Origin of the sequence: Bacillus sp. RAR_M1_44, from assembly GCF_020165935.1 — a bacterium.
GTDB lineage: Bacteria > Bacillota > Bacilli > Bacillales > Bacillaceae > Bacillus > Bacillus altitudinis.
This window is the reverse complement of record NZ_JAIUKX010000003.1, coordinates 1-57,671: the sequence shown is the minus strand read 5'-3', so window position 1 is coordinate 57,671 and position 57,671 is coordinate 1. Positions and strand designations below refer to the sequence as shown.

55 protein-coding genes and 2 pseudogenes (1 of these 57 running past the window's edge) are annotated in these 57,671 nt (G+C 39.8%); 46 read left to right on the top strand and 11 right to left on the bottom strand.

What is annotated here, in order from left to right; genetic code table 11:
- From LCD34_RS16205 to LCD34_RS16110, 20 genes are all read left to right on the top strand, one after another.
- A protein-coding gene (locus LCD34_RS16205) for an MMPL family transporter (protein WP_224559754.1) crosses the window boundary here: on the top strand, positions 1-2,045 show its 3' portion. 1,075 nt of this gene lie to the left of the window's left edge; 2,045 of the gene's 3,120 nt are visible here — the last part of the coding sequence; its start codon lies off the left edge, out of view; its stop codon occupies positions 2,043-2,045.
- Positions 2,046-2,074: 29 nt separating this feature from the next.
- Complete coding sequence (ymfI, locus tag LCD34_RS16200; protein WP_046526665.1) at positions 2,075-2,803, top strand: elongation factor P 5-aminopentanone reductase; 729 nt, start codon at positions 2,075-2,077, stop codon at positions 2,801-2,803.
- Positions 2,804-2,876: 73 nt separating this feature from the next.
- Positions 2,877-3,134: a DUF3243 domain-containing protein gene (locus LCD34_RS16195; protein WP_008344693.1), complete on the top strand. Its 258-nt coding sequence runs from the start codon at positions 2,877-2,879 to the stop codon at positions 3,132-3,134.
- Between the two features lie 131 nt (positions 3,135-3,265).
- The gene (locus LCD34_RS16190) at positions 3,266-4,057 is read left to right on the top strand and encodes a DUF3388 domain-containing protein (RefSeq protein ID WP_003211480.1); all 792 of its coding nucleotides are present in this window, start codon (positions 3,266-3,268) and stop codon (positions 4,055-4,057) included.
- Between the two features lie 23 nt (positions 4,058-4,080).
- Positions 4,081-4,992: a helix-turn-helix domain-containing protein gene (locus tag LCD34_RS16185; protein ID WP_072367246.1), complete on the top strand. Its 912-nt coding sequence runs from the start codon at positions 4,081-4,083 to the stop codon at positions 4,990-4,992.
- A 73-nt stretch (positions 4,993-5,065) separates the two neighbouring features.
- Complete coding sequence (pgsA, locus tag LCD34_RS16180) at positions 5,066-5,647, top strand: CDP-diacylglycerol--glycerol-3-phosphate 3-phosphatidyltransferase (protein ID WP_008344688.1); 582 nt, start codon at positions 5,066-5,068, stop codon at positions 5,645-5,647.
- Between the two features lie 16 nt (positions 5,648-5,663).
- Positions 5,664-6,914, top strand: a complete 1,251-nt coding sequence (locus LCD34_RS16175) for a competence/damage-inducible protein A (protein ID WP_007499480.1) — start codon at positions 5,664-5,666, stop codon at positions 6,912-6,914.
- A 177-nt stretch (positions 6,915-7,091) separates the two neighbouring features.
- Complete coding sequence (recA, locus tag LCD34_RS16170; protein ID WP_007499478.1) at positions 7,092-8,135, top strand: recombinase RecA; 1,044 nt, start codon at positions 7,092-7,094, stop codon at positions 8,133-8,135.
- A gap of 300 nt (positions 8,136-8,435) precedes the next feature.
- Entirely contained in the window at positions 8,436-9,998 is a 1,563-nt protein-coding gene (gene rny, locus LCD34_RS16165; protein ID WP_003211958.1) for a ribonuclease Y, read from the top strand.
- Between the two features lie 89 nt (positions 9,999-10,087).
- A complete protein-coding gene (locus LCD34_RS16160) occupies positions 10,088-10,882 on the top strand; it encodes a TIGR00282 family metallophosphoesterase (RefSeq protein ID WP_008344680.1) in 795 nt (264 codons plus the stop codon).
- A gap of 202 nt (positions 10,883-11,084) precedes the next feature.
- A complete protein-coding gene (spoVS, locus tag LCD34_RS16155) occupies positions 11,085-11,345 on the top strand; it encodes a stage V sporulation protein SpoVS (protein WP_003211281.1) in 261 nt (86 codons plus the stop codon).
- Between the two features lie 203 nt (positions 11,346-11,548).
- A complete protein-coding gene (locus LCD34_RS16150; protein WP_224559753.1) occupies positions 11,549-14,593 on the top strand; it encodes an efflux RND transporter permease subunit in 3,045 nt (1,014 codons plus the stop codon).
- A gap of 177 nt (positions 14,594-14,770) precedes the next feature.
- Complete coding sequence (gene tdh / locus LCD34_RS16145; RefSeq protein ID WP_048002214.1) at positions 14,771-15,835, top strand: L-threonine 3-dehydrogenase; 1,065 nt, start codon at positions 14,771-14,773, stop codon at positions 15,833-15,835.
- Positions 15,832-17,013, top strand: coding sequence for a glycine C-acetyltransferase (locus LCD34_RS16140; RefSeq protein ID WP_116306873.1), 1,182 nt, complete (start codon positions 15,832-15,834; stop codon positions 17,011-17,013). The genes tdh and LCD34_RS16140 overlap by 4 nt, the downstream gene beginning before the upstream one ends.
- A gap of 157 nt (positions 17,014-17,170) precedes the next feature.
- Complete coding sequence (miaB, locus tag LCD34_RS16135; protein ID WP_007499471.1) at positions 17,171-18,697, top strand: tRNA (N6-isopentenyl adenosine(37)-C2)-methylthiotransferase MiaB; 1,527 nt, start codon at positions 17,171-17,173, stop codon at positions 18,695-18,697.
- A 1-nt stretch (position 18,698) separates the two neighbouring features.
- A complete protein-coding gene (locus LCD34_RS16130; RefSeq protein WP_008344661.1) occupies positions 18,699-19,133 on the top strand; it encodes a RicAFT regulatory complex protein RicA family protein in 435 nt (144 codons plus the stop codon).
- A gap of 248 nt (positions 19,134-19,381) precedes the next feature.
- Complete coding sequence (gene cotE, locus LCD34_RS16125; RefSeq protein WP_007499466.1) at positions 19,382-19,927, top strand: outer spore coat protein CotE; 546 nt, start codon at positions 19,382-19,384, stop codon at positions 19,925-19,927.
- 124 nt (positions 19,928-20,051) lie between these two features.
- A complete protein-coding gene (gene mutS / locus LCD34_RS16120) occupies positions 20,052-22,628 on the top strand; it encodes a DNA mismatch repair protein MutS (RefSeq protein WP_224559752.1) in 2,577 nt (858 codons plus the stop codon).
- 22 nt (positions 22,629-22,650) lie between these two features.
- Positions 22,651-24,552, top strand: a complete 1,902-nt coding sequence (gene mutL, locus LCD34_RS16115; protein WP_224559751.1) for a DNA mismatch repair endonuclease MutL — start codon at positions 22,651-22,653, stop codon at positions 24,550-24,552.
- Between the two features lie 201 nt (positions 24,553-24,753).
- On the top strand, positions 24,754-24,927 hold the full coding sequence (locus LCD34_RS16110) for a hypothetical protein (RefSeq protein ID WP_158082758.1): 174 nt from the start codon (positions 24,754-24,756) through the stop codon (positions 24,925-24,927).
- A gap of 164 nt (positions 24,928-25,091) precedes the next feature.
- Here LCD34_RS16110 and bslA read toward each other — a convergent pair whose 3' ends face one another.
- Both bslA and LCD34_RS16100 read right to left on the bottom strand, forming a co-directional pair.
- A complete protein-coding gene (gene bslA / locus LCD34_RS16105) occupies positions 25,092-25,628 on the bottom strand; it encodes a biofilm surface layer hydrophobin BslA (RefSeq protein ID WP_017359045.1) in 537 nt (178 codons plus the stop codon).
- Positions 25,629-25,753: 125 nt separating this feature from the next.
- Entirely contained in the window at positions 25,754-26,155 is a 402-nt protein-coding gene (locus tag LCD34_RS16100) for a hypothetical protein (protein ID WP_017359044.1), read from the bottom strand.
- A gap of 590 nt (positions 26,156-26,745) precedes the next feature.
- On the opposite strand from LCD34_RS16100, the gene LCD34_RS16095 reads away from it, so the two are divergent.
- The 3 genes from LCD34_RS16095 (at position 26,746) to LCD34_RS16085 (ending at position 29,597) form a co-directional block, all read left to right on the top strand.
- A complete protein-coding gene (locus LCD34_RS16095; protein ID WP_007499456.1) occupies positions 26,746-27,219 on the top strand; it encodes a CarD family transcriptional regulator in 474 nt (157 codons plus the stop codon).
- Between the two features lie 315 nt (positions 27,220-27,534).
- A complete protein-coding gene (locus tag LCD34_RS16090; RefSeq protein ID WP_060832343.1) occupies positions 27,535-28,284 on the top strand; it encodes a poly-gamma-glutamate hydrolase family protein in 750 nt (249 codons plus the stop codon).
- Between the two features lie 164 nt (positions 28,285-28,448).
- Positions 28,449-29,597: a Rap family tetratricopeptide repeat protein gene (locus LCD34_RS16085; RefSeq protein WP_008344020.1), complete on the top strand. Its 1,149-nt coding sequence runs from the start codon at positions 28,449-28,451 to the stop codon at positions 29,595-29,597.
- An 88-nt stretch (positions 29,598-29,685) separates the two neighbouring features.
- On the opposite strand, the gene LCD34_RS16080 is transcribed toward LCD34_RS16085, so the two are convergent.
- Complete coding sequence (locus LCD34_RS16080; RefSeq protein WP_224559750.1) at positions 29,686-31,011, bottom strand: S8 family peptidase; 1,326 nt, start codon at positions 31,009-31,011, stop codon at positions 29,686-29,688.
- 583 nt (positions 31,012-31,594) lie between these two features.
- Between LCD34_RS16080 and LCD34_RS16075 the strand changes: the two genes are divergently transcribed.
- Complete coding sequence (locus LCD34_RS16075) at positions 31,595-32,329, top strand: poly-gamma-glutamate hydrolase family protein (RefSeq protein ID WP_039166578.1); 735 nt, start codon at positions 31,595-31,597, stop codon at positions 32,327-32,329.
- A gap of 77 nt (positions 32,330-32,406) precedes the next feature.
- A complete protein-coding gene (locus LCD34_RS16070; protein ID WP_073414211.1) occupies positions 32,407-32,856 on the top strand; it encodes an OsmC family protein in 450 nt (149 codons plus the stop codon).
- Positions 32,857-32,902: 46 nt separating this feature from the next.
- On the opposite strand, the gene LCD34_RS16065 is transcribed toward LCD34_RS16070, so the two are convergent.
- The 4 genes from LCD34_RS16065 to LCD34_RS16050 all read right to left on the bottom strand — a co-directional run bounded on the left by LCD34_RS16065 (position 32,903) and on the right by LCD34_RS16050 (position 34,525).
- Complete coding sequence (locus tag LCD34_RS16065; protein WP_056704771.1) at positions 32,903-33,271, bottom strand: DMT family transporter; 369 nt, start codon at positions 33,269-33,271, stop codon at positions 32,903-32,905.
- Positions 33,272-33,286: 15 nt separating this feature from the next.
- The gene (locus tag LCD34_RS16060; RefSeq protein WP_017367286.1) at positions 33,287-33,604 is read right to left on the bottom strand and encodes a DMT family transporter; all 318 of its coding nucleotides are present in this window, start codon (positions 33,602-33,604) and stop codon (positions 33,287-33,289) included.
- A gap of 2 nt (positions 33,605-33,606) precedes the next feature.
- Positions 33,607-34,149: a TetR/AcrR family transcriptional regulator gene (locus tag LCD34_RS16055; protein ID WP_008344015.1), complete on the bottom strand. Its 543-nt coding sequence runs from the start codon at positions 34,147-34,149 to the stop codon at positions 33,607-33,609.
- Between the two features lie 112 nt (positions 34,150-34,261).
- Positions 34,262-34,525, bottom strand: a complete 264-nt coding sequence (locus LCD34_RS16050) for a hypothetical protein (protein WP_017359036.1) — start codon at positions 34,523-34,525, stop codon at positions 34,262-34,264.
- A 104-nt stretch (positions 34,526-34,629) separates the two neighbouring features.
- Here LCD34_RS16050 and LCD34_RS16045 point away from each other — a divergent pair, with 104 nt between their 5' ends.
- The 9 genes from LCD34_RS16045 (at position 34,630) to LCD34_RS16005 (ending at position 41,505) form a co-directional block, all read left to right on the top strand.
- Positions 34,630-35,031, top strand: coding sequence for a YmaF family protein (locus LCD34_RS16045; RefSeq protein WP_007499437.1), 402 nt, complete (start codon positions 34,630-34,632; stop codon positions 35,029-35,031).
- Positions 35,032-35,100: 69 nt separating this feature from the next.
- The gene (gene miaA, locus LCD34_RS16040) at positions 35,101-36,051 is read left to right on the top strand and encodes a tRNA (adenosine(37)-N6)-dimethylallyltransferase MiaA (protein ID WP_224559749.1); all 951 of its coding nucleotides are present in this window, start codon (positions 35,101-35,103) and stop codon (positions 36,049-36,051) included.
- 25 nt (positions 36,052-36,076) lie between these two features.
- Positions 36,077-36,298 (top strand): RNA chaperone Hfq, encoded by a 222-nt coding sequence (hfq, locus tag LCD34_RS16035; protein ID WP_003211269.1) that lies wholly within the window; start codon positions 36,077-36,079, stop codon positions 36,296-36,298.
- Between the two features lie 161 nt (positions 36,299-36,459).
- Entirely contained in the window at positions 36,460-36,792 is a 333-nt protein-coding gene (locus LCD34_RS16030) for a YmzC family protein (protein ID WP_017367288.1), read from the top strand.
- 79 nt (positions 36,793-36,871) lie between these two features.
- Positions 36,872-37,084, top strand: coding sequence for a hypothetical protein (locus LCD34_RS16025; RefSeq protein WP_003212415.1), 213 nt, complete (start codon positions 36,872-36,874; stop codon positions 37,082-37,084).
- Positions 37,085-37,350: 266 nt separating this feature from the next.
- Positions 37,351-37,743: a class Ib ribonucleoside-diphosphate reductase assembly flavoprotein NrdI gene (nrdI, locus tag LCD34_RS16020; RefSeq protein ID WP_017359034.1), complete on the top strand. Its 393-nt coding sequence runs from the start codon at positions 37,351-37,353 to the stop codon at positions 37,741-37,743.
- The gene (gene nrdE / locus LCD34_RS16015) at positions 37,703-39,805 is read left to right on the top strand and encodes a class 1b ribonucleoside-diphosphate reductase subunit alpha (RefSeq protein WP_019743850.1); all 2,103 of its coding nucleotides are present in this window, start codon (positions 37,703-37,705) and stop codon (positions 39,803-39,805) included. Before nrdI ends, nrdE begins: the two co-directional genes overlap by 41 nt.
- A 17-nt stretch (positions 39,806-39,822) precedes the next feature.
- A complete protein-coding gene (gene nrdF, locus LCD34_RS16010) occupies positions 39,823-40,803 on the top strand; it encodes a class 1b ribonucleoside-diphosphate reductase subunit beta (RefSeq protein ID WP_008344010.1) in 981 nt (326 codons plus the stop codon).
- 84 nt (positions 40,804-40,887) lie between these two features.
- Positions 40,888-41,505 (top strand): hypothetical protein, encoded by a 618-nt coding sequence (locus LCD34_RS16005; protein ID WP_048002221.1) that lies wholly within the window; start codon positions 40,888-40,890, stop codon positions 41,503-41,505.
- A 55-nt stretch (positions 41,506-41,560) separates the two neighbouring features.
- Here LCD34_RS16005 and LCD34_RS16000 read toward each other — a convergent pair whose 3' ends face one another.
- Positions 41,561-42,319 carry an N-acetylmuramoyl-L-alanine amidase gene (locus tag LCD34_RS16000; protein WP_008344009.1) on the bottom strand — a complete coding sequence of 253 codons (759 nt, stop codon included), beginning with the start codon at positions 42,317-42,319 and terminating at the stop codon, positions 41,561-41,563.
- A 320-nt stretch (positions 42,320-42,639) separates the two neighbouring features.
- Between LCD34_RS16000 and spoVK the strand changes: the two genes are divergently transcribed.
- The 9 genes and pseudogenes from spoVK to LCD34_RS15955 form a co-directional block, all read left to right on the top strand.
- Positions 42,640-43,599 (top strand): stage V sporulation protein K, encoded by a 960-nt coding sequence (gene spoVK, locus LCD34_RS15995; protein ID WP_008344008.1) that lies wholly within the window; start codon positions 42,640-42,642, stop codon positions 43,597-43,599.
- Positions 43,600-43,719: 120 nt separating this feature from the next.
- Positions 43,720-44,982, top strand: a complete 1,263-nt coding sequence (hflX, locus tag LCD34_RS15990; RefSeq protein ID WP_017367291.1) for a GTPase HflX — start codon at positions 43,720-43,722, stop codon at positions 44,980-44,982.
- 18 nt (positions 44,983-45,000) lie between these two features.
- Complete coding sequence (locus LCD34_RS15985) at positions 45,001-46,281, top strand: aminotransferase class I/II-fold pyridoxal phosphate-dependent enzyme (protein WP_007499425.1); 1,281 nt, start codon at positions 45,001-45,003, stop codon at positions 46,279-46,281.
- A gap of 91 nt (positions 46,282-46,372) precedes the next feature.
- The gene (locus LCD34_RS15980; protein WP_007499423.1) at positions 46,373-46,783 is read left to right on the top strand and encodes a MerR family transcriptional regulator; all 411 of its coding nucleotides are present in this window, start codon (positions 46,373-46,375) and stop codon (positions 46,781-46,783) included.
- Between the two features lie 60 nt (positions 46,784-46,843).
- Positions 46,844-48,178, top strand: coding sequence for a type I glutamate--ammonia ligase (glnA, locus tag LCD34_RS15975; protein WP_007499421.1), 1,335 nt, complete (start codon positions 46,844-46,846; stop codon positions 48,176-48,178).
- Positions 48,179-48,613: 435 nt separating this feature from the next.
- On the top strand, positions 48,614-49,003 hold the full coding sequence (locus LCD34_RS15970) for a S8 family serine peptidase (RefSeq protein WP_035700856.1): 390 nt from the start codon (positions 48,614-48,616) through the stop codon (positions 49,001-49,003).
- A gap of 13 nt (positions 49,004-49,016) precedes the next feature.
- Entirely contained in the window at positions 49,017-49,172 is a 156-nt protein-coding gene (locus tag LCD34_RS15965) for a hypothetical protein (RefSeq protein WP_263490855.1), read from the top strand.
- A gap of 199 nt (positions 49,173-49,371) precedes the next feature.
- Entirely contained in the window at positions 49,372-50,034 is a 663-nt protein-coding gene (locus tag LCD34_RS15960; protein ID WP_224559748.1) for a DUF3986 family protein, read from the top strand.
- Between the two features lie 373 nt (positions 50,035-50,407).
- Positions 50,408-51,607 (top strand): annotated as a pseudogene (locus LCD34_RS15955) (ribonuclease YeeF family protein); the annotation flags it as partial.
- Positions 51,608-52,042: 435 nt separating this feature from the next.
- On the opposite strand, the gene LCD34_RS15950 reads toward LCD34_RS15955, so the two are convergent.
- Positions 52,043-52,303, bottom strand: a complete 261-nt coding sequence (locus LCD34_RS15950) for a YesK-like family protein (protein ID WP_224559747.1) — start codon at positions 52,301-52,303, stop codon at positions 52,043-52,045.
- Positions 52,304-52,337: 34 nt separating this feature from the next.
- Positions 52,338-52,757, bottom strand: coding sequence for a hypothetical protein (locus LCD34_RS15945; RefSeq protein ID WP_017367294.1), 420 nt, complete (start codon positions 52,755-52,757; stop codon positions 52,338-52,340).
- Between the two features lie 190 nt (positions 52,758-52,947).
- Between LCD34_RS15945 and LCD34_RS15940 the strand changes: the two are divergent.
- From LCD34_RS15940 to LCD34_RS15930, 3 genes and pseudogenes are all read left to right on the top strand, one after another.
- Positions 52,948-53,793 (top strand): annotated as a pseudogene (locus tag LCD34_RS15940) (SMI1/KNR4 family protein).
- Between the two features lie 400 nt (positions 53,794-54,193).
- The gene (locus tag LCD34_RS15935) at positions 54,194-55,303 is read left to right on the top strand and encodes a hypothetical protein (RefSeq protein ID WP_224559746.1); all 1,110 of its coding nucleotides are present in this window, start codon (positions 54,194-54,196) and stop codon (positions 55,301-55,303) included.
- 922 nt (positions 55,304-56,225) lie between these two features.
- Complete coding sequence (locus LCD34_RS15930; protein ID WP_224559745.1) at positions 56,226-56,561, top strand: hypothetical protein; 336 nt, start codon at positions 56,226-56,228, stop codon at positions 56,559-56,561.
- A gap of 131 nt (positions 56,562-56,692) precedes the next feature.
- Here the strand turns inward: LCD34_RS15930 and LCD34_RS15925 are convergent.
- On the bottom strand, positions 56,693-57,671 hold a 979-nt coding region (locus tag LCD34_RS15925), incomplete at its 5' end, for a YhdH/YhfP family quinone oxidoreductase (protein ID WP_224559744.1).

Sequence of the window (57,671 nt, the reverse complement as noted above, 5' to 3'; positions counted from 1 at the left end):
TTATGAAACCACTTCTCAGCTTGCTAATCGTTGCAATTATTACCCTTCCAGCGATTCTTATGTATAAAGGAACACTTTCATATAACAACCTAGACGAAATCGGCAATAAATACGAATCCGTCAATGCATTTAATACGATCTCTGACAAATTTGGACCAGGTGAAGCTCTTCCAGCAACCGTTGTCGTGAAATCATCCGATCTTTTAGACAATAACGAAGGTCTGATTGCTGTTGAAAAACTAAGCCGCGCCATTGAACAAACAGATGGCGTGAGTAAAGTGAGAAGTGCCACTCGTCCTGTTGGTAAAGGGCTGAATGATCTGTACGTGAAATCTCAAGCCAAAGAGCTAAATAGCGGGCTTGATAAAAGTAACGAAGGGTTGAAAAAGATCCAAGATGCTCTTACAACCATGAGTAAATCCATCGAGGATCAAACACCACAAATTAAAGCATCAGGAAAAGGCATTAACAAATTGATTTCTGGAACCGAATCCGTAAAATCAGGTATTCAAAACGTCGAAAAAACGATGAGAGAACTGCAAACCTATATCGATCAAAACAAAAAAGGCGTTTCTGAAATTAAAGAAAGAATAAAGGGTGCGAAAAAGGAATTAACAGATCAAGTCGCACAAGTGAATCAGCAAGTGGCACTGTATAAAAGCATTTCCAAAGAATTAAAAGCCGCATTGGCACAAGTCGATACGTCATCCTCTGCCGCAGCGGATGTGAAAGCTTTGATCAGTCAAGCGAATAAACAATTCAGTACACTTGAGCAGCAAATTCCGCAAGTGAAAGAAAATCAATCATATCAAGCCATCAAAGCTTCATATAAGGAACTTTCTACTACCTTGCAAGAAGGAGCCAAACAGGCTGACAGCTATGCAAAACAAGCAAAAGAAGCAAAAAAACAGCTTGAAGCAGCAGATGCTTTTATCGCAAAAGCTTCAGAGCAGCAAAAAGTGTTTACAAATCAAATTGATGAGCTGATTGCTGGCTTAGAAGCCATTGAAAACGGGCTAGATCAAACGTCTAAAGGCCAAGGGCAGTTAGCTGATAGTATGCCTAAACTTGCAAATGGAGCCGGCGACATCATTAATGGTCAAAAACAAATGAAAGAAAAAATTGGCGGCTTTGGTGACGATCTGACCAAGCTGACGGATGGTCTAAACAAAAGTGTCGACGGCCTTGAGAAAATTTCAAACGGCTTAATGGGTGCAGGAGACTACTTAGATGAACTGAAAAACGCGCCAGATCAAGACATGGCCGGTTGGTTTATTCCAAAAGATGTCCTAAAAAATAAAGCATTCAAGCAAGTGTTCGATTCCTATATGTCTGATGACCGCAAAATGACAAAGATTGACGTCATTTTAGAAGACAATCCTTATGGAAACGACGCCATGAAAACAATTAAACAAGTAGAAGCTTCGGTCAAACGTGCACTTCCTGAAACAAACCTAAAAGATGTTTCATTTGGCGTATCTGGTGTTTCAAGTATGAACGCTGATTTAAAACAGCTGTCAGACCAAGACTTCAATAAGACGGTTCTTTACATGATGATCGGTATTTTCTTAATACTAGTGATTCTCTTCCGTTCTCTCGTGATGCCGCTTTACTTAGTTGGATCGCTGATTTTAACGTACTTTACCGCCATTGGTGTAACAGAATTTATTTTCACCCATTTCTTCGGATATCCGGGCATCAACTGGGCTGTTCCATTCTTTGGCTTTGTCATCTTAATGGCGCTTGGAGTCGATTATTCGATTTTCTTAATGGAACGGTTCAATGAATACAAAACAAAAGACATCCAGTTTGCCATGACTGAATCAATGAAAAATATGGGATCTGTTATTATGTCTGCTGCCGTCATTTTGGCAGGAACATTTGCAGCGATGCTACCTTCAGGTGTATTGTCACTCTTACAAATTGCAACACTTGTTCTAACTGGACTTTTATTGTATGCACTCGTTGTGCTACCATTGTTCGTACCTGTGATGGTCAAATTGTTCGGATCAGCGAATTGGTTCCCATTTAAACGAAAAGAATAAGGATTCCATAAAGAAAGTAGGAACAAAGTATGAGTCGTTGGGCACTGATTACTGGTGCCAGTGGCGGAATTGGGCAGGCGACAGCCAAAAAGCTTGCCCAAGAAGGCTGCCATCTGATGCTCCATTATCATCAAAATGAACAAGCGGCTAATCGTCTTTCCGCCGATCTCAAAGAAACATATCAAGTAGAAACGTACGTCGTTCAAGCTGATTTAGCGAAAACAGGCGGAGCAGCAGAGCTTGTCAGCCGCCTGCCGCTTGATCCAGATATTCTTGTTTTAAATAGCGGAAAGAGTCATGTTGGTTTAGTGACAGATACTGAAAAAGAAGTTCTAGCCAGCATGGTGCAGCTTCATGTGACAAGTCCATATGAGCTTACCCAATCCATTTTGCCTGCCATGATTCAAAAAAAGTCAGGACATATTATTGCGGTTAGCTCAATATGGGGGGAAACGGGTGCCTCGTGTGAAGTACTGTACAGTATGGTCAAGGGTGCTCAAAATGCCTTCATTAAGGGGCTTGCCAAAGAGCTTGCCCCAAGTGGAATTAGAGCAAATGCAGTCTCACCAGGTGCGGTTCAGACTGATATGATGAAAAGCTTCACACAAGAAGACCTTGCGATGATGGAAGAGGAGATTCCACTAGGCCGTCTTGCCGCACCTGAAGAGATAGCCGATGCCATTTGGTTTCTTGCCTCCAAGCAGTCAAGTTATATCACAGGTCAAATTTTATCTGTCAATGGCGGCTGGTACTGTTAAAAAACGTGTATAATTCGTCTCTCCATGACAAAAGCTATGGCTGTAATTCATCTTTTCGAATGGAGGAATCGACATGTCTGTACTTGAGAGCTGGGACCATTGGAAAAACTTTTTAGGTGACCGTTTAAATCATGCACAGGATAAAGGTTTATCAGATGATACCATCAATAACCTTGCGTATGAAATTGGCGGATACCTGGCTAATGAAGTTGAAGCAAAGAATGAGCAAGAAAGAGTACTTTCTGACCTTTGGAGCGTTGCATCAGAAGATGAGCAGCGTGCCATTGCAAACATGATGGTCAAGCTAGTTGAAAATAATAGCTCGCACTAAACAAAAAGAGAGGTCGTTTGTGCCTCTCTTTTTATTTTAACCGTTTAGCAACATTGTGCTTTCTAAAAATGTGAAAATGCTTTATGATAAAGGAAGGTAAAAATTTGCCACAATGAAGGGGGTAATATCATTTGGCAAAGCTCGAATGGTATTTTGAATATGAGATACAGGTGAACCGTCCCGGACTTTTAGGAGACATTTCTTCTTTAATGGGGATGCTTTCAATTAATATTGTGACAATTAATGGTGTTGATGTATCAAGACGCGGCATGCTTCTTCGATGTGACCACACAGACCAAATTAAGCGGCTTGAATCAATTTTAAATACAATGGAAACGATAAAAGTAACGAAACTAAGACAGCCAAAACTTCGTGACCGTTTAGCTGTTCGTCATGGAAGATACATTCAGCGTGATGCGGATGACAAAAAGACGTTCCGTTTTGAAAGGGACGAGCTTGGTCTACTTGTCGATTTTATGGCTGAATTATTTAAAAAAGAAGGACATAAATTGATTGGAATTCGCGGAATGCCGCGGGTTGGAAAAACAGAATCAATTGTTGCTTCAAGTGTATGTGCCAGTAAGAGGTGGCTGTTTGTATCGTCGACTCTTTTGAAACAGACCATTCGCAGTCAGCTGATTGCAGATGAATACAGCCCAGATAACGTCTTTATTATTGATGGGATTGTGTCGACAAGAAGAGGTTCTGAAAAGCACTTGCAGCTTTTAAGAGAAATTATGAGACTGCCTGCTACAAAGGTGGTAGAGCATCCAGATATCTTTATTCAAAATTCAGAATATACAATGGATGATTTCGACTACATCATTGAATTGCGTAATAGTGCAGACGAAGAAATTACATACGAGCACGCAGAAGAACCACAAGTATTTGATCATTCTGGTTTTTCTGGCTTCGATTTTTAATATGGTAATGGTAGGTGTTTGTTTTGACTGAATTGGGAAAACGGCTCGTTGAGGCCAGAGAGGAAAAAGGGATGTCGCTGGAGGATTTGATGGCGGCTACCAAAATCCAAAAGCGCTATTTGCTAGCAATAGAACAAGGAAACTATGATATCATTCCAGGTAAATTTTACGTCAGAGCGTTTATTAAACAATATGCCGAAGCCGTTGGACTGAATCCTGAACAATTGTTCGAAGAGTTTCGTAAAGATGTACCAAGCACGTATAACGATGAAGTGTCTGATAAATTATCAAATATTAAACCGCAACGAGAGCTGCCAAAGCCTGCCTCAAAGGTACTGGAGCTGCTTCCGACGATTTTAATCATTGGAGGGATCCTTGTGGTGATCGCTATCATTTATGTGATCGTTCAAGCGGTTAATCATGATAGCGGACAGAAAAATAATCAGGCGGCTCCTCAGCAATCAGAATCAAAATACGAAGTGTCTAAGGATTCATCGCTTGCAAAGGATCAAAAGAAAAAGGAAAAAGCTTCGTCAGATGATCAAGAAAAATCATCTGAAAAAGACGATTCCTCAAAGGATTCATCTAAAGACGATAAAGATGTTTCTTTGAAGGCGACGAATACAGAGGGTTCTACGACAACGTATGAAGTATCAGGTGCAGAAGAGATGGAGCTAACCATTTCTGCCTCACAAGCTTCATGGCTTCGTGTGAGAGACGAATCTGGAAAAGTGCTGAAGATGGGTGAATTGAAAGATGGCGAATCGTTTAAAACAGACTTGACTGATCTTTCCCAAGTCGATATCCGCTTAGGAAATGCATCGGGAATCGATATTAAAGTCAATGACGAAACGCTGAAGTACGAATTAGACCCTAAAAACACCATGACACAAAACATTGTGATTGTGAATAAAGGAAAGGAAAAGTCATCTTAAGCAAGTAGATGACTTTTCTTTTGTTCCTACTATTATATACATAAAAAAATGCTTTATTGGAGGATTGGAATTCATGTTTAACTTACCGAATAAAATTACTCTTTCTAGGATCGCCTTGATTCCTGTGTTTATGTTGATTATGCTTGCTCCATTAGATTGGGGTGTTGCGCGCTTTGGTGACGTCAGCATCGAAGTCACTCACCTTGTTGGAGCGATCTTGTTTATTGTCGCTTCGACAACCGACTGGATTGATGGTTACTATGCACGTAAGCTCAATTTAGTCACAAACTTTGGTAAGTTTTTAGATCCGCTTGCAGATAAATTGCTTGTTTCAGCGGCTTTAATTATACTTGTTCAATACAATCTCACACCGGCATGGATGGCAATTGTAATCATTAGCCGTGAATTTGCTGTAACAGGTCTAAGGCTTGTCTTAGCTGGAGGCGGTGAAGTGGTCGCAGCCAATATGCTTGGAAAAGTGAAGACGTGGGCGCAAATCATTGCGATTTCGGCACTTCTTTTGCATAACCTGCCGTTTGAACTTGTATCATTCCCATTTGGTGATCTTGCTATGTGGGTAGCGGTGTTCTTCACTGTTGTCTCAGGCTGGGATTACTTTGCGAAAAACTGGGAAGCCTTAAAGAATTCTAACTAAAAAGGACGTGTACGCTTTGAAGTCAGAGAGAAAAGCAGAAATTATTGCAGTCGGTTCCGAACTTTTGCTAGGGCAAATTACGAATACGAATGCACAATTCATCAGCAAACAACTAGCTGAAATTGGTGTGAATGTTTATTACCACACAGCAGTTGGTGACAATCCAGAGCGTTTAAAAAGGGCCATTCAAGTGGCACAGGAAAGATCGAATTTTATTATCTTCTCAGGGGGTCTTGGACCAACGAAAGATGATTTAACAAAAGAAACCATTGCGAGTACGCTCGGTAAAGAGCTTGTGCTAAATGAAGAAGCATTTGAGTCTATTCAAGAATACTTCCGTAAAACCGGACGTGATATGTCACCGAACAACCGTAAACAGGCGCTCGTTCTAGAGGGATCTGATGTGCTCGTAAACCGTTTCGGAATGGCACCTGGTATGTTTATACAAGAGGGAGATACGTTTTACATTCTGCTCCCTGGACCGCCAAGTGAATTGCATCCGATGTTTGAAAACGAAGCGAAGCCGCTTATTTCTGAAAAACTCGGCCTAAAGGAAAAAATCGTGTCTGTTGTCTTGCGTTTCTTTGGCATCGGTGAATCTCAGCTGGAAACAGATCTTGAAGATTTAATTGATGCACAGACCAATCCGACGATTGCACCGCTTGCAGCTGACGGGGAAGTGACGCTAAGGCTGACAGCCAAGCATGAGGATGAAAAAGAAACAGAGCGTCTGTTAAAAGAAACAGAAGCACAAATTTTAGAACGGGTCGGCGAGTACTTCTACGGATATGGTGATACATCTCTTGCCTTTGAAGCTTCAAAGGCCTTGCATGAACACGGGAAAACAGTAGCAGCAGCTGAAAGCCTGACTGGTGGTATGTTTTCAGAGTGGCTGACAGATCTCGAAGGGGCATCATCCATTTTAAACGGTAGTGTGGTTTGTTACACAAATCAAGTCAAGCAGCAAGTGCTGGGCTGCCGTGAAGAAACATTGTCTTCTCATGGTGCTGTCAGCAAAGAGTGTGCGTTAGAGCTCGCAGAAGGCGTTAGAAAACTGACGGGAAGCGATATCGGTATTAGCTTTACAGGTGTGGCAGGTCCTGAACCACACGAAGGACAGCCGGTTGGAAAAGTATTTATCGGGCTATCGACAAAAGATCAGACAGACGTGTTTGAATGGATGTTTACTGGCAGCCGATCAGGCATTCGCAAGCGTGCTGTGAAATATGGTTTGCACCACCTTCTCAAATTATTAAAAGAAAGTTAATTTTGGTTTTTATGAGGTTTACTCCTTTATAAAAGAGCGTTTTTTCTAATAGAAACAGCTCTTTTCTTAAATAATCTGCCAAGAAAAAATCGAATATGTGTTCGTTTTTTTCTTGGCAAATGACGTAAAACAAGGTATAGTATAGATAGTGGAATTGATAAAGGAGGAAACAATAGAATGAGTGATCGTCAAGCAGCCTTAGATATGGCTCTTAAACAAATAGAAAAACAGTTTGGTAAAGGCTCTATTATGAAACTAGGAGAGCAAACAGATACACGTATTTCAACAGTACCTAGTGGTTCGTTAGCACTTGATACTGCGCTTGGAATAGGTGGATACCCTCGCGGCCGTATTATTGAAGTATATGGTCCAGAGAGTTCTGGTAAAACGACAGTAGCACTTCATGCGATTGCTGAGGTTCAGCAGCAGGGAGGACAAGCTGCATTTATCGATGCGGAGCATGCGCTAGATCCAGTTTACGCTCAAAAATTAGGTGTCAACATTGATGAGTTATTGCTTTCTCAGCCGGATACAGGAGAACAAGCACTTGAAATTGCAGAAGCACTTGTTCGTAGTGGTGCAGTTGATATTGTTGTCATTGACTCAGTAGCTGCTCTTGTACCAAAAGCAGAGATCGAAGGAGACATGGGAGATTCACACGTTGGTCTTCAAGCACGTTTGATGTCTCAAGCACTTCGTAAACTATCTGGTGCTATCAACAAATCAAAAACAATTGCGATCTTTATTAACCAAATTCGTGAAAAAGTAGGGGTTATGTTTGGTAATCCTGAAACAACGCCTGGTGGACGTGCACTTAAGTTCTATTCATCTGTTCGTTTAGAAGTACGCCGTGCTGAACAGTTGAAACAAGGGAACGACATCATGGGGAACAAAACGAGAATTAAAGTTGTGAAAAACAAAGTGGCACCGCCATTCCGTATTGCCGAAGTAGACATTATGTACGGTGAAGGGATCTCGAAAGAGGGAGAAATCATCGACCTTGGAAGCGAACTAGATATCGTCCAAAAGAGCGGGGCTTGGTATTCTTATCAAGAGGAACGTCTTGGACAAGGACGTGAAAATGCGAAGCAATTCCTAAAAGAGAATAAAGACATTCTTCTTATGATTCAGGAGCAGATCAGGGAGCACTACGGTTTGGATACAAACGGAGTGAAATCAACTGACGAAGAAGGACAAGAAGAATTGGAATTGAATGACTAAAAAGACGCTGAAAAGCGTCTTTTTTTTACAATTACATAACAGCTAGCGGGTCAAAAGTTCTGTCTTTGCTTGAAATAACGACTTACGCCTTAGTCTGACTAGCTTGACAAGTATTTCCGACACAATTACAATGGGAATGTATCACTTGTTTTTCTTAACATGATTGATAACTAATTTAAACTTGACAAGGGCAGTGAGGATCTCATTCCCTGTGAAGGCCCTGTATGTTGAGACACAAAACAATGTACATGCCGACACTTTATTTGTAAAACCAAGTTCATAGCAAGAGGAGGTGAAAATATGTCGCCTACGATGTTTACGATCATCTCCATTTTGCTGAGCCTAATCTGTTTAGTTGTTGGCTACTTTGTTCGTAAAACCATTGCAGAAGCAAAAATATCCGGCGCAAGAAACATGGCCGAACAAATTGTTGAGGATGCAAAGCGTGATGCGGAAGCATTGAAGAAAGAAGCGCTCTTAGAAGCGAAAGATGAAATTCATTCGTTTCGTGTAGAGGCGGAGCAAGAAGTTCGTGAAAGACGTAATGAGCTTCAAAGACAAGAAAACCGTTTACTTCAAAAAGAGGAAAACCTTGATCGCAAGGACGAATCTTTAGATAAACGGGAGTCCCTGTTGGAGAAGAGAGATCATTCTCTGAATGAACGACAACAACATATTGAAGAGATGGAAAGCAAAGTGGATGATATGATTCGTTTGCAGAAAGCTGAGTTGGAGCGTATTTCTAGTCTAACTCGAGATGAAGCGAAACAAATCATTCTGGATCAAGTTGAAAATGAGCTTTCCCACGACATTGCAGTCATGACGAAAGAATCTGAAAACCGGGCGAAAGAAGAGGCTGATAAAAAAGCGAAAAACATTCTTTCACTTGCGTTACAGCGTTGTGCAGCTGATCATGTAGCTGAAACAACAGTATCTGTAGTCAATCTTCCAAATGATGAGATGAAAGGTCGTATTATCGGACGTGAGGGACGAAATATCCGTACGTTAGAAACGTTAACAGGTATTGACCTGATCATTGATGATACACCTGAAGCTGTCATCTTATCGGGCTTTGATCCGATAAGACGTGAAACAGCTAGGATAGCTCTGGACAAGCTAGTCCAGGATGGACGTATTCATCCTGCACGAATTGAAGAAATGGTGGAAAAATCACGCCGTGAAGTCGATGATTATATCCGCGAGATGGGTGAGCAAACGACATTTGAAGTCGGAGTTCACGGTTTGCATCCGGATCTCATCAAAATTCTCGGTCGCTTAAAATTCCGTACTAGTTATGGACAAAATGTCCTGAAGCATTCAATTGAGGTTGCACATCTTGCAGGTCTCATGGCTTCAGAGCTTGGAGAAGATGCAAAGCTTGCAAAACGAGCAGGTCTTCTGCATGACATTGGAAAAGCCATTGATCATGAAGTAGAAGGAAGCCACGTGGAAATTGGCGTTGAGCTTGCGACGAAATATAAAGAGCATCCTGTTGTCATCAACAGTATTGCATCTCACCATGGTGACCAAGAACCGACATCTATTATCGCTGTTCTTGTTGCGGCAGCCGATGCATTATCTGCAGCACGCCCTGGTGCAAGAAGTGAGACGCTTGAAAATTACATTCGGAGACTTGAGAAATTAGAAGACATCTCTGAATCTTATGAAGGTGTTGAAAAATCGTTTGCGATACAAGCTGGACGTGAAGTGCGTATTATGGTGAAGCCAGATTCAATTAATGATCTTGAAGCTCACCGTCTAGCAAGGGATATTCGTAAGCGGATTGAGGACGAGCTCGATTACCCTGGTCACATTAAAGTGACAGTTATTCGAGAAACTCGCGCAGTAGAGTATGCAAAATAGAGCGGTGCGCTTAGCGCCGCTTTATTTTTTTGTGTAAATATGCAACACTGATAAGAAGATCATTTTATAAGAGAAAGGGTTCAAAACGTATGAAAATATTATTTGTTGGAGATATCGTTGGTTCACCTGGCAGAGATACACTGAAAGAATACTTGCCAAAGCTAAAGAAAAAATATCAGCCACACTTTACGATTGTCAATGGAGAAAATGCGGCTCATGGGAAAGGTCTTACTGAAAAAATCTATCACGAGCTGCTTCAAGCTGGGGCTGATGTGCTCACGATGGGGAACCATACATGGGATAAAAGAGACATTTTCGATTTCATCGATGATGCACCCCATATTGTTCGTCCGGCAAACTTCCCGCAAGGTACACCAGGGAAAGGGCTTACTTTTATTAAAAAACAAGGTAAAGAACTAGCTGTCATCAACTTGCAAGGCCGCACATTTTTACCTCCGATTGACTGCCCATTTCAAAAAGTAGATGAGCTCATAGCAGAAGCTTCAAAACGTACACCGTTTATTTTTATTGATTTTCATGGTGAAGCCACAAGTGAAAAGCAAGCAATGGGTTGGTATACAGATGGCCGTGCATCATGTGTCGTTGGAACACATACACATGTTCAAACAGCAGATAACCGCGTCTTGCCAAAAGGAACTGCTTATATTTCGGATGTTGGCATGACTGGTCCTTATGACGGTATTTTAGGTGTTGATCGGGAAACGATTATTAAACGATTTAAAACGAGCCTCCCTGTCCGTTTTGAAATTGCAGAAGGCCGCACGACATTAAGTGCAGTGATCGTAGAAATTGACGAATCGTCGAAAAAAGCTGTCAAAATTGATCGAATTTTGATAAATGATGACCATATTTTCTTTGAATAAATATTCACATATTTATTTCAGAAAAATATTAATCAGAAAGAAGGAATATGCGCCCTCTATCGTGAATATAGTAAAAATGGTAGGTAGCCTGCTATTTTTGAAAAACATTTTGGGGATGGATTTTCAAAAAAATAGCAACATCTAACAAAGATTGTTCTAATGAACACTCACTTATCCATTGTAAATTTAAGGGGGAGCAAAAATGGAAATTTTAAAAGTTTCAGCAAAGTCAAATCCAAATTCAGTAGCAGGAGCATTAGCCGGCGTTTTACGTGAACGCGGTGCAGCGGAAATACAGGCTATCGGCGCTGGAGCACTGAATCAGGCGGTCAAGGCTGTCGCCATTGCAAGGGGATTTGTTGCGCCTAGCGGAGTGGATTTGATATGCATTCCAGCCTTTACTGACATTCTTATCGATGGAGAAGAAAGAACAGCAATCAAACTGATTGTTGAACCACGATAATTCTAATTTTATTATTTTCAACCTGCTTACATCATGTAAGCAGGTTGTTTTTGTTTACCGCTATACATTTCTCATATAACATATTTCTTTCACAAAATAGATAGAAAATGACATATTAGAGCTTGCATTTTTTCACCATGATGATAAATTAAGATTAAGTTGAAAATACTTCATCAAAAATAAATATTTAAGTAGGTGAAATAATGATCGAAGCTTTTTTAAAAAGGGGAAAGCTTGTTTTTATTTTATTTTTTATCGTTCTCATTGCTGGAGGTTATTTGTTTACACAGCTTCCTAAACGAGAACTGCCAGAGTTTCAAGCAAATATTGTAACCATTTCGACTGTTTTCCCTGGTGCTGATGCAAAACAGGTAGAAAGTGATGTCACCAATAAGCTCGAGTCGGCCATTTCTGATATCAATGGTGTAGAGAAGACAAGCTCTGTTTCTGCTATTGGTTTCTCAAATATTGTGCTTGAAATTGATGATCAAGCCGATTTTCAAAAGGTGGCAAGTCAAATCAAGAGTGAAACCTCAAATGCCGCCTCTTCTTTTCCAGATGGTGTGATGGAGCCAGATGTAAAGGATGAGTTTGGCAATGTGCCAGTTGGTTCTTATATGATTGTAGCAAGTAACTCATCTGATTTAGCAAAAAGTCAGAAATCGCTGCGTGCGTTAAAAGAAAAAGTGGAGGACATCAAAGGTGTTGATGGAGTTGTCATCAAAGGATTCAATGACAAACAAGCAATATTGAACTTGGATTCAAGTAAACTGGAGGATAACGGGTTAAACGTGACCGATGTCACAAATGCCATCAATCAAGAATTTGACACATCCCCTCTAGGTGACGTCCAGGCAGCTGGAGAAAAGGTCAAGCTGTCCATTGATGCCTATGATCGTTTAGATCAAATCAAAAAGATTGAGATTTTCTCAAAAACGAGCCGCAAGCCTGTTACAATCGGTGAGCTTGGTCGTTTAAAAGAAGTAGAAAAAGAGAAAAGTGATATCGTTTCATATAACGGAAAGCCAGCCTATTCATTTACAGTCAATATCAAGCCGGGACTGGATATTCCTAAAATGTATGACAAAGTCAGTGCGGTCATTGAAAAAGAGAAAGAGCTGCCAAATGGTGTGGATTGGATAGACTACTATTCACAAAAAAGTGAAGTGGATTCCATTTTTAACGATTTAATCAAAGAAGCGATCGTGGCCATCATCGCCGTCATTATCGTCACCACACTTGGTCTAACCATTGGTGGTGCGTTTATCGTTTCACTTGCGATTCCGCTATCCATAACGATCGGAACCATCCCGCTGCCGTTTTTACAAGTGGACCTTAATCAAATTTCAATTATTGGCTTTATCATTGCGCTAGGGATACTTGTAGATGACGCCATTGTCGTCAACGATAATATTTTGAGGCAGATGAAAAAATACGAAAGTCCGCTTAAAGGAACAATTGCAGGTGTAAAAGAAGTGGCTGGATCTATTTTAACGTCAACACTGGCTGTTGTCTTTGCCTTCTTGCCGCTTGTTTTCCTTTCTGGTGCGAACGGTTCATTTATTCGAGCGTTACCGTCTGTTCTAGTCACAACTGTACTTGCGTCAATGGTCATTTCATTGACACTTGTGCCAGTGTATCAATATACAGCAAACCGAAAAAGAAAGAACAAGAAGATTCAAAAAGAACCGGGCTTTTTAGGCAAACCATTAAAAAGGTTAGCCGATTTTTATGCAGATCGAGTACTGACAAACATCGTGAAGCGGCCACTTCTCATTGGATTAAGTGGTTTGCTCGTAGCCACACTTGCCTTTTTGCTTATTTTCGCCACACCATTTGAGTTTTTCCCTGCGGCGAATAAGAAAGAAGTTGTTGTCACTGTGACACTTCCAAGTGAAACAACCTTAGATAAAACGAATGACACATTAGAGAAAATAGAACAAGAGATCAAACAGCAAAAAGGCATTGAAGAGACGGCCATTTTTGCAGGCGGCGGTGTGCCGAACTTGTTTAATGAAAGTATCTCAAACGCAAGTGATCATACGGGTCAGGTTGTTGTCAGAGTAGACAATGAGCAGATGACAAGCAAAGCATTGATCGATCGTATGACAGAGCCATTGCGAAAGAAATTTAAAGATGCTGATATCTTTATGAAAACCATTGTTCAAGGACCACCAACGGGAGCGCCTGTGACCGTCACTGTTGCAGGAGAACAATTTTCAAAACTCGTTGATGTGAAAGAGAAGCTCACAAAAGAAATGAAAGAAAGCGGAGCGAGCCTGATCACAGACGATGTCAATCAGCCGGTGAAAACCATCTCATTTGAATTAAATCGTGACCGAATGGCAGAGGATGGGCTCACTGCTCAGTTTGTCAGCAGACAGCTTGGCCTTGTTACAGAAGGAATTCCATTAGGCACCTTTAAACAAGGAACAGATGACATCGACCTCGTAGTGAAACAAGACATGAGCACACATCAAAACGGACTGAAGCTAAAAGACATCAAGGTGCCTGTGAGTGCAAATGAGGGTGGCATTCCTCAATTGGAGCCGCTTAGCCGATATGTAAAGGAAAAAGAAACAGAGCAGTATGAAAGCATTCCTCATGAAAACGGGATGCCGACGATCACGTTAAAGGCATATCCTGGTACATCAGATACGTTTAAAGAGGATATGACAGAAGTCGTAAATGAAGTTGGGAAAAGCGATGCAGCGAAGAATTTGACCATTTCTCAGGGCGGAGAAAATGAAGATCAAACCCAATTCTTTATTGAAATTAGTCTCTTATTTGGGGTAGTTTTGCTGCTCATTTATGTGACCATCGCTTTCCAATTCAATTCACTCATGCTTCCGCTTTTAGTTCTTGGAACGGTTTACTTAGCGATATCCGGCGCCATTATTGGACTATTTGTCACTCAAACGCCGTTTAGCTTTATGGCCACAATGGGGATTGTCTCATTGGCAGGTATTGTTGTCCGAAATGCGGTCGTTTTGTTTGAATTTATTGAACAGAGGCGCAAGCAAGGTCTCGATCAACGAACAGCTGTGATTGAAGCGGGGAGAGCAAGGATTAGACCTATTTTGCTGACAGCATTTACAGCACTTGTCGCTCTTATGCCCGTTGCTTTAAGTAATGATCCGCTCTTTAAACCGCTAGCGATCTGCATCGTATCAGGTGTCTTTTTCTCAACGATTCTGACACTACTGATTGTGCCGGCTTTGTATGTGGCCGTTTCAAAAAAACACTGACAACTTAAAAGCAAATCTCCGAATAAAAGGAGATTTGCTTTTTTTTTTAGAAAAATATCTAAAAAAATATGTGGAGTGTTCATTTGTCTTCTCCTGAAAGACATCGGTATTTACGTCTAAAATAAGACATGATAAGATCGGATTGGGAGAAGTTTTTTAACAAAGGGGTTGTACGTCATGTGTGGAACGATGAAAGCGATTGTTAAAAAAGAAAGCGCTTACGGAGCGACGATGATGGAAATGCCAATTCCAGAAATAAGGGATCATGAAGTGCTTATCCAAGTAAAGGCTACATCGATATGCGGAACGGATGTGCATATTTATAATTGGGATGATTGGGCGAAGGGGAGAGTCAAAGCACCGTACATTTTTGGTCATGAATTCACAGGGGAAGTTGTCAAAACGGGGAACCAAGTCTCACGAGCAAAAGTAGGGGATTTTGTATCGGCTGAGACGCATATTGTCTGTAATCAGTGTTATATGTGTTTAACGGGTCAGCAGCATTTGTGCAGCGAAACGAAAATTTTAGGGGTCGACATTGATGGCTGTTTTGCTGAATATGTCAAAGTACCAGAACAAAATGTGTGGCATAATCCAGCTCAAATGCCAGTGGAACTTGCATCTATTCAAGAACCGCTTGGAAATGCTGTTCATACAGTTCTGCATACACCTGTTTCAGGAAAGTCAGTGGCGGTTTTTGGCTGTGGGCCCATTGGTTTAATGGCGATTGCGGTTGCAAAAGCCTCCGGGGCTGTCCAAGTGTTCGCTGTTGATAAAAATGAATACAGACTGGATCTTGCCCGTAAAATGGGTGCAGATCATATCGTGGATATCGGAAAAGATGATCCTGTTGCCATGATCAAGCAGCTCACGCGGATGGAAGGGGCAGACGTGATGTGTGAGATGTCAGGACATCCCGTTGCGATTAATCAAGCACTCGAAGCTTGTGCAAATGGAGGGAAAGTGAATATACTAAGTTTGCCAGAGCGGCCGGTAACCATTGACATTACGAATCAAATTGTTTTTAGGGGATTAACCGTGCAAGGGATCACGGGGAGAAAAATGTTTGAGACGTGGCGTCAAGTATCTGAACTTTTAAGAACGAATACCATTGATGTACAGCCGGTTGTCACCCATACGCTGCCATTTGAAGATTTTGAAAAGGGATTTGAACTCATGAGAAATGGTACGTGCGGGAAGGTCGTACTGATCATGCCATCATATCAAAGGGGGACGAAATGATGAAAGAATTTACGTATTTACAAGATGAATTGGGCACAATGAAGCAGCAAGGCACCCATCAAACACTGAAAGAAATCGATTCCAAACAATCATCCACGGTGACATTAAATGAACAATCCGTCATACAACTCTCTTCAAATAACTACTTAGGTCTCACCTCACATCCAAGGCTGATGAAAGCGGCAAAAGAGGCGATTGATGAATTCGGTGCTGGAACAGGATCTGTACGAACCATTGCTGGAACGATGACAATGCATGAACGGCTTGAAAAAAAGCTCGCAGCTTTTAAAAAGACAGAGGCAGCCCTCGTATTCCAATCAGGCTTTACGACCAACCAAGGGGTCTTATCCAGTATTCTCACAAAAGATGATATTGTCATTTCAGATGAGCTGAACCATGCCTCAATCATCGATGGGATTCGCTTAACAAAGGCAGATAAAAAAGTATATGCTCATTCTAATATGGAAGAGCTTGAGAAAATATTAAAGAAATCGATGAATTACCGCGTCCGTCTTATCGTGACAGATGGTGTGTTCTCAATGGATGGAGATATTGCACCGCTTCCTGAGATTGTAAGACTTGCAGAAGCATATGATGCCTTTGTGATGGTAGACGATGCCCATGCGTCTGGAGTACTTGGTGAAAATGGCCGCGGAACAGTGAATCATTTTCAACTTGACGGCAGAGTGCATATTCAGGTTGGCACACTTAGTAAGGCAGTTGGTGTGCTAGGCGGTTACGTCGCTGGTTCTGCCGTTTTAATCGACTATTTAAAGCATAAAGCAAGACCGTTTTTATTCAGCACCTCACATCCGCCGGCTGTCACAAGAGCCTGTGAAGAAGCCATTGAAGTGTTGTTAGACGAACCGGAGCGCATTGAAACACTTTGGGAGAACGCGGCCTATTTTAAAGAAAAAGTCATCGGTCTTGGATTTGAGGTGGCACCAACAGAAACGCCTATTATTCCGATGATGATTGGAGACGAGGCACTCACTTTCCGTTTTTCAAAAGCATTAATCGAGCGCGGCGTTTTCGCTCAAGGCATTGCTTTTCCAACTGTAGCGAAAGGAAAAGCGAGAATTAGAGCCATCATCACAGCAGAGCACACAAAAGAAGAGCTTGACCGTGCACTGACAATCATCGAAGAAGAAGCAAAAAAACTGAATATACTTGATTGAGAGAGCTGAGGCTCTCTTTTCTTTTGATCAAGAGTATTGATGACTGTCCAGATGATAGACATTTTTCATAGAAAAAACACATATGAATTTATTTTCATTTCACGACAAAATAGTCTATACTGTAGGGTGGAGCTTGGTTTGAAAGGAGTACAAATTCATGAATGAAGAGCAGAGAAAAGCGAGCGGACAAGTAAGTTCATCGGACAAAAAATCCGAGAAGGACTACAGCCAGTATTTTGAAGCTGTGTACATTCCGCCTTCCTTAAAAGATGCAAAAAAACGGGGTAAAGAAGAAGTCGAATACAATCAATTTCAAATTGACGAGCGGTTTCAAGGGTTAGGGAACGGCCGCAAGTTTTATATTCGCACATATGGCTGTCAAATGAATGAGCATGACACAGAAGTGATGGCTGGTATTTTTATGGCGCTTGGTTATGAACCAACAAATTCGACTGAAGATGCGAATGTCATCTTATTAAACACTTGTGCCATTCGTGAGAATGCAGAAAACAAAGTGTTTGGAGAGCTTGGTCATTTAAAAGCATTAAAGCGTGAAAAGCCAGATTTAATCTTAGGCGTCTGCGGATGCATGTCGCAAGAAGAATCGGTCGTTAACCGTATTTTAAAGAAACACCCATTTGTTGACTTGATTTTCGGTACCCACAACATTCACCGCCTGCCAGAGCTATTATCTGAATGCTACCTTTCAAAAGAAATGGTCATTGAGGTTTGGTCTAAAGAAGGCGATGTGATTGAAAATCTTCCGAGAGCCCGCCAAGGAAAAATTAAGGGATGGGTGAATATTATGTACGGCTGTGATAAATTCTGTACATACTGTATCGTCCCTTACACGCGCGGTAAGGAAAGAAGCCGCCGTCCGGATGAAATTATTCAAGAGGTCAGACGCTTAGCAGCAGAAGGATATAAAGAAATTACCCTTCTTGGTCAAAACGTGAATGCGTATGGAAAAGATTTTGAAGACATGGAATATGGTCTTGGTCACCTAATGGATGAGCTGCGTAAAATCGATATTCCACGTATCCGTTTTACAACAAGCCACCCGCGTGACTTTGATGATCACTTAATTGAAGTGCTTGCCAAAGGCGGAAACCTTCTCGATCATATTCATTTGCCGGTTCAATCAGGAAGTTCTTCTGTGCTGAAACTCATGGCAAGAAAATACGACCGTGAACGTTACCTTGACCTAGTGCGCAAAATCAAAGAGGCAATGCCAAATGCTTCATTAACAACGGACATTATCGTTGGGTTCCCAAATGAAACAGATGAGCAGTTTGAAGAGACGCTTTCCCTTTATCGTGAGGTTGAGTTTGATGCGGCTTATACGTTCATTTACTCTCCAAGAGAAGGAACACCAGCAGCCAATATGAAAGACAACGTGCCAATGCGTGTCAAAAAAGAACGTCTGCAGCGCCTGAATGCACTCGTAAATGAAATTTCTGCGAAGAAAATGAAGGAATATGAAGGGCAGACTGTCGAAGTATTAGTAGAGGGTGAAAGTAAAAACAACCCTGAGATCCTAGCCGGATATACAAGTAAAAGCAAGCTTGTGAATTTTAAAGCACCAAAAGAAGCGATTGGCAACATCGTCAAAGTGAAAATCACACAAGCCAAAACTTGGTCTCTTGACGGAGAAATGGTTGGAGAAGCTATCGAGGTGAATTAAAATGACGCTTTATTCAAAGAAAGAGATTGTCGAGCGCGCAAGAGAGCTCGCGAAAATGATTTCTGAAACAGAAGAAGTTGATTTCTTCAAAAAAGCAGAAGCGCAAATCAATGAAAATACAAAAATTGCAGCGATCATTAATCAAATTAAGGCGCTTCAAAAGCAAGCTGTGAATTTAAAGCATTATGGCAAACATGAAGCCTTAAAACAAGTGGAAGAAAAAATTGATGCCCTGCAAGAAGAACTGGATGAGATCCCAGTGATTCAAGAATTCAAAGAATCACAAACAGAGGTTAATTCCCTGCTTCAGCTTGTAGCGCACACGATTTCTAATCAAGTAACGGATGAAATCATTCTTTCAACCGGCGGTGACCTTTTATTAGGAGAAACCGGTTCAAAAGTGAAAAACTCATCCCCAAGTTGCTCCATTAAATGAGAAAACCCCGCAGATGCGGGGTTTTTTGTTTTCTGATGTAAGAATTGCATACCTTCTTTCTCCTTCAGCTTCCATCAACCCCAATCTCTCACTCTCCAACTTTTCCAATTTTCAAGGCAAGTTTATGGGCGACCATGCATACACTGAAACAGAAATGAATTTAATTGAACATGAGACTCAAAATCGTGACACACTAGACGAATGCCCAGCATAAGATAAAACGATCAAGAACAAGGAGGCATGCCGGAATGTCTGAATACAGAGAAATTATTACAAAAGCGGTGGTTGCAAAAGGGAGGAAATTTACCCAAAGCACACACACCATTTCTCCATCGCAAAAACCAACCAGCATCCTAGGCGGTTGGATCATTAATCATAAGTATGATGCTGAAAAGGTCGGTAAAACAGTTGAGATTGAAGGTACATTTGATATTAACGTGTGGTATTCTTACGCAGACAACACGAAAACCGAAGTGGTCACAGAACGTGTAAAATATGTAGATATCATCAAACTGAGATATAAAGATAAAAACTTCCTTGATGATGAGCACGAAGTGATTGCGAAAGTCTTACAGCAGCCCAATTGCTTAGAAGTCACCATTTCTCCAAATGGCAATAAAATTGTCGTTCAAGCAGAGCGTGAATTCATTGCTGAAGTAGTAGGGGAAACCAAAATTGTTGTAGAAGTCAATTCAAGCTGGAAAGAAAAAGATGATCACGAATGGGAAGAAGAAGTGGATGAGGAATTAGAAGATATTCATCCAGAATTCCTCGCAGGTGATCCAGAAGAGTAATTGATGACTAGGGCGCATATCTCCCTAGTTTTTTTGTGCTTTGATCTAGGGAAAAAAGGTGAATTTTTATGCTATAATGAAAGATGGTATGAATTCGAAAGTAATATAGTGAGGGATTAGAAATATGGCAAGTTATACGCCCATGATACAGCAATATTTAAAGATCAAGGCAGATTACCAAGATGCCTTTTTATTTTTTCGCTTAGGCGATTTTTATGAAATGTTTTTTGATGATGCAAAAGAAGCAGCACAAGAATTAGAAATTACGTTAACGAGCAGGGATGGCGGCACGATTCCAATGTGTGGTGTTCCATATCATTCTGCGTCTGCATACATAGAACAACTGATTGAAAAAGGCTATAAAGTCGCCATTTGTGAGCAGGTGGAAGACCCTAAAACGGCAAAAGGTGTGGTCAAAAGAGAGGTCGTTCAACTAATTACACCAGGTACGGTCATGGATGGCAAAGGACTGAATGAAAACGAAAATAACTTTATCGCGTCTGTTTCCAGCTTTCAAAATGGCTACGGTCTTGCGCTTTCCGATTTATCAACAGGTGAAAACATGGCGGCTTTCATTGAACGGTTAGATGAAGTTGTGTCTGAAATTTATTCTGTCGGTGCAAAAGAGATTGTGGTATCAAAGCAGCTCGATGAAGAAACGGTGAAAACCTTGAAGGAACGCTGCCAAGCGACCATCTCATACGAAGATAGCGCTGAATTAATAGATGAAGCTGAACGACTCGTTGCTCATCTTGACGAACATCTGAAAAGAGCATTTTTAACACTCTATGCATACTTAAGAAGAACGCAAAAAAGGAGTCTTGATCATCTTCAGCAAGTTCAAGTGTTTCAGCTTGAACAAACGATGAAAATTGATCTTTACTCAAAGCGAAACCTTGAATTAACAGAAACCATCCGTTCAAAAAGCAAGAAGGGTTCTTTATTATGGCTCTTAGATGAAACAAAAACGGCAATGGGCGGAAGATTGCTGAAGCAATGGATCGATCGTCCGCTCATCCGCCTTTCACAAATCAAAGAACGCCAGGAAATGGTGCAAATTTTGATGGAACATTTCTTTGAGCGAGAGGATCTGCGAGAACGTTTAAAGCAAGTGTATGATCTTGAACGTCTAGCAGGCCGTGTGGCATTTGGAAATGTGAATGCCCGAGATCTTATTCAATTGAAAGAATCTCTCAAGCAAGTGCCGGCTATTAAAGAGCTTGTCCATTCTCTCCCGGAGGAAATGGCGAAATCTAGAGCAAATGACATTGACCCATGCGGTGATTTACTTAATTTATTAGAAGATGCTCTTTATGAGAATCCGCCGATGACGTTAAAAGAAGGCAATTTGATTAAAGATGGCTACAATGCAAAATTAGATGAATATCGTGATGCGAGCCGAAACGGGAAAGATTGGATCGCTCGTCTTGAACAGCAAGAAAGAGAATATACAGGCATTCGATCGTTGAAAGTCGGCTTTAATAAAGTGTTTGGCTACTATATCGAAGTGACCCGTGCAAATACGCATTTATTAGAAGAAGGCCGTTATGAAAGAAAACAAACCCTTGCCAATGCAGAGCGGTATATTACACCTGAATTGAAAGAAAAAGAAGCCCTTATTCTTGAGGCGGAATCAAATATTAGTGAATTGGAATATGAACTATTTTCTGCGCTTCGGGAACAAGTAAAAGCCTATATTCCTAGATTACAGTTGCTTGCAAAACAAATGAGTGAGCTTGATGCGCTGCAATGCTTTGCCACTGTGAGTGAAAAACGGCGTTATGTTCGCCCTGAATTTTCATCAGATGAAGTGGAAGTCATTGATGGTCGTCATCCTGTTGTTGAAAAAGTGATGGATCATCAAGAGTATGTGCCGAATGACTGCCAAATGGGCAAAGGGAGACAAACCTTGCTCATTACTGGTCCGAATATGTCAGGGAAAAGCACATATATGAGACAAATGGCATTGATCTCGATTCTTGCGCAAATCGGCTGTTTTGTGCCAGCATCAAAGGCAACCCTTCCGATTTTTGATCAAATCTTTACACGCATTGGGGCGGCAGATGATTTGATTTCTGGTCAAAGTACTTTTATGGTAGAGATGCTTGAAGCAAAAAATGCGATGGTACATGCGACAAAGAACAGTTTGATTTTATTTGATGAAATTGGACGCGGGACAAGCACTTATGATGGAATGGCTCTTGCACAGGCAATCATTGAATTTGTGCATGATCATATTGGTGCCAAAACCCTTTTCTCCACTCATTATCATGAACTGACGGTACTGGAATCCCAATTAAGCGAACTGAAAAATGTCCACGTACGAGCAGAAGAACATGAAGGGACAGTTGTTTTCTTACATCAAATCAAAGAAGGAGCAGCGGATAAAAGCTACGGCATCCATGTAGCGCAGCTTGCTGAACTGCCTGATGCGATCATTGATCGAGCCCAGACCATCTTAACGGAGCTTGAGAGCGGATCACATGAAGTGATTCCGAGCGTCTTTAAAGCCCCGAAACAAGAAATGGCTGAGGAAAAACAGCAGCTTTCTTTCTTTGAAGTGGAAGAAAAACCGCAAACAAAACCTGTGCTGAAAAACAAAGATCAAGCAGTGATCGAAGAATTGAAGTCATTTAATTTAATGGATATGACACCGCTTGAAGCGATGACAAAGCTATATGAATTGCAAAAGAAATTATAATGTAAGGTGAGGTGAGCAAGAAATGGCAAAGATTATTCAGTTATCCGATGACCTATCAAATAAAATTGCAGCTGGTGAAGTGGTCGAACGCCCGGCTTCTGTTGTGAAGGAGCTCGTGGAAAATGCGATCGATGCTAGTAGTACTGTCATTGAAATCGATGTAGAAGAAGCAGGACTTTCTTCTATTAGAATTATTGATAATGGGGTGGGAATCGATGCTGAAGATTGTAAGCTCGCCTTTCAGCGTCATGCGACGAGTAAAATCAAAGATGAAAATGATCTGTTTCGTGTCAGGACGCTCGGTTTCAGGGGGGAGGCGCTGCCAAGTATTGCCTCCGTCTCTCACTTAGAAATGAAGACAAGTACCGGTGAAGGTGCTGGAACACACTTAGCTCTCCAAGGCGGGAAGATCATTTCGGAGAAAAAAACCACTGGCCGTCGCGGCACCGAAATTGTGGTCACCAATTTATTTTATAATACGCCAGCCCGTCTAAAATACATGAAAACGGTTCATACGGAGCTTGGCAACATTTCTGATGTTGTGAACCGAATTGCACTTGCTCATCCAGAAGTGTCGATTCGTTTGCGACATCAAGGAAAAGTGCTGCTTCAAACAAATGGAAACGGAGATGTGCGGCATGTGCTTGCGGCCATTTATGGAACGGCAGTGGCCAAAAAAATGCTGCCACTACATGTACAATCACTTGATTTTGAAGTGAAAGGCTATATTTCCTTACCAGAAGTGACAAGGGCATCACGTAATTATATGTCTTCTGTTGTCAACGGTAGATATGTCAAGCATTTCCCGCTGGTGAAAGCCATTCATGAAGGATACCATACACTGCTCCCGATCGGACGCCATCCGATTACATTTATTGAGATGAAGATGGACCCCATTTTAGTCGATGTGAACGTACATCCTTCTAAACTTGAAGTACGACTTAGTAAAGAGCAAGAACTTCATGAGTTGATCAAACAAGGGATTAAGGACGTCTTTCAAAAGCAGCAGCTCATTCCAAGTGCTTCAGTGCCAAAAAAAGCACCAATGCCAGCAGTGAAAAATGAGCAGCAGTCCTTATCTTTTGATTCTAAACAAACAATGAAAAGCCGAATGGAAACACCTGTTTCCTATGAGCCGGACTCACTCGCATCGGCTGTATACGAGACCAGTCAGAACGACACATACGGGGTGCGTGAACCGGAAAGTACGGAAGCGCCTTTACCAGCATCGTCTGAAGAAACGTTTGACCATGTATATGTAGAGGAATCTGCAGCTTCGCATGAACAACATGACGAAGTGATACTGGAAGACAGTGCAGCCCAGCAACAGGATGAAAGTGAACGTGTCCCTGTGATGTATCCGATTGGACAAATGCACGGAACGTATATTTTGGCTCAAAATGAACGCGGTCTTTATATCATCGATCAGCACGCTGCCCAAGAGCGAATCAAGTATGAGTACTTTCGTGAAAAGGTAGGAGACATTGAACAGGAAGTGCAAGAAATGCTTGTTCCATTAACCTTTCACTACTCAAAAAACGATATGTTGATTATTGAAGAGCATATCGATATTTTAGCAAAAGTAGGGGTCTTCTTAGAGCCATTCGGATCAGGCAGCTATATCGTTCGATCGCATCCGCAGTGGTTTCCTAAAGGAGAAGAGGCTGAACTCATCGAAGAAATCATTCAGCAAGTACTTGATGAAAAGCGTGTGGATATCAAGAAACTGAGAGAAGAAGCGGCGATCATGATGAGCTGTAAAGGCTCGATTAAAGCAAATCGTCATTTGCGTCACGATGAAATCAAAGCCTTATTAGATGAACTCCGGCAAACAGAAGACCCATTTACATGTCCGCATGGCCGGCCGATTATGATTCATCATTCCACATATGAAATGGAGAAGATGTTTAAACGGGTCATGTAGCAAGGTTTAAGATGGTGGGTGAATCGGTTTGCCCACCAATTAATTTTTCAATCCGATAGTTTGGTTCGTGTTTTTGTGATGTGAAGATAAACATCTGCTGTCATGTTGTAAGGATAACCCCTTTCCTCAAATGGATAGGGGTTTTTGTTATTTGGTTATACGATTAGGTGTAGCGTGATATGATTGTAAAAAGGAGGGAATATGATGACATTCAAAAAAGCGTTCAATATAGGTTACTTTGTTTTGCTCTTATCTTTTTTTGTCGTATATTTTTTGCTTCCAGTCGACCAACTATTTACCGCAATGATGATTCTAACCTTACTATTTGGCGTATATCAATTTGTGATTTTTAAAAAACTAAAAGAGCAAAAATAATAATAAAAAACGCCATATATGGGTTTGCCAACTAAATGATGACAGACCATAATGAGATATGGTGTAACAAATGAGATATGGTGTAACAATTATATAAAATGCAGTAAGCACAGCGGCAAGGGTTGTGATGAATGAGAAAAAGCGCTCTAAGAGCGCTTTTTTGTTTAGCATCCGCAAGGATTTGGCGGTGTGACGACAACTGGCCGTTTATTAATATCAATCGTATCCTCTGCATAAAATGTGGAACCAATGCTGATCGCACGATTTTCTGCGCGGAACGTATATGTACCTGCAGCAGGAAGTACTTTATGAGAAAGTTGTAATGTATATTGGGAACTTCCGAATAAATCGAAACGAGCTGGAATGCGGACAGTTTTTCCGTTGTTCAAAATGTAACTGTCTTTTAATGCTTTTCCGTTGATAATATCCTTTGTTGTGGCTTGAAAACCTGCTGGTAAAGTAAATTCAACTGCACCAATACTAAGAACCGAATTTGGACGGTAAGTCAGGTCAATGTCAGAAAAAGACCATTCCTGTTTACTTGCTCCTGTGATTTTTGCATAAAGTGCAGCTGGTCGAGCATTTGTTGAAGCTTTGCCTTCCTCTGTTTTAGCCCCTTCAGCTGATGCGGCTAGCGGTACTGAGAGTGCCATGACCAATGTAAGCATCCCCATCATAATGATTGTCCATGTTTTCTTCATTTCTTCCTTCCCCCTTGGTTGATTATAGGTAAATAATAGATGATTACATCCATTATTTACCTATAAGGTTACCATATTCCTATATGTCATTAAATGGTATTTTATACCCTTATTTTGCTTGTTTTTTAGTAATAACGGGGTAGGAATGCATTTGGTTGGTTCATTCCGTAAGCATTTCCTGTCAAATGATGATTTGCCGGCATCATCATTTGCATATCATGATAGCCGTATGGCTGGTGGGGAGCCATACCATAACCGCCGTAGTGACCGAAGTGATGGTGATCGTTCATCTGTACATTTGAATAGGGATCATACTGCTTCGTAAAAGGAGAATAGGCTGAATGATGATGCGGGTGGTGTCCGCTATAAGCATCTTTTTTACCGGTATGATAATGATTTGGCATATTCATATGGTCATGCATGTTTGGTGCGATCATATGCTCATGATTGGCTGTATACACATTTTCAAACGTGTGATAGGGATTCCCTTGATGGTAATGGTTGGTTTGGTTATTCATATTATTCATTTTGTATCTCATCCTTTTTTTCAGGTTGCCATATCTTATGAGCTGTACCTGTTTCATGAGCCTATCCATATGAAAGAAAAGAACGACATGTAACAAAAAAACCGGCTTTTCAGCCGGGAAAACAAAAAGCAGGTGTAGCGTCAAACACTAAAATGAGAAGCTATGTCTTTTTCTGCGACGCTTCTTACATCTGCTGCAGACACTTTTAGGAAAATAATGGGGATCGTAGCTTCTTGAAGTATCCCAAAAATCGCTCTCAAACCAATCATCTTTTTTATGATAAAACTTCTTTTTTTCACACGGATCCATATGGTGATGATCGTCATGCTTTTTATAGCATTTTGAGTGGGAATGTTTGCTCTTGCATTTGCACATTGTCATCCCTCCTAAATGTGACTCAATGCTAGTATATGCAAGAAAGGTGTACGAGGACTGGATGGTGGCGCTCCTTTTGTAAAAAAAGGCTAATTCTTTAAAAACTCAAATAAAAAGAATTGACTAGTGCTAAATTAACATGATAAAATATAAATTTTTATCCTCTGCTGAAATGTGTTATAATGATATTGTGAATACTTTCGGAGGTGGCGGATTTGTTTCAAATAGGTGATAAAATTGTTTATCCAATGCATGGAGCCGGTGTGATTGAAGGAATGGAAGAAAAAGAGATTTTAGGTAAGACGCAGGAATATTTTCTGATTCAAATGCCGAATATGCAGATGATGGTCCCAAAAGGCAGAATCAATCAACTAGGTATACGTCCGGTAGCTGATCAAGCTACGCTGAAAGTTGTGATGAACAATTTTGCAGAAGAAACAAACGACGACACGCTTACTTGGAAGCAAAGATATGATGAAAATCTGAAAAAGCTAAAAACAGGTTCGATTGAAGATGGCGCAGACGTTGTCAAAGATCTGATGAGACGTAATCAGAAAAAAGCCTTAAATTCTAGTGAAAAGAAGATGCTTGAAGATGCACGGGGCATGTTAGTGAGCGAAATTTCACTTGCACAAGGCATGTCGCAAGATGAAGTGCTGACAGCATTAGAGAATGAATTAAGAGTTTAATGCTGGATATACAGAGACTGGCTGTAAACAGAAGGAGATATTCCTTTTGTTTACAGCTTTTTTATTTGAAAAAAAGATGAAAATTCCCAATTTTGTAGGTGTTTTTGACTAAAACTAAAATGAGGTCATAGGATTTAGTTTTTACTTGCACAAGAACCGTTTTAAAGAAGCCGAAAATACCTAGGGCAACATAAAAAAACAGGTAAGTTCTCCTGATTCATGAAAAGGAGCCGGACATTCTTTGAATTCTTTTAGCGATTGATAGTAAAATAATGCGATAAGATGACATCGAAGAGAATGAAAAGGAGCGGTGAAATGAAAAGACTACTCATAAGTGGATTCATCTTTCTCATCCTGTGTGCTCTTTTACTGGTGAAATGCAGCCATTCTATCCAAGAAAATAAAGAGCAAAAACAACATCATGAAGAAGTAGAAAAGTATAAGAAAGAGCGAAAAAAAGGGGATCAATATGAAAGTTTTAAGCAGCTTATACGGCATGAAAGAGACGGCTATGAGATAGAGTTTCATGAAAAAGGGGGAAGTGACTTACTTGTCTTTTCTCCTCACGGCGGCGAAATTGAACCAGGAACAAGTGAAATTGTAGAAGCATTTGAAAAGAAGTACTCTACGTATTTATTTGAAGGGACAAAACAAGACAACAATCGTGACTTGCATATCACTAGTACAAAATTCGATGAACCGATTTTGGTTCAAATGATTAAAACATATCCCTTTTCTATATCTATCCACGGCTATAAAAGTGATAGAAGACATACACTTGTGGGCGGGACAAACGAAAAAATGCAAGAAGCGGTTGTGCGAGAACTAAAAGACCGGGGCTTCTCTGCAGAGCTCGTGCAAAAAGGTGAGCGCCTCTCTGGTACGGATCCAAACAACATTAATAATCAAAATGCAAGTGGCGAAAGTGTCCAATTAGAAATTAGTACGGCGCAGAGAAAAGCCTTTTTTGACAACTTTGATACAAGAAAAGGAAAGAAAAAAGCATTTAGTCGCTATGTCAGTGGTTTAAAAGAAGTGCTTAGAGAATTCGACCCTTCTTCGTAGAAAAAGGTTTTGATGGGCAAAAGTACTCTCTTTAAACTTGGTAAAAAAGATAGAAATGTGCAAAATCAACATAAAATATGAAATAAATGACAATTTGCCTTAAAATCATAAATTATGTAAAATAATAGTTATCAGTTTGATATGATAGAATGGGGCTGAAGTGGATGGCACACAAAATACCATCTTCCGAAGTAGGTGTAAAAATCAATCAATGGTACACACATATTTGCAAATTTGAAGTTGATCAGGCAAACGATATGAAGCGCCTTGTTGAAGAAGACATTCATGAGATGGAAGAAGATCAAGATTTATTACTCTATTATTCTCTCATGGATTTTCGCCATCAAATGATGCTTCAGCACTTAACGCCAGTCCATGCAGGGAATGAATCGCTTCAAGCGGTTTCTTTTCCAAAAGATATTGAAGAGGCAGAAGATGAGATGACGGGTTTATTGGGCTATTACTTTCATTTTTTCCATGGAATGTATGCATTTACCCAGCACCGGTATATCGAAGCCATTTCCTATTATAAGCATGCGGAACATCAGCTGATCTTAGTGACAGATGAGATCGAAAAAGCGGAATTTTATTATAAAATTGCTGAAGTATACTATCATATGAAACAAACCTATTTTTCTATGCATTATGCGAAAAAAGCGAGAGACATCTATAAGAAACATCAGCTTTATGGAAAAAGAAGCATTCAATGCGATTTTGTGATGGCAGGTAATTGGATTGATGTAAGTCAGCATCAAAAAGCGCTCCCTTATTTAGAAAAAGCTTTAAAAGTGTGTGAAGCAATGGAAAGAAAAGAATGCACATCTTATTTTAAGGCGATGGCCCTCAATAACTTAGGAACTTGTCATTATAGTATGGGAACCTACCATACAGCGACTGTCTTCTTTGAACAAGCCATTTCACTTTATCAAAAAGATCAAGCTGCAACGATGATCAAATCATTGTTTTCACTGGCTCTTACTTGTTTTAAACTCGAAGATATGGAGCGAGCGAGTGAGGCTATAAAGGAAGGTATGAATCAGGCCTCTATATTGGGAGATGAAATTTATCAATTGAAATTCCAATTTTTACAGGCACTCTATATAGAAACAGACAGCTCTGAACAATTGAGGTCAGCCCTTTTGGGACTACGAAACAAAAAAATGTTTGCTGATTTAGAGGAATTGGCACTTGATGCGGCTAATTATTATAAGGAACGCGACATGTACAAGGAATCTTCCACTTTTTTTGAAATTGTGATCGAAGCGCGTACGCACATTCAAAAAGGAGATGAGATGTATGAGAACGAAGCATAACATGTCAGCTGCTCAAGTAGAAGAAAGACTTCACACATAAAACAGACAAAACAACACCCTTTACGAAAAACGTAAAGGGCTTTTTTATTTATTCTTGGATGGCTTTTTCTGCGTCGATGGCACCTGCTCCGTAAATCATTGGGTCCTCTCCAGACCACTTGCTTGTATTTTCTTTTAATAAAGTTTTGACTTCATCAGGTGTTAAATCTGGTGAATGCTCTAATAATAGTGCGCAGATACCGGCACAAATGGGTGTCGCCATCGAAGTGCCAGATAACGTCGTATAATCATCATCGACTCTACTTGATTTATCTAGTTTATCTAGGAATGATCTTGGTGATCTAAGAGAGACGATATTGACTCCTGGTGCGAGGAGGTCGGGCTTTGTTTCACCATAGACCGTTGGACCTCTGCTCGAAAATGGTGCCACGACATCGTCACTTGATTCGGGCGTATTTCGATCATCATAGGCTCCGACCGTAATGACTTTTTGACTCACGGCAGGGCTTGCGATTGTTTGACTGTTAGGACCGGAGTTCCCAGCAGCAACGCATACGACAATCCCTTGATCCCAAGCTGCATTGACAGCGCGCACCATCGGATCGTCTTGTTCGTCATCATAACGCTGCGCATCGCCGCCAAGCGACATACTGATAATGTGAATTGGGTCATCAGGATGGTCTTCGTTGAACTGTATGCACCATTCAACACCTTCTATAATAGTAGAAAGTGATCCAGCGCCTTGTTTATTTAACACTTTTACCCCAATGATATTGGCTTTTGGAGCGGGTCCTTTGTATAAGCCGTCTGAGGCAGCTCCGTCTCCAGCCACATCCCCAGCGCAATGCGTTCCATGACCGTTATCATCATAAGGTTTCGTTTTTTGTTTGACTAAATCTACAAAGTCGCGAATTCTTCCTTCTAAGTCCTGATGTGGGTATACGCCCGTGTCAACGACCGCCACCGTAATGCCTTCGCCAGTTAAGGTCATGCCATTTCGAACGACTTCATCCGCATGACTTGATTGTGTCGCCACATCCAGCAGTGCATGTACCTGTCTGTCTAAATATATTTTGCGAATATGCTCCCCATTCGCTAAGAGTTCCTCTAAAGCAGCAGGGGTAAGATCAGCTGCGCAGCAGTTAATATGTGAAAAATGTTTTTTGATGTTTGTTTTTCTGCTTTTTTTCATTAGCTGCTTTGTGCTTTGAATACCTGCTTCAACTGCATCTTCTTTAAATTCAATGATAACCCGAAGCTTCTTGCTCTTCTTTAACCTTCCTTCAAAAAAACGATGAAGAAAACAAGGCGTCCACTTAAAAGGCTTATAGAGGTGAAGGACGGTTTCTCTTAAAGGCTGATCCAATTTACTAGCATGCGTTCTGACCATTTGTACCATGGAAAATCCAAACATGTGATGCCCTCCATTCTAGCTATCCATTCTCGTACACTCTTACGTTATGAACATGACAGCATCTTTGTTCGGATTCTTGTCCCTTCTTTTGTTCATATTGGCGGCTGACTCATTCCCTTTAAAAAGAAAAGCGCTTACATTTTGTAAAATAATAGAAAAAGGTGGAAATCATATCAAAACTGCCGATGATAGGTGGGAGAGTTCTTCTTAGAGAACCAGTAAAACAATGGATTCTGTAGAAAAAAGGAGGGGCTAGACAGGGTCAATGCTCATACAAATGTGATTCATTCCAGATGAAAAAAATCAAATTCGCATAAAAAAAAGACGAATTAAAGAAAACAGACTGGGTAGGACTAGGTCATTTTAAACATAACTTCATTTGTTTGTCATACTATTCTAACTCTGTTTTCAATCAGGAAAGGCGTTTCTGTGTATATAAATGCAATTATCTTATTTTTGAGGAATCTCATGATCTAGAGTGTTATGATCAAATTTGAAGAGAAAATGTGGAAAAAATGAAAAGAAATGATGATTCAATATTAATCATAGAAACGGCTTAGAAATCTGTTAAAGGAGAACGGGAATGAAGAAGTTTTTTGCTTTGCTTCTCCTGCTTGTCATCGGATGGGGCGTCTATTATACCATGCAAGCACAGGAACATGATGAGCCAGTGTCATCAGGTGGAGAAGACGAAAGCGGTTCAAATGATATGTATCGCAATTTTAAAGAACTGGAAGAGAATGAATCAACAGATCATTATCAAATTACATCCAATCCAGTGCCTGGCAGCCGTCTTCTAGTGATGTCGCCTCATGGCGGGAGAATCGAAGGCGGCGTTAGTGAGATTGTCCATTTTTTTGATAACGATTTTTCTACGTACTTATTTGAAGGTTTGAGAGAAAATGCATCAGAACTTCATATTACAAGTACAAACTTCGATGAACCAATCGGAGTCGCACAGGCAAAAGCACATGATTATGTCTTAGCTGTTCATGGTTATAAAGGGGAGCCGGGAATTGACCACACCCTTGTTGGCGGAACAGACTATGATCGTGCAGAGAAAATTGTGAACTCATTAGAGCGGAATGGATTTTCTGCTGAACTGGCTGTCGCACACGCAACCCTGAGCGGAACAAGCAATCATAATATTAATAATCTTACAAAAACAGGGCAAAGTGTACAGCTAGAGATTAGTAGAAGTCAGCGTGAAGCTTTATTTGACAGTTTTGACTTTCGGCGGCGGTCCAGTACAAAAAATGAGACGTTCTACCGGTATGTCAGGGCGATTCGGACAGTGCTTGATGAGGAATATACATAAAAATGGTGCACATGTTAAGACAAGCAGCGTGAATTCTTGTTACACTATAAAAAGTGATAACAAAAGGAGAGACAGATATGGCGCGTCATCATTTTCATCTTCAGGCAAGCTGGCCTGGTCTGCGTAACGATGTGGGGACAATCGAATGTGAACAGTTAAAGACGAAGATTTCCATTCCAAAAGAAATGGATGGACCGGGTATCGGAACAAATCCAGATGAGATGCTCCTAGGTGCAGCAGCCACATGTTATATCATTACACTTGCAGCCATGATGGAGCGGAGTCAATTAGAGAAAGAGGATCTATCGATGAGCTCTGAGGCAGTTGTCGATGTGACAAACGGTGTGTTTACATATGAGAAAATCATTCACCGTCCTGTCATCATTCTCAAAGAGTCTGCTACTGCACAGGACATAGAACGAGCTCGTAAGCTTGCACATAAAGCTGAAAGCTCATGTATGATCTCTAGAGCTGTGCAAGGGAATGTCCATATTTCCTTAGAAGAAACCATCAAAGCTGGTTATTAAGATAAAAAAGTCATTTTCTCTTGATTAATGGAGAAAATGACTTTTTTTATGACGTCCATTCGGTTTGATCGAATGGTTCTTTCTTTTCTTCCTTTTGTTTTTTGGATTGATTTAAGACAATGACGCCGCATATGACAAGTGCAAGACCAATAAATCCTTTCATATGAATAGTTTCGTTAAATAGCACGAGGCCCACTAGAGCAGTAAGTGCTGTACCGACCCCAGACCAAGTGGCATATGCAGATGACAGCTCAATTGTTTTGAGTGCCAAACTGAGAAAGGTAAAGGCGCACCCAAATCCGATCAGGACCCCCATACTCGGCAGCGCCTGTGTAAAACCTTGCGAAAGCTTCAGCATCGTACTGCCAAAAACCTCTGTCAAAATGGCTCCTGTTAAATAAAGCATTCCTTTCATATCACTTCACATCCTTTAAGACATATTTAATAGTACGACCCCTGAAACAAGCATTGCCATTCCAATAAGTGCTTGACGGTTCAAGGTTTCTTTGAAAAAGAGCACGCCAAAAAAAGCCGTGAGGACGGTACCTACCCCAGACCATGTGGCGTAAGACATGCTAAGTGGAATGATATTAAGGGTCAATGACAGCATGTAAAAAGCAAGTGTATAACCAGCGACAACGACAGCGCTAGGTTTAAAGCGTGTGAAACCATTTGATAGTTTCAGCATCGCTGCCCCAATCGCTTCTGAAAAAATGGCGATAGCCAAAAAAAGATATCCGAGGATCATCATCATCCCTCCTCTAAAATGTGTAAAATCCGATGAAGTAAAAGGGTTTTTTCCTCTCGATTCAATGGTTCAAGCTGAAACATTTCTGAAAACCATATGCCATCACAGGCAAGACGGATCAATTGGCTAAGTGCAGGGTCATTGATTTCCTCGGCTGCTTTTTCTTTAAATTCCGCATAAAAATGACGCCAAGGATTTAATAACGCTTCATCAAATGACATGGTTGCCAGCATACTTGTACATAGCTGTGTGGTGTTTTGTCTATCAAGATCATTTAATGTGGCCAATATATAGGCACGTACATAGGGCGCCTTTTCGTTTTTGTATGTTTCCTGATACGTGTCAAGCTGCTGACGAAAAGAGGCAACCGCATGCTCATTCATTTGCTGGATCAGGTCTTCTTTGCTTGAAAAATGATACAGTAGCCCGGCTTTGGTCATATTTGCATGTTCTGCCACCTGCTGAAGGGTGAGCTGACTCAATCCTTCTTTTAGAATGGTGTGAGCTGCAGCCTCAAAAATTTGTTCTTTTTTCGTTTTAGACATAAAAAAAACACCTACTTTACTGAACGGTCGGTAAAGTAAATGTTAACCTATGAAAAACAAATGTGTCAATCGATTCATTTTATAAGAGGATGTTTTCACTGAATCGTCATATTTAATAATAAGGGTATGGTCCATATGGCGGGTATGGCGGTGGATAAGGATAACCATAGCCATATCCTGGAGCAAGAAGCGACCCAGCTAAAAGCCCTCCAGCAAAACCACCTAAAAATGGCGGTCCAAAAAATCCAGGTCTCCCATAGCCAAAACCAGGGCGCCCAAAACCAAACCCAGGTCTTCCAAAACCAAATCCAGGGCGTCCAAATCCAAAAGGTCTTCTCATCTCATCTTGAACAAACGGTGCGTCAAAATAATTCATAAAAAAAGACTCCTTTCACATAAAATCACTGTAACTGACATCAGTGTATTCGAGTGGCCCACTTGTGTTTGGGTGAATGCCTAAAATAAGGAGGAATGTAAAAAATGGGCCTGTATCCGTCTGATTGGGCTAAATGTCCACCTCATGCTCATGCTTATAAAGCGCGAACGGATGTAACAGAAGAACATTATCATTTAATAGAAGGTATTTCTCAGCCTGTGAATGGAAGCAGTACCGACAGACATACTCATTATTACCGGGGGATCACGTCATTTGAAAGAGGGCATTTTCATAGATATTATGGCGTCACTGGACCTGCTATCCCAAGAGTGGACGGGACGCACTATCATGAAATTGAGGAAGTCACGTTTTCTGCCTATACCGATTCTGTCCCGATTCCATACGGGGGAGTCGTTTACAGTCCAGATGAAGAAAGGCCAACGCATAAGCACCGTTTAAAAGGAAAGACATATGAAGTGGTCGGGAATGAACCACTTGGCTGGTGACGAGGAGTATATAGGAGAGAAAGAGAAGTTATGCTATACTGTAGGCAGTTTGTAAAAGAGAGTGATGTTATGAAAAAACAACCAGTGATTGTATTAGTAGGTCCGACGGCTGTCGGAAAAACAAAGCTGAGCATTGATATAGCGAAAGCATTTAATGGAGAAATTATCAGCGGGGATTCCATGCAGATCTATAAAGGGATGGATATTGGCACAGCGAAAATCACCCCTGAAGAAATGAATGGCGTACCGCACCATTTAATCGATATTAAACAACCGGATGAATCGTTTTCTACAGCTGAATTTCAGCAGCTTGTCCGCTTAAAAATCAAAGAGATTGCTGCGAGAGGAAAAACGCCCATGATTGTTGGTGGAACTGGGCTATATATTCAGTCTGTTTTATATGATTACACGTTTACTGATGAGAAAAGTGATCCTGCTTTTAGAGAAGAGATGACGCTGTTTGAACAGCAGCATGGACCGATCAAGCTGTATGAAAAGCTAAAAGAAGCCGATCCTGACGCTGCAAAAGCGATTCATCCGAATAACGTCCGCCGCGTGATCAGGGCCCTTGAAATCATCCATACAACAGGTCAGAAAATGTCTGATATGCAAAACGGGCATCAAGAAGTTCCTCTTTATGATACTGCCTTCATTGGGCTGAAAATGGACCGAGAGCTTTTGTACGAGCGCATTCATCAAAGAATTGATATGATGTTAGATGAAGGCTTAATTGAAGAAGTGAGCGCACTTTATCAATCTGGTTTGAAAGATTGTCAGTCTGTTCAAGCGATTGGTTATAAAGAGTTGTATGCCTATTTTCAAGGCAACTGCTCACTTGATGAAGCCATCCAGCAATTAAAACAAAATTCCCGCAGATATGCGAAGCGTCAGTTTACGTGGTTCCGTAATAAAATGGATGTCACCTGGTTTGATATGACACCACCTTGCCACTTTTCGGACAAAAAAGAGGAAATTTTCGCATATATAGCAGGAAAGCTTGGACTTAAAGCGAAACTGTAGTTATCAGAATCAAGGAGGACGAAACATGAAACCGATTAATATTCAGGACCAATTTTTGAATCAGATCCGCAAAGACAATACATTTGTCACAGTATTTTTACTGAATGGCTTTCAGCTTCGCGGTCAAGTAAAGGGATTTGACAATTTCACGGTGCTGCTTGAGACAGAAGGGAAGCAGCAGCTTATTTATAAACATGCGATTTCAACATTTGCACCTCAAAAAAATGTAAATCTTGAATTAGAATAAACACCCGTTTTCACCAATAGCCCCATGCAGCTGCGAATAAACCGGCCGAAACCCGCTACGTTTTTTGTCAGTGCAGAGGGGCTATTTTGCATGCCATGAAACTTTTCTGTCCAAGTTGCGTATAAATCCTTATTGGACATTTAAAAGGTGAGGGGATTTATATGGAAAATGCAGAGCTTGAATTGAGAAGGATTCGAGTGATCCTTCTTTTGATTGGAATCGTTGTCTTATTTGGAGCATGCGCCATCTCGAACATCGAAACGAGACAAGAAAGTTGGCATAACCATTCTGGTGAGCATGATGGGAGCCATGTTGATGGTCTTTTACCATCATCTGTTGCGCTAAAAAATAATCACATTGCTGTTGTAAAAGATGATGAAGTACATGTATACCGGTTTGATGAAAAAGAAGGAGAGCTGACGCTCATTACGACAAAATACATAGATGAATGGGATGAAGATGATGGTGATAGTGAAGACTTTGATGAAGAGTAAGCACGTAAATTTACAAATGAATGTGAAGTCGCTACACTATAAACATGCATCAGACATCTAGACAGAAAAGGATGAGTTCATGACACACAAAATTAAAATTAATCATTGGGAACAAACTTGTGAAGATGACTCCTGTTTCGAATATGGAACAAGCGTTTCTGTAAACGGGAAAGAGTTAGTAAGAGAAGCCTCGATCGTCTCTGCGCTTGAAGCGGTGCTGAAAGAATTAGGTGTTGAAGTGGAAATAACAGAAGTGTCAGAAGATTTACAGTGCGATGCCTACAAAAAATAAAACAAAAAGTCTAGTCTACTAAGCGATTTTTTTTCGTGTTATGATAGATTTCGGTTTCAGTTGAATAGGGAGTAGGGCAGTCTATTTTTAGAACCTGCTCTGCTCTATTTATTTGAACGTACGAGTTCGGCTATGAATGTTCGGCCGGGTTGGTTGATTTTTTTTCGTTTCGAGCATCTATATGTTGTGTTTTGAAAAAACATAGTATACTATATATAGTGAATAGCGGAATGATCAACAATACTAAAAACTAGGTCGTGATGGAATTGATTCAAATCGTATTTGATTCAAAAACAGGAAATGTTCAACGCTTTTTGGACAAGACCCCTTTTACAGACAAACGAAAATTGACTGGAGAAGAGTTTTTGGATACGCCGTTTATTCTCGTCACCTTTACGACAGGATTTGGACAAGTCCCTGGTACCACTCAGTCATTTTTAGAGAAAAATGCGCACCTTTTACTAGGCGTAGCGGTGAGTGGGAACAAAGTGTGGGGAGATAACTTTGCCAAAAGCGCCGATACGATTTCTAAACAATATCAAGTTCCTATTTTGCACACCTTTGAACTAAGCGGAACAAAAAGGGATGTTGAATTGTTTACACAGGAGGTAGAAAGAATTGTCACAAAATCAGGTTCCAAAGTGGATACAATTAAATAACGAGATTATGATTCAAAAAGAAGGAAAGTTTCAGTTCGACAAGGACAAAGAAGCTGTACATAGTTATTTCGTAGATTATATTAATCAAAACACGGTCTTCTTTCATAATCTAGAAGAGAAGATTGATTACTTAATAGAAAACGACTACTATGAGGAAGAATTTTTAAGACAATACAGCATGTCAGATATTAAAGAAGTATTTGAAGCTGCATATGCCAAGAAATTTAGATTCCCATCATTTATGAGTGCGTTTAAGTTTTACAATGACTATGCACTGAAAACAAATGACAAAAAGAAAATCCTTGAACGCTATGAAGACCGCATTTCAGTTGTGGCTCTTTTCTTTGCGGGCGGAGACAAAAAGAAAGCACTTGAGTTTGTGGAACTGATGATCAACCAAGAGTATCAGCCAAGTACACCAACATTCTTAAACGCAGGCCGTAAAAGACGTGGTGAGCTGGTGAGCTGCTTCTTGCTTGAAGTGAATGACTCATTAAACGATATTTCAAGAGCCATTGATATTTCCATGCAGCTGTCTAAATTAGGCGGCGGCGTCAGCTTGAACCTTTCAAAGCTTCGTGCGAAAGGTGAAGCGATCAAAGATGTTGAAAATGCGACCAAAGGTGTCGTAGGCGTCATGAAACTTCTTGATAATGCATTCCGATATGCAGATCAAATGGGACAAAGACAAGGTTCAGGCAGTGCCTACCTGAATATTTTCCACAGAGATATTAATGATTTCTTAGATACGAAAAAAATCTCTGCGGATGAAGATGTTCGTGTGAAAACACTTTCGATCGGTGTCGTCATTCCAGATAAATTTATCGAGCTTGCTAGAGAAGATAAAACAGCTTATACATTCTATCCTCATACAGTTTATAAAACTTATGGACAGCATCTTGATGAGATGGATATGGAAGAAATGTATGACGAGCTTGTAGAAAACCCGAAAGTCAAAAAAGAAAAAGTCAATCCGAGAAAACTTCTTGAAAAATTAGCTGTTCTGCGCTCAGAATCAGGCTATCCATATATCATGTTCCAAGATAATGTGAATAGAGAGCACGCACTGAACCATATTTCACGTGTGAAATTCTCAAACCTTTGCTCAGAAGTACTTCAAGCTTCAGAAGTCTCTTCTTACACGGACTATGATCAAGATGATGAGATCGGACTTGATATTTCTTGTAACCTTGGTTCTTTAAATATCATGAACGTGATGAAAAACAAATCCATTGAAAAAACAGTCAAGCTTGCAACGGACTCACTCACACTTGTGTCTGAAACAACAGATATCCGCAATGCACCAGCTGTTAGAAAAGCGAACAAAGCGATGAAGTCAATTGGACTTGGTGCGATGAACCTTCATGGGTATTTAGCTCAAAACCAAATCGCTTATGAAAGTGAAGAAGCAAGAGATTTTGCTAATACGTTCTTTATGATGGTGAACTATTACTCCATTAAGCGTTCAAGTGAGCTTGCAAAAGAAAAAGGGGAAACATTCCATCGTTATGAGGGCTCTGGTTATGCAACAGGTGAGTACTTCAATAAATACGTAGAAAATGATTTCACTCCAAAAACAGAAAAAGCAGCTGCGCTATTTGAAGGCATGCACATTCCAACAAAAGAAGATTGGGCAGCACTCAAAGACTTTGTAGCGGAAAATGGCATGTACCATAGCTATCGATTATGCATTGCACCAACAGGTTCTATTTCGTATGTTCAATCGGCAACAGCGTCTGTGATGCCAATTATGGAACGTATCGAAGAAAGAACATACGGAAACAGCAAAACGTATTATCCAATGCCAGGACTTTCAGCACAAAACTGGTTCTTCTATAAAGAAGCATACGATATGGACATGTTTAAAGTGGTCGATATGATCGCAACCATTCAGCAGCACGTCGATCAAGGAATCAGCTTTACATTATTCCTAAAAGATACGATGACAACGCGTGACTTAAACCGCATCGATCTTTATGCACACCATAAAGGCATTAAGACACTTTATTATGCAAGAACGAAGGATACAGGGCAGGAAGGCTGTCTTTCTTGTGTTGTTTGATTAAAGGAGAGTTTAACGTGACAAAAATTTATGATGCAGCCAACTGGTCAAAACACGAAGACGATTTTACACAAATGTTTTACAACCAAAACGTCAAGCAATTCTGGCTTCCAGAAGAGATTTCCTTAAACGGGGACCTTTTAACATGGAAATATTTAGGTGAAGAAGAGCGAGATACGTACATGAAGGTACTGGCTGGACTGACGTTACTTGATACAGAACAAGGAAATACAGGAATGCCGATAGTGGCTGAACATGTGGACGGTCATCAACGTAAAGCCGTGTTAAACTTTATGGCCATGATGGAAAATGCAGTGCATGCAAAATCATACTCAAATATCTTCATGACGCTTGCACCGACTGAAACGATTAGTGAAGTATTTGAATGGGTCAAGAAAAATAAATTCTTGCAAAAGAAAGCAGATATGATTGTAGGTCTGTACCGTTCCATTCAAAAGGATGACCCGATTTCCTTATTTAAAGCAATGGTTGCTTCAGTGTATTTAGAAAGCTTCCTATTCTATAGCGGCTTTTACTACCCGCTATATTTCTACGGGCAAGGAAAGCTCATGCAAAGTGGTGAAATCATTAACTTGATTTTGCGCGATGAAGCGATTCACGGTGTGTATGTTGGATTGTTAGCACAAGAAATTTACAACAAACAAACACCTGACGTGCAAAAAGAGCTTTATGATTTCTCTATCGATCTGCTTAATGAGCTTTATGAAAATGAACTTCATTACACTGAGGATATTTATGACCAAGTCAATTTATCGCATGATGTGAAAAAGTTCATTCGTTACAATGCCAATAAAGCGTTAATGAACCTTGGATTTGCCCCTTACTTTGAAGAAGAAGAGATCAACCCAATTGTATTGAACGGACTCAATACAAAAACAAAGTCACATGACTTCTTCTCAATGAAAGGGAACGGCTACAAAAAGGCAACAGTTGAGCCGTTAAAAGATGACGATTTCTTCTTTGGAGATGAATCATAAGGAAAGCGTAAAAGTCAAAACGCATCACTCGTTTTGGCTTTTTGCCATTTCTAACAATGTGTTACATACTGGAGGTTACCGAACATGGGAAAAATGGACGAAATGATTTTAGTTGCACCGCGCGCACGCGTGTTCCAAAACGAAACACTTGCGTTTAATGGTGTGAATAGTGAAGAGAAAACAATCAGCACCATTATGAAAGAAATCGAAGAGCACTTCGAGCAAATGCGAAGAGGCGATGCAGAAGAAAATCCTGACTTTAAGCAGCCAATTCCATATGTTGTCATTAAGCGTGAGGACGAAGTATATGTATATGAAAGACTTCAAGGCGGGGGAGAGACTCGCTTACATCATAAGTTATCTCTTGGCTTTGGCGGTCATATGAATTTCATTGAAGGGAAAAAATTTGCTGAGATTCTAAAAGAAAATACCGATCGTGAACTGGACGAGGAACTTTCGATTCAAGAAGAAGACAAACTTGAGATGAAAACCCTTGGACTTATTAATGATGATGACAACAGTGTCGGCCGTGTGCACATCGGACTGTTATCAGCCCTTGAATTATCACCGGGTGCTCATGTAGAAGTAAAAGAAACAGATCAAATCTCAGGCGAATGGATGAAAGTAACAGATTTGAAAAAGCCTGAGTACTTCGATCGTCTTGAAACATGGTCTCAATTTGTCGTGAACATTTTAGCATAATTGGATAGACAACAAACCGGCTCTAAAGATGACTTGAGCCGGTTTGTTTTTTAGATTATTGAAAAACGAATGCGTCGTGACCGGCCTGCTTTAATCGAGCGACGAGGTCATCTGCATTTTGCTTTGAACGGAAAGCGCCAGCTTGGACTCGGTACATGCCGCTATCCAGTACGACCAGCGCTTCAAATCCTTTGGATCTGAGTGTAGCTGCTAGTTCATCCGCATTGGCTTTGACCTTGAAAGCCCCTGCTTGCACTTTATATAGGTTACTTGCTTTTTTTTTCAATTGAAGGGCTTTTTCTAATCCAGTGGCATGAGCACGAGCGATCCCTTGAAGGAAAGTAGCGTTACGGAGCTTATTTGCATCAGCTACCGTATCGATGAAACCGTTTTCAGTTAAAATGGCAGACATAGAAGTTTCCCGCAGAACGTGGAAGTTCGCCGTTTTCTTGCCGCGGTCGGCAAAATCAACGGAGCGGACAATCTCATCATGAAGGGCATTGCGATACGTGGTGGTTGGTGCTGAAACGCCAGGGTACACATAACTTTCAAAACCTGTGCCTCCGCCAGCATTAATATGAATAGACACGAAATAGTCAGCTCCCCAGCTGTTTGCCGCATTCGTACGCTGGGATAACGTGACGGATTGGTCAATTGAACGACTTAAGCGGACGGAAACCCCATCATATTCACTAATCAACATATCCCTCAGAAAAAGCGCAATTTGCAGTGTGATATTTTTCTCCAAAAGTCCATTAGCAGCAGCTCCAGAATCTGTTCCTCCGTGGCCAGGATCAATAAAAATTTTCACCATCTATTCATCACCTCGTCTTTATTTTATGAGGAAATAGAAAAATTGCCTGTACAAAATGCGGAAATCATCGAGACTCTTTTTTGCACAATTTGTGATGAAAAAGCGCCATTTTTCTAAGAAAAAACAAATTGTTGGTTTGTCCGCCCGAAATGGATGAATACAATGGAAATAGCACATCATTTCCTGGGAAACCGCACAATCCCCTACAATAACCGGTATCTCGGGTCATTTTGACAGTAAACCGATGCTAGTGCGGGCGATTGTCACGATTACAGCTCCACCCGAATAGATTAAAGAGAGAAGAGCGAGAGGTGAATACGTTGGAGCGAGCTGTCACATATAAAAATAACGGCCAAATCAACATTATACTTAATGGACAGAAGCAAGTATTGGTTGATGCAGATTCAGAGGCAGAATACTTAGAGGCCTTGCAAAAAAATGAGGCCAAACACAGCATCTTACGAGAAATAGAACGAGAAATGAACAGCCTTGTCGGGATGGATGAAATGAAACGAAACATAAAAGAAATTTATGCTTGGATTTTTGTCAATCAAAAAAGACAAGAACAAGGATTAAAGGTAGGAAAACAAGCGCTTCATATGATGTTTAAAGGAAATCCTGGCACAGGGAAAACAACGGTTGCACGGCTTGTCGGGAAGCTTTTCTTTGAAATGAATGTTCTTTCAAAGGGGCACTTAATTGAAGCGGAACGAGGAGATCTGGTTGGAGAGTACATTGGACATACAGCTCAAAAAACAAGAGATTTGATTAAAAAATCACTAGGCGGCATTTTGTTCATCGATGAAGCCTATTCTCTTGCCCGCGGAGGAGAGAAAGATTTTGGGAAAGAAGCCATTGATACCCTTGTAAAACATATGGAGGATAAGCAGCATGAATTCATCCTAATCTTAGCTGGATACTCCAAGGAAATGGATCATTTTCTTTCTCTAAATCCTGGTCTACAATCGAGATTTCCGATCAATATCAACTTCCCTGATTATACGGTCGATCAGCTGATGGATATTGCAAAACGAATGATGGCCGATCGGGAATATGTCTTTACCCAAGAGGCAGAATGGAAACTGCGAGACTATTTAATGCACATCAAGAGCACCACGAGTCCTGCCAAATTCAGCAACGGCCGTTTTGTGCGAAACACCATTGAAAAAGCGATTCGAACTCAGGCTATGAGGCTGCTTCTTGTGGATCATTATGATAAAAAAGACTTACTTACGATTAAAAGCCATGATCTGCAAATGAAAGAGGATACGCCTTCTTGAAATGGCGTATCCTTTTTGTAAAGAGACAAGAAATTAAACCTTCCGAATGGTGGTATACGTGTGGTGTGTTTGGTATGATGGTACTACTGAAACTTAAGTACAGAAAGGAAACAACTGACGTTGAATGAACATGAAATGATCGAAAAAGCGATCCTTGTCGGCTGTCAACTGCCGCATATAACGGATGAACGCTTTCAATATTCTATGGAAGAATTAGCTTCCTTAACCAAAACAGCTGGCGGTGAAGCTGTCAGCATCATGACGCAAAAAAGAAATAGACAAGACAGCGCGACTTACATCGGGAAAGGGAAAGTGGAAGAGCTTGAAGTGCTTTGCGAAGAGTTAGACTGTGACGTTATTATTTTTAACGACGAGCTTTCGCCTAGCCAGTTAAAAGCTTTGGCGACTGCCTTAGATGTGAAAATCATTGACCGTACGCAATTGATTCTAGACATCTTTGCCAAAAGAGCCCGTACAAGAGAGGGGAAGCTGCAAATAGAGCTTGCCCAGCTTCAGTATGCCTTGCCGAGGCTAAGTGGACAAGGGATCAGCCTTTCAAGACAAGGCGGCGGAATTGGCGCAAGAGGTCCAGGTGAAACAAAACTTGAAACAGACAGACGTCATATTCGAAACCGCATACACGAAATTCACGGACAACTGTCTGCAGTCAAAGAACACCGCACGAGATACCGGGAACGACGGAAAAAAAATGGCGTATTCCAAATCGCTATTGTCGGGTACACAAATGCCGGGAAATCAACATTGTTTAACCAGTTAACAGAAGCGGATAGCCATGAAGAAGATTTGCTGTTTGCTACACTTGACCCAATGACGCGTAAAATGACACTTGAATCTGGCTACAGTGTACTGATTTCCGATACAGTTGGTTTTATTCAAGACCTTCCAACCACACTGATTGCAGCATTTCGTTCCACTCTTGAAGAAGTAAAAGAAGCAGACTATTTGCTTCATGTGATCGATTCTTCGAATGAGGATTATGAAGGGCATGAACGAACGGTTCATAAGCTTTTAGAAGAATTAGAAGCTGATCGTATTCCGATGCTGACTGTCTATAACAAAAAAGACCAAATCCGGCCGGATTTTATCCCTTCCTCAAAGCAGCGCCACATTTTAATCAGTGCTAGGCGCGAGGAAGATGTGAAGCGGTTAAAAGCGGATATCATGGCTGAACTGAAAAAAGATTTTTTAAAGCCATATCATGTAAGGATTCCAGCATATGAAGGGAAACTCATATCTGCCTTAAAGTCAGAAACCTTGGTGGAATCACTGGAATTCCAAAAGGAAGCAGAGCTTTATGACATCACTGGATTTAGTGGTGAGGAGCAAACCATATTAGGACAAATCAAGAAGTATATGTTGTAGGAAAGGAATTAAATCACGATGTTTCACACTTTAAAACATGGCACCATTTTAGAAAAAATAGCAGCAGAAGCAGAACAAGACATTTCACAAATACATCAGCAAATTGATCGAAAGAGCGAACAAAATGAGTGGCGGGTTCTTGAAAGCTACCGGAAACATAAAGTCAGCGACTCTCATTTTAATCCGACAACTGGTTATGGCTACGATGATATGGGAAGAGACACGTTAGAAAAGATCTATGCGGATGTATTTGGAGGGGAAAGCGGTCTTGTACGCCCGCAGATCATTTCTGGAACACATGCCATTTCCATCGCCTTATTCGGTGTGCTAAGACCTGGTGATGAATTGATTTACATGACGGGGAAACCTTACGATACCCTAGAAGAGATTGTCGGGATTCGCGGCAAAGAAGGGACAGGCTCATTAAAAGATTTTCAGATCGATTACAAAGCCATTGATTTGCGTCAAGATGGATCTGTCGATTTCGACAAAGTCAAAGAATCTATTTCCCAAAAAACAAAAGTCATCGGGATTCAGCGTTCTAAAGGCTATGCGTCAAGACCATCCTTTACAATAGAAGAAATTGAACAAATGATTTCATTTGTGAAAGACATCAATGAGGACATCATTGTGTTTGTTGACAACTGCTATGGTGAATTTACTGAATTACAAGAGCCGTGTCATGTGGGCGCAGACCTTATGGCAGGTTCTCTCATTAAAAACCCAGGCGGCGGCCTTGCCAAAACGGGCGGTTACATCGTCGGAAAAGAAAAATGGGTAGAAGCTTGCTCTTATCGAATGACATCTCCAGGCATCGGCAGTGAAGCGGGTGCATCGCTGTATGCGCTTCAGGAAATGTATCAAGGATTTTTCTTAGCACCGCATGTTGTTGCACAAAGTTTAAAAGGCGCCGTGTTTACAGCGCGTTTTCTTGAAAAACTCGGGTTCCAAACAAACCCGTCGTGGAATGCGAAAAGAACCGACTTGATTCAATCTGTAGAATTTGGAGACCCTAAAAAAATGATTGCATTTTGTCAGGCGATTCAATATGCATCACCGATTAACAGTCATGTCACACCGCATGCAAGCTATATGCCGGGATACGAGGACGATGTGATTATGGCAGCGGGCACATTTGTCCAAGGAGCCAGCATTGAATTATCAGCTGATGGTCCGATTAGACCGCCTTACACAGCCTATGTTCAGGGCGGTCTCACGTATGCCCATGTGAAAAATGCCATTTGCAGTGCTGTAGATGCCTTACTAGAGCAAGGTTTTATTGAAGTGCCTGCTCGATAAAAAAATCCATGTTAATATTCCTAACATTTCGTTGACACATAATATAACATGACATATAATAAATTTAAGCAAAGAGGAGGAGACAGTTGAGATGAGTGATAACATTCGCCGCTCAATGCCTTTATTCCCAATTGGGATTGTCATGCAGCTAACAGAATTATCTGCAAGACAAATTCGCTATTATGAGGAAAATGGTTTAGTATTTCCAGCTAGAAGTGATGGGAATCGCCGATTGTTTTCTTTCCATGATGTTGATAAATTACTAGAAATCAAAAACCTCATCGAACAAGGTGTAAACATGGCAGGCATCAAAAAACTTTTTGCCAAAGCTGAGGCAGAAAATCCATCGTCTGAAACAAAGACAGAGGAGAAAACCACAGCGAAGCACAACTTGACAGATGATGAACTCAGGAAGCTACTGAAGAAGGAACTCATTCAGGCTGGACGTTTCCAACAAGGAACGACCTTTAGGCAGGGGGATATGTCAAGGTTCTTCCGTTAACCAATTAGCAAAAGCATTGCTATACACATTTTACCTTTTGTAGGGGAGGAGTTTTACGAAATGGCAAAGTACACAAGAGAAGATATCGTAAAATTAGTAAATGAGGAAAACGTAAAGTACATCCGTCTGCAATTTACAGACATTCTCGGAACAATTAAAAATGTTGAGATTCCTGTGAGCCAGTTAGAAAAAGCTCTCGATAACAAATGTATGTTTGATGGTTCATCTATTGAAGGGTTTGTACGTATCGAAGAATCAGATATGTACCTATATCCAGATCTAAACACGTTTGTTATTTTCCCTTGGACAGCAGAAAAAGGTAAAGTTGCACGCTTTATTTGTGACATTTATAAGCCAGACGGAACACCATTTGATGGAGACCCTCGTAACAACTTAAAGCGTATCTTGAAGGAAATGGAAGAACTAGGATTTAGTGATTTCAACCTTGGACCTGAGCCAGAATTCTTCTTATTTAAATTAGACGAAAAAGGCGAGCCAACGCTCGAACTAAACGATAAAGGTGGATACTTTGACCTTGCACCAACAGATCTAGGCGAAAACTGCCGCCGTGACATCGTGCTTGAGCTTGAAGAAATGGGCTTTGAAATTGAAGCGTCTCACCACGAAGTAGCACCTGGACAGCATGAAATTGACTTCAAATATGCAGGCGCTATCCGCTCTTGTGATGACATTCAAACGTTCAAACTCGTTGTTAAAACAATTGCGAGAAAGCACGGACTTCATGCGACATTCATGCCAAAACCATTGTTCGGTGTAAACGGATCTGGTATGCACTGTAACCTATCATTATTCAAAAATGGCAAAAACGCATTCTTTGATGAAAAAGCAGATTTACAATTAAGCGAGACAGCTAGACACTTTATCGCAGGTATCGTGAAGCACGCAACAAGCTTCACAGCGGTCACAAACCCGACGGTGAACTCTTACAAACGTCTTGTTCCTGGCTATGAAGCACCTTGCTACGTAGCATGGAGTGCACAAAACCGCAGCCCATTGATTCGTATTCCAGCATCACGCGGCATTAGCACACGTGTAGAAGTACGCAGTGTAGACCCATCTGCAAACCCATACCTTGCACTAAGTGTATTACTTGCAGCAGGTCTAGACGGAATCAAAAACAAACTAGACGCACCAGCGCCAATCGACAGAAACATCTATGTCATGGACAAAGAAGAGCGCCTTGAAAACGGCATCGCTGACTTACCTGCAACACTTGCAGAAGCACTTGAGCTGCTCAAGTCAAACGAAGTCATGATCAACGCACTAGGCGATCACTTATTCGAGCACTTCATCGAATCAAAAGAAATCGAATGGGATATGTTCCGCACCCAAGTACACCCATGGGAACGCGATCAGTATATGTCTCAGTATTAATAAAGAAATCCTCTTGGAGCCATTGGCTTCAGGGGGATTTTTGTTTTTATGAGTGTTTCTTATATTTTAAAATGAAGCAGGCACCACCCACCATTCACCCACAAAAAAGTGATAAAAAACCACTCCATTATCTTGGAGATATACTCTTCATAATTATTCATTGAATCTGTGTCTATTTTTTCTAGTATGAGGTCCAAGCCAACGAAGCTGTACCTATGCAGAAAGATGAGAAGCAGCTACTAATGATTAGATTGCCCTCAAAGTGTGCAAGACGATTCTGACGAGAATGATTAAAAAGAAGAGGAAGACGGGGCTGCCTAAGATGGCACGCAAACGATCAAAACGGTGGTTCCTACTTTATCGCTTAGAGGATGGACATCGTGTTCATCTATATGAACTGCTTAGTCGGATCAGGAAAAGGTGGAGGATTATCAGATGAAAAACAAATTCTTAGAAGGAGACTGGATTAAAGCATCTAAGAAAGGAAAAAGAGAACAACTTAATAAAGCAGGTTATGTACTTAAAGTAGCCGAGGATGATATTTTAGTAAGGTTCCTTAGTGGTAATACTTTGGTTGTTCCAAAGTCTTGGGCTGAAAATTTGGATGAGGCACTTATTGTTGTAATATCATCGGTTGGGAATTATGGGTTACAAGAAAAGAGTGATATACTCTACCCTGCTAAATTTGAAGGTGTTATCGCTGTAGGAGCATTAAATATGAACGGTGATATATGGAAAGGGACAACTGTAGGTAATGGCCTTAAATGTGTTACTTCCGGGGCATTATATAAAAAGTTATTCAAAAGATGGTTCTTTTTTATATAGTAGTGGTACTTCAATGGCGGCTGCCTACATGGCAGGTCTTGCTGCGCTCTTTTTTGAAGAATATTCTTCTTATAATAAATCCACAATCTCTAAAAAATCATGGGAAAAAATCAAAAATTCAGATAAAATAAATGGGTATTCAGTTATGGATACAGTTAAATTTTTTTGAGAAACTAGGGTTTATATGAAGAATAAGCTTATTTTAGTAGTACTGTCTTTTATTCTATGTTTTTCGCGGTGACTCCAGCATATTCTTAGAGCGTAACTTCACTGAATAGTGAACTTGTGGTTAGTGATCAATTGATTGAACAAGATACGAGGATACCAGTATAGATGTTTCAAACTTTAATAAAGAATTTGACTTTCTTTTGAATGATCCAGTATTTATTGAAATAGAAGAAACTTTAGCGTTACAGAGTCAGAATGCTGAATTGAAAGAAGACAGTGTAACTGGTCAGTGGATACCGGTGGTGGCTGCTGCTTTAAGATTATTAATTTCTCAAGTTGGAAAAAAGGGAATGCAAAAAGGATGGAAAGTAGCTAGACCATATGTGCAGAAAGCATTAAAGGCGCCTCAAAATCGTATTATTGATGGCCCTGGATCAGGAGGGTGCATTATACAGGTACGTAGCAAAAAAACCACTATTCAGACTAGATTATGCACCTATAAAACATGGAAGACCTGCTGTTCTGCATTATCATGTTCCACCAAATCTAGAAGATCATCATGTTATTTTCTAAAGGGGAGATCAACGTTGCTTAACTTAGACGATACAATGCATTTGCATGTAGGCTATTATGAAAATGATTTAGATTATGAAGGAGTGTTTTTAAAAAGTTTAGATTCAGGGAAATGGTTATTGTTTTTTTATCAAGAAAGCTATGGTATAAAACTTGAACAAAAATATGAAAAATATGATGATTTTGTTTTGTTGGTTGGAGAGTATAATATTGATGATGAAGATATTGAGGATAAAGGTGATGCATTGTTCGAACAATTTCTAAAAGAAAATGGTTTAATAAAAGCATAGCGTTTTTGTGTGATACGTTACAATAAATAAAATGATATAGAAGAAGATATCTTTATCTGTTTAAAGACTGTTATGTAGACTTTAAAACTTTTCTAGAAGTATATTGATTCTGAAGGCGATGCGTTTTGGGAATAATAGAACCAAAGTGTCCATGTTTATGGGCACTTTTTTTATTTTCATTGCCGAGAAAAAGCGAACATGAATATTTTGTCCAGAAAGAAGAACCTGCGGACGCTGATCATTGGGCGCTTTAAGTGCCACACAATGGGTGTCCACTTTTATGTTGTGTTTTTTGTATCTTTACTCCTATTTAATGACAGCCATCACGTTGGTAAAATTGACCTTGTTAATGGATAGAAGGGAGTGACTTCTTCTGGGGAAGATACTTGATGCTAAAGCACTAATCAGTGCCATGGACGCAAGGGCGAAACATTATCAGGAACTCCGCGAACAAATGATTGATTTAAAAAAGGCACTACAAGGCGTGGCAAACCTCGGTGATGATTTCACTGGAAAAGGTGCGGTTAACATTAAAAGCTTTTATAAAGAACTAGCGGGTAATGTAGACATGTTTATCAGCTTTATTGATAAGCAAAAAGCGTTCCATGAAGGTGTTTCTGGTACGCTTGATGATACGAGCTATGGCGGGGACACCTTCGTAGAAGAACACTTTTTAGACAACGCTGTACATATGGGCATCAAAAACGCCAAAAGCATTGTGAAGGATCAAAAAAATGCTCTTAAAACGATTTTTGAAGATATCGATGACCTCATTTCACTGGAGGTATTCGATAGCAAAACCTTTGATGAAAAAATAGAAGATGCTGAAGATGTTCGAAAAAAGACAGTAAAAGACTTAATAAAACTAGATCAAAATTTAAAAGATGAATATGCTTTGTCAGAAACGGAGCAGCAAGCTACAATGGCATTGTATGCAGAAATGATCAATGCCACGAATGACGGTAAATCCATTTCATTTCAAGATAGTGAAATCTACAAGGCAAAAAGCGATATTGAGAAGCAAACTGCTGAATATCTCAAAATTAAAAAAGAACAAGAAGAAGCCCACGAGATCGCAAAGGAACAAAAAGCGCTAGCCAACCGTCCTTGGTATGAAAAAGCCCTTGATTATGGGGGAAACATTGTCAATGAGCTAACCGGTGTGAATGATGCAAAACGTGCAGCTACGGGCGTCGATCCAATCACAGGCGAAGAGCTTACCGCAGGCCAACGAGTCGCTGCAGGTGGCATGGCGGCAACTGGCTACATCCCAATTGTCGGCTGGGTAGGGCGCATTTTTAAAGGTGGAAAAGCGGTCTATAAAACCACCCAAGCCACATCAACCGCAGTCAGAGCGGTCGATATCTACAAGACGTCACAAAAATCTTTTGATGCCCTAAAGACATCCCAAAAAGGTTTATACGGCCTCATTGCGACCAACGGCTTCAGCGAAGCGATTACTGGTAGAGATATGTTTGGGAAAAAGATCTCGAAAGAACAGCAGGAGGCGAGTATGAATGCGGCGCTTGGAATGCTTTTGCCGTTTGGGGCGAAAGGGTTTCATGGAAAGATGGATCAAATCAGGTATGTAATAAACCAATAGAATGGCATGCAAATCATTTGTTGGCTACTACTGCGAATTCACCAGTAAAATTAGTTCTTCAAGATTTTCTTTCAAAAATGAATTCAAATTAGAATCTCACTAACAATCAAACACCCTCCCTTATCAATGGCGTAATCTGGATACGGAACAAAGGTGCTGAGGAATGTGGCCATATGCATATTTTAGGGAAGGATATGGTCGTTCGTGTTGCTGTCAAAAATGACAATGACTATATAGCAGAACCAAGCCTTATTCCGCAGCGTAAGGAAGGTGGGAAGAGGGTAACACTTAAGCATTTCCTCCAATTATTGAAAGGGTCGAAGCACTTTTAAAAGCATGTCCGTTATCTTTGAGTACCCTGAAGATTAAAAAGTACGCAACTTCTGAATGGGAAGTTGCTCTATGTTATTTACTCCTAAAATAACTCAAGATGGCATTTATAATTAAAGTGATCACAGATGCAATCAGTAAAGATATACTGATTGCACCCAATCCTAAACCTTCCCACTTTCCTACGAAAAAACTTATTAATAATAAGATAATACTCATGAGAATAAGAATCGATGGTATTCCATACTGTAAAGGTGCATTCTTTCTTTTAAAGATCAAAGAAACACCCAATATAACAATCGTAAGGATAACTGTTAGCAGCCAAAATGATGACATTTATTGACCTTCCTTCTTTTGAAAATATATGAAATTATTTTATTTCCTCATCCATTACTTTCTTATACTTTTCAAATTCAGAATCTTTCATTTCACCGTTCATTTGTAATAAAAAGTTTCCTTTTGAATAGGTGTGAGAGAAGAACATAGATCCAGCATTGCCTAACTCATCATAATAAGATTTCGCCTGCTGTAAATCAGTTTCATTTCCGAATTTAAAAATCCTTCCACCAGCATTTTCACCTAAGGAAGGAACGAGAATCCTTTTTCCTTCTTCTCTTATATTTCCAAACTCTTTTTGTTTAAGATCAGATGGTTTTTCTGCTTCAAGTCCAGCACTTTTAAAAGCTTCAATAATATTGGCTGTCGTGAGCTGTTTTTCATTTGATGCTGCGCTACTGCAAGCTGTTAGCATCATTAAACAAATAAAAATGAATATAGATAATTTCTTCATATTGGATCCTCCTGATTTTTAGGTGCAAAGGAAATTTTACATGAAGTACCTTCTTTTTACTATTGTTTCGACAAAAATAGACAGCGTGAATGACTAAGTAACTAATATTCTTCTTTTATTTTCATTAAATTGTCAAATATACTCAGCAAGATGGTATACTTATGTGCATATTTTACTAGGAGGCATCACCTTGAAATCATTTTGGGAAATAGACGAGAAAGGTTACTATACGTTAAAAAAGATCAACGCAGAAGAAATAGCTAAGGCTGAAAAGAAACTTGGTATCACTTTGCCAGATACATATAAAAAGCTCATATTAGAACAGAATGGTGGTTATACCATTCATAATGCTTTTCCAACCACTCACTCTAATTCATGAGCCGAGGATCATATTCAATTTAATCATCTTTTGGGAATTGCTGAAGATGAAGGAATTATGGATAGTGCCTATTTGATAAAAGAGTGGGAGCTGCCAGAAGGGCTTGTCTTAATTAACGGGGATGGTCACACTTGGGTAACGATGGATTATCGAAAAACGAAAGAGAATCCTGCAATTCATTATTTTGATGTTGAGATGGAAGAAGACTTTAAGTTAGCAGATTCCTTTGATGAATTCATTGAGGGGCTTTATACAGTTGAGTACAGTGTTGACGAGGAAGTAGCAGAGGGTGAATACGAAGAAGAAGAAGAGGAATATATAACTAAAGCAGAACTTGAAGCGATCTTAGAGAAAGAAGCACCTGATCCAGCCGATATTCATCAAATTACTAAATATCCGTTACAAGATTTAGAAGAAGTAGAGTGGTTCTTTAAAAGAATAAAAAGCTATATTGAATCTGTTAAAGATGAAGACGTTCTTTATGAAGTAGCTGCAAGCATTGACACAATCCTTATATTAAGAGTAGATACAATGCCAAGTAACGATATTATAAAAAAGACATTATTTGAAATTGTAGACATTTTTGAAAAAACTGAAATTCCTCAGATAACTGTAACAGCTGGAAATTTCGCTGTTAATATTGATTTTTTAGATTAAGGCAAAATTAGAGCATGTAGAGTGTACTGTATAGGGTGAATTTTCAAAGAGTGAATGAGAACGGATGTTTAATTATCTGTTTTGAATTCATTATAATATAATTTAGATTGACCCTTTCGTGAACCTGGCTGAAACTCAGTCAGGTCTTTTTATATCAATTTCAAAACAATATTTTGTGAATTTCTTTTTAAAAAATGAAGGTGGTCAATCTAAAAGAAATAAGTATCAAGTCCTTTTTGGCTACTCTCTCTTTTAACCAACTCTTATAATTGCATATCATTCAATTATTATCATATTTGCGGGATACCGAAAATTTCTATTATGAGCAGATTCACTTTACATATGTTGTAAAATGCGTGTTAGAATTATACTAGGGATTTGTTTAGAAGGGGGTAAAGGAATGTCAGGATTAATTGCCTCTCAGGAGGTAGGGAACATGTTAAACAGTTGGAATCTTGCGATACAAAAAGGGGATTTATCGGCAGCTATAGAAATGCAAGATGACATAGACAGGGCAATTGATTTAATGGAAGAAAATCAAGATATTCTTTTGTACTATCAACTTTTGAGCTTTAGGCTTAAGCTGAAACTTCAGAATATTAGCAGAAATTTAGATAAGCCATTCTTTCAGCGGAATGCTCCAGACGAAAAAGAAGAAAAAACAAATAAACTCATGTCATATTACTTCTACTTTTATAATGGGATCTATCATGACTACTTACAAGATTATGATAAGGCATTAAGTTACTTCAGAATAGCTGAAAAAAAGTTGACTTATGTTGATGATGAGATAGAAAAAGCTGAATTTCATTATAAAATCGCAGTTCTATTTTATGATTTGAAAATGACCTTTTTATCAAAATATCATGCACAAATTGCGTGTGACACATTTAATGCGCATGAAACATATATCAAAAGACAGATTAACTGTAGGATGCTACATGCGTTAAACTTAATTGATCAATTTGAATATGATAAAGCAAGAGCTCTTTTTAGTGAAGCTGAGAATATGATCGAAAGTATTAATGACAATCATTTAATCATTCATCTATATTACAATATGGGTTTTCTAGAAAGCAAAAAAGAAAATTTAGAAGAAGCATCAGCACTATTTAGGCGCACGTTGAGTTATAAAGAGATCGAAAATCAAGATTTATTGAAGATGAGATGTTTATATGAACTTTCTAGAATAGAAATCTCCAGTAAAAGTAATGACGCGATTGAATGGATAGATCTAGGCATTTCTTTATCAGAACAAGTCAACCATAACGTTTTTCAAATAAAATTTAAATTGTTAAAAGAACTATTGTATGAAAAAAATCACTCTCAATTGAACAATATAAACAATCTGTGTTTAGAGCTTGAAGAGAAAAGAGTATGGGTTGATTTAGAGGAAATTCTGGTTGATGTGGCGAAATATTTAGAGGGGAGAGGCTTGCTGAAACAATCATTAAATTACTATAAAAGAGCCTTACTCGCAAGCCAGTATGTAGGAAAAGGAGTGAATTAATTGAAGAAGTCGGTTTTTATTACATTTTCACTAGTTGTGGTAGCTCTAGGTACACTTTTCTTTACAAACGGTTTGACTCAACCTCTACATGAAGATGTCCAAACAGTTGCATCAAGAGGTAGCTCTGGAGGTTAATTGGTTAAAAAACGATAAAGTGGATTAAAGCGTCAGACTTCTTATGGTATTCTGGTAAAAGAATATGCCATAAAGGAGTCTTTTTTATATTAATTGCTCCATTTGCTTTGATGGCAGCGTATAGAGATACTAAAAAACAAATGAATTAATTAAGCTTTTTGAAGAGGAGACTTTCAGTGTCTGTTGGAGGGACTCCGGGTATTACCCAATTTCACTGTATATATTTATGCGAGAGCTGTATAAAGCATGGGATTCTGAAAAATCGAAAAAAATTTATGAAGAATTTCAGGATGTTTTTATGAAGAAAGAGAAGAAAACAATTTGAGGTAAAAACAAATATAGTACATACTTTCAATTTTGTTACTTAAATCCTAAATATGGAACTGACTGTAGAATGTTAAGACTGATTGTTTTATAATTTCACGGTAACATAACTTTCTCTGGATTGTAATTAAAAGTATAAAACGTAAGTGAAAGTATATCGGAGGATTTGGATGATAAAAAAAGAAGTTTTTCAAATAATTTTGTTTACAGTCCTTTTAGCAATTTTTCTTTATCAAGGTGTACAAAGAGATTTTCCTTTTGAATATCTGATTACCTTAGTTGTGTGCTATGTTGCTGTAATAGTTTATAGAATTATAAAAGTAATGAAATATAAAAAGGAGCAAAGTACAGTTAAGTAGTTTGAGCTATTTTTGTTTGCGGTGTCCGCAATCACTATTGGGATCAGACGTTTGAGGTCATGGCTCTTTGGCATGTTGACATTTAACTTCGGAGGTGCTTTTATATGTCTATTCAAGTGGACGATGATGATGTTTTAGAGATGTGTAATATATATGCTCAAGAAACTCATCACAGAGAAGCATTGATTTTAGGAAACAGGAAGGGTCTATTGGAATTAAAAAATGCGATAGATCAGGCTTTAAAAACCGGTAGTGCTGTTGCAAATTTATACCCATCTGATTTTGAAGGGTATGAAACTTGTATTGCTCTAGTGGATGATGAAAAGCAGTTTGAGAAATTAATTACTCCTTATGTAGAGGAATATACACAAGATGATGATGCGATTGATCCAATTAATATTATTAAAGAGTACGATTCCAAAAAAGAAAAACCCTTATAATAGAGTTTTTCTTTTATTATTTAGTGGAGTATAGTTTCATCTTTTTTAGCTTTGTGTTTACTTGGTATTGATGCTCTAAGAGCATGGGGTATATGGATTGGTAGTCTTGTATAATATAGTTCAAATAGAGTTTAATATTTAATAATTGTTCTTCCTAAATGTTGGCCATTTTTAATGGCTTCAATTGTTTCAGGTAACGTATCGAGAGTAATCTCATTGACTAGAGTCGATTGGGCGATATTCCATTCGTTTGCTATCTCGTTCCAAATGACTTTGCGTTTATTGATTGGTACATTTACAGAATCGATCCCTAGAAGGTTGATCCCTCTTAAAATAAAAGGTAACACAGTTGTTGTTAATTTAATTCCACCTGCATTCCCGCACATGCTCATGCTTCCACCATAAGAAATTTGAGGAATGATCACAGAAGCCACATCTCCTCCTACGGTATCTAAGACGAAGTCAAATTTTTGCTTGTTTAATGGTTTTTTGAGCTCTCCTAACTCGTTTGCAAAAATGACATCAGTTGCTCCTAAAGATTTTGCAATGTCGACTTGATGATCTTTACGCACTAAAGCATGAATATTTTTGTACCCAATTTTAGATAATAATTGTATCGCGATGCTACCAACTCCACCAGTTGAACCTGTAACGAGTATATGAGGTTGATTTTTTGTATTCATTCCATTTTCCTGTAAAGCCATGATCGAAAGAGCGGCTGTAAAGCCTGCTGTTCCAAAAATCATTGCTTCTTTTAAAGTCAAGTTATTTGGCAAAGGAACAATCCAATCCGCAGGCACTCTAGCATATTCTGAAAAACCTCCAGTGTGGCTCATGCCCATAGCGAAACCTGTTACAATCACTTGTTGACCTTCTACGAAACGATGATCTGTTGTATGAACGATCGTTCCACTTAAATCAATTCCGGGAATCATCGGATAGTTACGAATAACACCTCCATTTTTTTGAACAGCCAGCATATCTTTATAATTGATTGAAGAATATGCAACTTTAATTAATACTTCTCCTTGAGATAAATCATTCACACTTACATTTTGAAGATCATAACTCACTTGATCATTTTTTTCTGTCACTAGAATCGCTTTAAAT

Coding starts and splice junctions, on each gene's coding strand:
- LCD34_RS16160 (WP_008344680.1), top strand. CDS start 10,088: ATGAAAATATTATTTGTTGGAGATATCGTTGGTTCACCTGGCAGAGAT.
- LCD34_RS16005 (WP_048002221.1), top strand. CDS start 40,888: ATGGGAAAAATGGACGAAATGATTTTAGTTGCACCGCGCGCACGCGTG.
- LCD34_RS16110 (WP_158082758.1), top strand. CDS start 24,754: ATGATGACATTCAAAAAAGCGTTCAATATAGGTTACTTTGTTTTGCTC.
- glnA (WP_007499421.1), top strand. CDS start 46,844: ATGGCAAAGTACACAAGAGAAGATATCGTAAAATTAGTAAATGAGGAA.
- LCD34_RS16130 (WP_008344661.1), top strand. CDS start 18,699: ATGACGCTTTATTCAAAGAAAGAGATTGTCGAGCGCGCAAGAGAGCTC.
- LCD34_RS15935 (WP_224559746.1), top strand. CDS start 54,194: ATGTCAGGATTAATTGCCTCTCAGGAGGTAGGGAACATGTTAAACAGT.
- pgsA (WP_008344688.1), top strand. CDS start 5,066: ATGTTTAACTTACCGAATAAAATTACTCTTTCTAGGATCGCCTTGATT.
- hfq (WP_003211269.1), top strand. CDS start 36,077: ATGAAACCGATTAATATTCAGGACCAATTTTTGAATCAGATCCGCAAA.
- LCD34_RS16000 (WP_008344009.1), bottom strand. CDS start 42,319: ATGGTGAAAATTTTTATTGATCCTGGCCACGGAGGAACAGATTCTGGA.
- LCD34_RS16090 (WP_060832343.1), top strand. CDS start 27,535: ATGAAAAGACTACTCATAAGTGGATTCATCTTTCTCATCCTGTGTGCT.
- LCD34_RS16080 (WP_224559750.1), bottom strand. CDS start 31,011: ATGTTTGGATTTTCCATGGTACAAATGGTCAGAACGCATGCTAGTAAA.
- LCD34_RS15985 (WP_007499425.1), top strand. CDS start 45,001: ATGTTTCACACTTTAAAACATGGCACCATTTTAGAAAAAATAGCAGCA.
- bslA (WP_017359045.1), bottom strand. CDS start 25,628: ATGAAGAAAACATGGACAATCATTATGATGGGGATGCTTACATTGGTC.
- LCD34_RS15980 (WP_007499423.1), top strand. CDS start 46,373: ATGAGTGATAACATTCGCCGCTCAATGCCTTTATTCCCAATTGGGATT.
- LCD34_RS15970 (WP_035700856.1), top strand. CDS start 48,614: ATGAAAAACAAATTCTTAGAAGGAGACTGGATTAAAGCATCTAAGAAA.
- LCD34_RS16075 (WP_039166578.1), top strand. CDS start 31,595: ATGAAGAAGTTTTTTGCTTTGCTTCTCCTGCTTGTCATCGGATGGGGC.
- LCD34_RS16150 (WP_224559753.1), top strand. CDS start 11,549: ATGATCGAAGCTTTTTTAAAAAGGGGAAAGCTTGTTTTTATTTTATTT.
- tdh (WP_048002214.1), top strand. CDS start 14,771: ATGTGTGGAACGATGAAAGCGATTGTTAAAAAAGAAAGCGCTTACGGA.
- LCD34_RS16045 (WP_007499437.1), top strand. CDS start 34,630: ATGGGCCTGTATCCGTCTGATTGGGCTAAATGTCCACCTCATGCTCAT.
- LCD34_RS15965 (WP_263490855.1), top strand. CDS start 49,017: ATGGCGGCTGCCTACATGGCAGGTCTTGCTGCGCTCTTTTTTGAAGAA.
- LCD34_RS16140 (WP_116306873.1), top strand. CDS start 15,832: ATGATGAAAGAATTTACGTATTTACAAGATGAATTGGGCACAATGAAG.
- LCD34_RS16195 (WP_008344693.1), top strand. CDS start 2,877: ATGTCTGTACTTGAGAGCTGGGACCATTGGAAAAACTTTTTAGGTGAC.
- miaB (WP_007499471.1), top strand. CDS start 17,171: ATGAATGAAGAGCAGAGAAAAGCGAGCGGACAAGTAAGTTCATCGGAC.
- LCD34_RS16070 (WP_073414211.1), top strand. CDS start 32,407: ATGGCGCGTCATCATTTTCATCTTCAGGCAAGCTGGCCTGGTCTGCGT.
- LCD34_RS16060 (WP_017367286.1), bottom strand. CDS start 33,604: ATGATCCTCGGATATCTTTTTTTGGCTATCGCCATTTTTTCAGAAGCG.
- LCD34_RS16065 (WP_056704771.1), bottom strand. CDS start 33,271: ATGAAAGGAATGCTTTATTTAACAGGAGCCATTTTGACAGAGGTTTTT.
- LCD34_RS16030 (WP_017367288.1), top strand. CDS start 36,460: ATGGAAAATGCAGAGCTTGAATTGAGAAGGATTCGAGTGATCCTTCTT.
- recA (WP_007499478.1), top strand. CDS start 7,092: ATGAGTGATCGTCAAGCAGCCTTAGATATGGCTCTTAAACAAATAGAA.
- LCD34_RS16050 (WP_017359036.1), bottom strand. CDS start 34,525: ATGAATTATTTTGACGCACCGTTTGTTCAAGATGAGATGAGAAGACCT.
- LCD34_RS16055 (WP_008344015.1), bottom strand. CDS start 34,149: ATGTCTAAAACGAAAAAAGAACAAATTTTTGAGGCTGCAGCTCACACC.
- LCD34_RS16100 (WP_017359044.1), bottom strand. CDS start 26,155: ATGAATAATATGAATAACCAAACCAACCATTACCATCAAGGGAATCCC.
- ymfI (WP_046526665.1), top strand. CDS start 2,075: ATGAGTCGTTGGGCACTGATTACTGGTGCCAGTGGCGGAATTGGGCAG.
- LCD34_RS15950 (WP_224559747.1), bottom strand. CDS start 52,303: ATGTCATCATTTTGGCTGCTAACAGTTATCCTTACGATTGTTATATTG.
- LCD34_RS16025 (WP_003212415.1), top strand. CDS start 36,872: ATGACACACAAAATTAAAATTAATCATTGGGAACAAACTTGTGAAGAT.
- LCD34_RS15945 (WP_017367294.1), bottom strand. CDS start 52,757: ATGAAGAAATTATCTATATTCATTTTTATTTGTTTAATGATGCTAACA.
- spoVS (WP_003211281.1), top strand. CDS start 11,085: ATGGAAATTTTAAAAGTTTCAGCAAAGTCAAATCCAAATTCAGTAGCA.
- mutS (WP_224559752.1), top strand. CDS start 20,052: ATGGCAAGTTATACGCCCATGATACAGCAATATTTAAAGATCAAGGCA.
- mutL (WP_224559751.1), top strand. CDS start 22,651: ATGGCAAAGATTATTCAGTTATCCGATGACCTATCAAATAAAATTGCA.
- LCD34_RS16085 (WP_008344020.1), top strand. CDS start 28,449: ATGGCACACAAAATACCATCTTCCGAAGTAGGTGTAAAAATCAATCAA.
- cotE (WP_007499466.1), top strand. CDS start 19,382: ATGTCTGAATACAGAGAAATTATTACAAAAGCGGTGGTTGCAAAAGGG.
- miaA (WP_224559749.1), top strand. CDS start 35,101: ATGAAAAAACAACCAGTGATTGTATTAGTAGGTCCGACGGCTGTCGGA.
- rny (WP_003211958.1), top strand. CDS start 8,436: ATGTCGCCTACGATGTTTACGATCATCTCCATTTTGCTGAGCCTAATC.
- LCD34_RS15930 (WP_224559745.1), top strand. CDS start 56,226: ATGTCTATTCAAGTGGACGATGATGATGTTTTAGAGATGTGTAATATA.